Raw genomic sequence first — 55,182 nt, forward strand, 5'->3', positions numbered from 1 at the left:
GCGCGCCTCCCACACCAGGTCGCCGGCGTCGCTCAGCAGCTCGACCGCTTGTTCGGCGTCCGCGAGCGCTTCGTCGTACCGGCCGAGCAGCGCGCCGCGGACCCACGCCCGGCGGATCAGGATCCGGCCCGCCTGTACGCCGGTGCGAGCCGGCACGATCGCGTCCAGCATCGCGACGCCGCGATCGGTCTGGCCGGCCATCACCAGCGCGACGCCGAGGCTCGCCTGGATGTCCGCCTCGCGGTCCGGATCGGCGGCCCGGCGGGCGTACCGGTACGCCGACTTGAGCTCGGCCACGGCCTCCTGGATGTCGCCGAAGTCGCGATGCACCACCCCGACGGCCTGGTGAGCCGCGGCCGCCTCGGCGTCGGTCGGCGAACTCGCGAGCACCTCGCGCGCGATCCGCAGCGCGTCGGTGGGTCGCGACAGCGCGAGCGCCTGCAGGTCGTCGATGTCCACGGCCACAGGCCGCCCTCCCCTCACCGGACGTCCTCAGATCGTAGTACGCCCTACCCCGGAACTTTCACCGTCGAGAGGAACCGCCATGCCGGCTGACCAACGTCTCAAGGACGCCCTGCGCCTGATCATCGAGGACCGCGAGGGCAAGGACCCGGGTCCGGGCAACGAGCGGTGGTTCGGCACCACCGCCGTGCACCCGTACAACTGGGAGGAGCTCGGGTACGCCGAGTACTTCTACCGCCGTGACACGCTCCTGGTCCGGACCGAGGACGTCGAGCTCGTGCTGCGCGCGCTGCGCGAGGAGCCGGCCGAGCGTGAGAAGGAGGACCCCGAGGGACCGATCATTCCCGAGAACGTGGCGATCGACCGGCTGCCGGTCATCGACGGCGTCACCGGTCTGGTCTGGCGCTACGGCCGCAGCAGCCGCTCGGTCCAGGCGGGCAAGGACGGCGTGTACGGCGGCCGCGAGTTCCCCGGCGAACCGAACGGCCGGTACGACGACGACGATGCCCTGTCGACGCCGAACGTGCTGGCGAGGCTCGACCGGTCGATCGGCGAGGGCGTGGCCCGGCCGTGCGCCGCACTCCCGCTGAACGGCAACGGCCATCCCTGCCCGGCGTCGGAACCGGCCGAGGTGCCTTCGAGCTCCGCGGCGCCGGTGCCGTCGATCAACAGCGGCATCTGTTGCGGCCAGCACGGATGGGACGGTCGCGGCGTACTGGTCGGAGTCGTCGACGGCGGTCTGGTCGAGGCGACGACACACCAGTGGCCGTGGATGGAGGGCGTGTACGGCGATCCTGATCCGGCCGCGCTGCCCGGCGACCCGATCGGCGCCTACTCCTGCCACGGGACGTTCGTCGCCGGCTGCGTGCGCACGACCGCGCCGAAGGCGGAGGTCTGCGTCAAGCGCGCGAAGGAGATCACCTGGCGGCTGTACGGCGGGATGGCCTACGAGTACGAGATCATCCAGCGGATGAGCGACCTGCTCGACCTCGGCGCGGACATCATCGTCTGCGAGTTCGACGGCGCCACCCGCCACCACCTTCCGCTGCACACCTTCGACGCCTTCTACAGGACGCGTCTGCGCCACCTGAACGTCACCGTGCTCGCTCCGGCCGGCAACGACGAGACCCACCTGCCGACGTTCCCCGCGGCGTACACCTGGACGATCGGCGTCGGCGCGCTGTCCGCGGACGGCAACACCCGCGCGCACTTCTCCAACTACGGCCACTGGGTCGACGTCTACGCGCCCGGCGAGGAGCTGGTGAACGCGTTCGGCACCGGCAAGTACAAGTGCGAGGAAGAGCCGTACGAGGAGCGCGAGTTCGCCGGCCTGGCGAACTGGAGCGGCACGTCGTTCTCCACTCCCCTGGTCGCCGGCATGATCGCCGCCCGGATGTCCGGCACCGGCGAGAACGCCCCGCAGGCCGCCGAAGCAGTCCTCCGCTTCGCCCGCTCCCAGTCCGCCCCCGGCATCGGCCCGGTCCTGCACCCGCACCAGATCTGCAGCCCGTGCGCGAAGCCGCACTGCGAACCCAGGTGCGGCTGCTAGACGAAGACCATGCTCAGCCAGGCACCCGCCACGTGAGCGAATCCGACGATCGCGATCACGGTGACCAGGATCTCGACGACGGTCAGCGCGGCGACCCACAGCAGCCCACGCCACCGTGGACTCGGCTGTGGGCCCGCGATGGCCACCACGCGTTCGATCGACGTGGAACCGTGCAGACCCAGGGCAGGCGCAAATCCATGGCCCGAGCCGGCCAGTGATGCCTTGGCCACCGCACGGGCCACCACGTCCCGGTCGCCGACCTCAGCAGCGGCGTCCTCGTCGGCCGAGCGCTCGACCAGGTAGGTGACCAGACTCGCCAGGCGGCTCAGCAACGGGTTCATCGCGGCTGAGTACGCGGCGATCGCGACCAGCCGGTGGTGGTGCCGGTCCAGGTGGGAGCGTTCGTGCGCGAGCAGGACCCGCCGCTCGACCGCGTCGAGCAGGCTCAGCATTCCCGACGTGACCAGCACGTGCCCAGGCCGTCCCGGCACCGCCACGGCGAACGGCTCGGGCAGGTCGGCGACCGCCAACCCGGCGTACGGGGTCTTGATGGCACGCAGTCCGCGGGCGGCCCGGCGACGGCGAAGAACCTCACGGAACAAGCGAAAAACCAGAACCAGTACGACCAGCAACGCGATCAGGCCCAGCCAGTCGGGGACCGGCTCCGGCAGGCCGAGCTCCGGCCGTCCCTCGTACGCCGACAACGGCGGCAGGTCGTCGAACAGCGTCAACGACAGCAAGGTCACGCTGCAGGTGCACGCGAGGGCCGCGACGGCGGCGCCGGCCGTCGCGACCCGGACGGCAGCCAGTGGACGCAGCATCGCGGCCATCCGAGTCGCGGCCAGCGGAAACAGGACACTCAACAGCAGCGGCAAGTAGACCCAGACCCTCACGACTCCCCCGACCTCTCGGACAACCACTGCCGGAGAATCTCCGCTTCGTCGTCGTCGAGCCCGGCGGCGAACTCGCGCAGCACCTTCCCGCGATCCCCGACCGCCCGCAACGTCGTCCGCAGTTGCGCCGCGGCCGACGACGCCTCGTCCTTGGTCGGCCAGTAGACGTGCGCCCGCCCTCGCTCCGCCCGCTCGAGCAGACCCTTGGCCGCCAGCCGCGTCAGGATGGTCTGGACCGTGTTGTACGCCAGCCCTGCACCGACCTGCGCCTGCACCTGCGACGTCGTCAAGGGTGTGCGGGAAGCCCAGAGCGCGGCCATCACCTGCGCCTCCAACTCTCCGGCACCTCGCCGCACACCCTTGTCACTCACCAGTGATCAGCCGTCGTTCTCAGCCGACGGGATCACGGCGCCCGGGACGTCGGCCGGGGCGAGGATCTTGCTCTCCCCCGGGTACGGCGTGGACCAGTCGTGCGCCTGGTACCAGTCGAAGTGGTTCAGCTGGGCCGGGTTCGCGAAGTCCGCCCGGGCGTCGGGCCCGGTGAGCTTCTGCTGCGTCTTCCAGCTCTCCCACTGCGCCGCCACCGCCCGCTGGTCCGCCGGTACGACGGCCTTCGGCGCGGGCGCCGCGTTCGGGTTCTGCGCCGCCGGAACGTCAGCGCCACACGGCGGCGGCGTCTTCAGGCCCGCCGTCAGCGAGGTGCGGTTCGGCACCACCCGGTACGGCGTGAGGTCCGGCGTCTGGGTGAACGCCGTGGCCATCGGCGTGGCCGCGGTGTCCTTCTGGTTCATCGGCTTGATCCCGAGGATCTGCTCGATCGTGCGGATCATCGTGATCTGCGTGTAGTACCGGCTGTCGACCACCCCGCGCCGGGCGTACGGGCTGATGATCTGGATCGGCGCCCGGTGGCCGTCGACGTGGTCCAGGCCGGCCTGCGAGTCGTCCTCGACGACGAAGATCGCCGAGTCCTTCCAGTACTTGCTGTGCGAGATCTCGTCGACGATCTTGCCGGTGGCCAGGTCGTTGTCGGCGACCTGGGCGGCACCGTTCGGCGGTCCACCGGTGTGGTCGCTGGACAGCCAGAACATGTTCAGGTTGGCGGGACCCTTCTTCTCGAACTCCCGCTTCCAGATCTCGTACCGGTACTGGTCCGGGACGCTGGTGTCGAACTTCGGGAAGCCGGGCAGCGAGACGTCGTTCAGCGACGGGATCGGCGACGACGACACCATCGGGTAGGCGGTGTCCTGACCGGTCGCGGCCATGGTCTTGGTGTCGCAGTACAGGTTCTCCCAGGTCGCGCCGGCGGGCTTGGTGAGGAACTGCTGGAACTCGCCGTAGTCGCGCACGGTCTTGCCCGCCGCCTGCGCGCCGGTCCAGATGAACCCGGTCCGCTGGTGGCCGAGGGCGTCGTCCTCGGTGTCGTAGCTGCGCAGGTACTGACCGGCCGAGGACTCGGTGTACTCGGGGTTGTCGGCCTGCATCAGCCAGTTGTGCCCCTCGGCCGAGTTCGTGCCGATGTCGTAGGTGTTGTCGTACAGGCCGAACTGCTTGGCCATCGCGTGCTGGTTCGGCGTCACGTTCTCGCCGTACTGCGCCAGCGCCGGATCACCGTTGCCCTCGGCAATGTCACCGAACAGCTGGTCGTAGGTGCGGTTCTCCTTGACGATCAGGAAGACGTGCTTGATCGTCGACGGGTCGCCGATGCGCTGCGGGACCGGGACCGGCTTCAGGTGCTGACGGCCCTTGGTCGAGGTCTCGGCCGCCTTCTTCGTCCAGCCGTTCTGCTGGAACACCTTGGCGGTGCTCGCGCGGATCGCGTGGTCGTCGGGCAGCTGGAACTTGGTCAGGCTGGACGTGGTGTCGTGCGTGGCGTGACCGGCCGCCGTGGTCTCACGCCGGGCGTCGACACCGCGGGTGTTGGAGACCAGGACGTCCTTGCCGACGGTGGTGATCTCGGCCGGGAAGTAGTCCGTCGGCAGCAGGCCGACGTAGCTGACCGGCTCCAGCGGGTTGCGGTACTTGTAGACCGCCACGGCGTTGGCGCGGCCCAGCGTCACCAGCAGGTGACCGTCGTCGGTCAGCGTCACGCCGTCGGGTTCGTAGCCGACGGAGGCCTCCGACCACGGCTGGGGGGCGATGGTCTGCGTCACCTTGCCGCGCTTGGTGTCGATCACCGAGACCGAGTTCGTCGCCGTGTTCGTGACGAACACCGCGCCGTTCCTGGCGTACAGCGCCGTCGGGTGCAGCCCGACGGTGATGCTCGCCGGCGTCTCGGCCGGCTTGGCCAGGTCGATCACGCTGACCGTACCGGTGGTGGTGGCCGCCGTGACCTGCGAGGCCGGCACCTGGGTGCCGTAGGAGTTGATCGTCGGCTCGCCGGGCTTCGCGGGCCGGCCGCCCTCGTTGCTGACGTACAGCTTCGAGCCGACCTGCAGCATGTCGCGCGGCGCGTTGCCGACGTCCCAGCTCTGCTTGGTCGTGCCGGTCGCGGTGTCGATCGCGACCACCCTGTTCTGGCCGTTGACGGCCGAGTACACCGTCGAGCTGTCGGAGGAGAACACCGCCTCGCCGACCAGCGCGTGCTTGGCTCCCTGCGCGGCGACCGTGACGAAGGTCGGGTCGGCCAGCGAGCCGTCCGCCTGCACGGTGAACCGCTGGTAGCCGTCGGCCCGGCCGAGCCACAGCTGGCTGCCGTCCGGCGAGTACGTCGGGCCTTCCTGGCCCACGTCGTTGCCGGGGATGCGCAGGTCCGCGGCGGCGTTGTTGCCGACGTACTGCTGCACCTTCCAGTTCTTCAGGTCGACGACGGCCAGGGCCATGCCGCCGTCGGTGATCGAGGCGGCCAGGTGGCTGCCGTCCGGACTGACGACCGACGACATGATCTTGCCCTTCTGGAGGACAAGGCGGTCGCCGAGCGGTGCGATGTACTGGTCGGCGGAGACGACCTGGCCGTCGCCGGTCACCTGACCGACCCGATCGGTGCCGAACTGCTGGGTCGAGGCGACAGCGGTGCCGGCCAAGGCGGCGGCGAGCGCCGTCGTCCCGGCCGTCACCACGGTCGCCCGCCGGCTGATGCGCCGGCCGCGGAGGCCTGACCGGCCCTCCTTGTCACGCCTGCGGCGTGTTACCTGCATGAGGTTGGTCCCTTCAGGGGTTGGACGGGAGCAGCTCGACGAGACCGTCGAACTGCCAGAGCGGGTTCGGCTCGTCGCCGGCCGGGGTCCGGACCAGGAAGTAGCCGTTGACTTCCTTCGGGCCGTCGCCGTCGGCGACGTACCGGCCGACCGGGTTGATGTCGAGTTGGTAGATGGCGGAGCCGGCAGCTTCGACACCGGGCACGTGCCAGCTCACGACGCAGCGCCAGTCGTTGCCAGGGCCTTCCGCCGCGACCTGGTCGCCGCCCTTGGTGCAGGCGGCCGAGGTCTGGAGCTGCTCCTCGGTGACCGCAGGCCGGTTGAGCTGCTCGGTCTGCAGGCGGTAGAGGTGCGCGAACTCGGTCGCGAGCGCGCGCTGCACCTTCGCCTGGTCGACGCCGGAACCGGTCGCTCCGGTCGCCGGTACGACGACCGCCGTGGTCAGGCCGAACAGGACGACGAGCGGCAACGCGCCCGCGACGAGCGCCAGGCGACCTGAGCCGTCGTGGGTCGGGTTGGTGAAGTCGCGTCGTACGAAGAGGAAGTACGCGAGGCCCGTCGCCACCACGGCCCACACCAGGCTGACCGCGATGCTGATCAGCAGCGGCTCCAGTTGCCCGGGACCGGTGAAGAGTCCGTTCCAGCTGATGAATCCGTAACCAGGCAAGGCGAGCCGTACGGCGACCGGCACCGGCAGCATCTGGACGATCTGCATCGCCAGCGCGACCAGCGCTGGCAGCAGCAGGCCCATCGGCGACCGGCCGAGCGCGACCGATCCGAGCAGACCGATCGCGGCCAGCGCCAGCGTCGGCGCGAGTGCACAGGCCCAGGCGAGGAACACCGTGCCGGCTGCGTCGCCCGGCGACAGCAGATGACCGTCGAGCCCGATCAGTGGACGGTTGCCGACCACCGCGACCCCGCTGATCGCGCTCGACACGACCAACCCGACGACGAGCAACAGGATCACCGTGAGGCTCGCGAGCGCCTTGGAGACGAAGATCCGCCGCGGCGACCGGACGGCGACCAGCAGGTGCCGCCAGGTGCCGAGGCGATCCTCGGAAGCGAACACGTCACCGGCGACCAGCGAGGTCAGCAGCGGTAACGCCCAGGAGCCCGAGAAGCCCAGCAGAACAAGGGGTCCGGCCCAACCGGTGGCGTGCATCCAGCGGCCGAACAACGTGTCGACCGGAAGCGACGCCTGCTGACTCACGACGGCGACGAACACCGCGGGGGCGATCCAGCAGGCGACGATCAGCAGGCGCACGCGCCACTGCGACAGCAGCTTGACCAGCTCGAAGCGATAGCCACGCGCCACCGAGACCCGGTGAACGATCGGCGCTTCGACGGTGGTGGCGGTCATCGGTCGGTCTCCACTTCGGTCAGTGCGAGGAAGGCGGCCTCCAGCGGCGACACCAGGGGCGAGAGCTCGCGCACCGCGATGTCCGCCTGGACGAGTCGTTTCACCAGTTCGTCGAGGACCGGCACCGGCCCGGACACGACCAGTACGCCGCTGTCCTGGCCGCCGCCGATGCGGAGTCCGTCGGTGTCGCCGGCCACCTTCCGGGCGGCGGCCGGATCGGAGGTGACGATGCGGTAGTCCAGCTCGCGGATCTCGCCGGCCAACTTGCCGAGCGGCCCGGAGAACGCGACCCGGCCGGTCGCCAGGATCGTCACCTCGGAGCAGAGCGCCTCGACGTCGTCCATCCGGTGGCTCGACAGCACGACCGCGGTGCCGTCCGCGGCCAGCCGCTGCAGTACGCCGTACACCTGCTTCTTGCCGGATGGGTCGAGACCGTTCGACGGCTCGTCGAGGATCAGCAGCCGGGGCTTGGCGAGCAGGGCGGCCGCGAGGCCGAGGCGCTGACGCATGCCGAGCGAGAAGCCCCGCGTGCGGTCGTTGGCCACGTCGGTGAGACCGACCTGGTCCAGGACGTCGTCGATGCTGCGGGCCATCGCCTTGTCACCGCGAAGAGCGGCGAGCGCCGCGAGGTTCTGCCGCGCCGTCAGCGACGGGTAGAGGCCGGGGCCGTCGACGAAACCGGCGACACCCTCGGGGACCGCGAGCGCGCGGCCGACCGGCGTACCGAGGATCTCGAGGCTGCCGCTGTCGGCCACGGCCAGGCCCAGCAGCAGGCCGAGCAGCGTGGTCTTGCCGGCGCCGTTCGGGCCGACGAGCCCGTGGATCTGCCCGGCCGGCACGGTCAGCTCGACGCCGTCGAGTGCGACCACCTCACCGAAGCTCTGGTCGATCCCTCGAGCGCGGACAGCGAGCGGAGCGTCCATGGTTCCCTTCCTGGCCGAGCCTGACCAGGAAACATTAGGCAGGAATGCATCCCTGCCCGGGAACGAGAAGTTGAACGATCGAAGAACACCCCTACACCGTGTAGGAGTGCCGGCTCAGCTGCGCGGTTCGGCCGCTCGGGCGCCGTTGAGGATGCCGAGCAGGCGGACGATCGACGCGAGCTTGACCGCGGTGATCGAGAGGGCGACCAGGTACGGCAGCCACATCACGCCCCAGTTGTGGCCGATCACGAGCGACACCACGACGGCGCCGGTGTTGAGGCCCTTGGCGACCGTGGACCAGTTCCAGCGGTAGATCGGCTGGTCGATGCGGAAGAAGTAGTTCGGGCTGATGCAGTCCGGCCAGAGCAGGAACGACAGCGTCAGCATCGTGTCCAGAACTCCGAACTGGAACAGGAAGATCGCCAGCGGCCCGAGCACGCTCGGGTACGACGCCAGGAACGCCCCGGCGAGGAAGAACGCGCAGGCCCGGTCGCAGACGACGTCGAACACCGCGCCGGTCACGGTCTCCTGACCGAGGTGCCGGGCGACGCCGCCGTCGAGGGAGTCCCCGAGCCAGTACGTCGCGTACCCGATCACGAGCCAGATCGGCGTCCCGAAGTGGTAGCCGGCGACGGCCACTCCCATCGCGACCACGGTCCGGACCAGGGTGATCCGGTTCGGAAGGTTCAGCAGCTCGCGGCCCACGCGCACCACCCTGTCGTGCGACTCCGTGCTGCTCATCAAGGCCTTTCTGACCGGTCCGGACAGTTGCGGACCATACCGCAGCCGGTTCAGCGCAGGTCGAGGCGCATCAGGACGCGGGGGTGGCCGGCCAGGACCGACGTCGTGCCGGCGACCTTGGCGAAGCCGGCGCGTTCGAAGTTCTTGCGCAGGCCGGCGTACGCCATGGTCAGGTCGACCTTCGCGTCGCCGTTGTCCAGCGGGTACGCCTCGACCACCGGCGCGCCCTGCTGCCGGGCGAACTCGGCCGCGCCGGTGATCAGGTGGTGCGAGATGCCCTGCTTGCGGTGGCCGGGCCGGACGCGGACGCACCACAGCGACCAGACCGGGAGGTCGTCGACGTGCGGGATCTTGCGGTTGCCGGCGAACGTCGTCTCCGACCGCGGCGCGATCGCCGCCCATCCGACCGGCGTCTGCCCGTCGTACGCCAGGACGCCGGGAGCCGGCTCGCCCTTGCACAGCTCCGCGACGTACTCACCGCGGGCCGGCCCCCGCAGCTCGTTGTTGAGCTTCGAAGGGATCCGGTAACTCAGGCACCAGCACACGTTCGAGGTCGGCGACTTCGGCCCGAGCACCGCCCGGACGTCCTCGAAGTCCACCGCCGGCCGGATCTCGATCACCATCGCCCCACGATGCCACGACGGACCGGTCAGCGGGGAGCAGGTTCCTGCCGCAGCTCGCCGATCGCCGTACCGAGGTCGCGTTCGATCCCGTCGGCCTGCTGCAGGCCGCGCCGGAACAGCTCCTGCGCGAACGGCAGGTGCTCCGGCCGCCCGGCCGTGGCGAAGAAGGCCGCCAGGCCAGGACCGAACTCCGCGTCCTCGGGCAGCGAGGCGACGTCGACCAGCCGCTTGATCCCACTCACCGCCACCTTGTCGAACGCCGCGATCCGGCGCGCGAGCCGGTCGACGAAGCCATCCAGCTCCGCGTCCGGCAGCACCCGGTTCACGTACCCGTACGCCGCCGCCAGCTCCGCCGGTACGTCGTCACCGCCGAGCAGGATCTCCAGCGCCCGGCCCCGCCCGACCAGTCGCGTCAGCCGGGCCATCGGGCCGCCGCCGGGCACCGCACCGAGCCCGACCTCGAACTGGCCGAGCACCGCGCGATCGGAGGCGAACCGGAGGTCCGTGGCCAGCACGAACTCGCTCCCGGCGCCGCGCGCCCGGCCCCGGATCGCCGAGATGGTCGCGACCGGCACCTTGCTGAGCCGGATCAGGTTGTCGACGTACGGGTGCAGCCCGGTCGGACCGGGCTTCATCGCCGCGACCCTCGCCTTGTCGGCCAGCAGGTCCCAGTGCGCCATGAAGTAGTCGGGCTTGTCGCTGGCGAAGACGACCACGGTCAGCGCGGGATCGTTCTCGATCCGGTCGACCAGCGCGGCCAGCTGGTCGATCGTGTCCGGGTCGATCAGGTTGACCGGCCCGTTGCTGAACACCACCCGCCAGTACGACGGTGAGATCTCGTCCACCTGGAACTGCTCTGTCATCACGGCTCCTCCCGGTTCCACGTCGGCGTCCTCACCATCGCGCGGCGCGCCGGCACCTCGCGCCAGGGAAACTCCCTGGCACGGCCAGGGCTGGGGTTCTAGCGTTAAAATCTCCGCGGCGCGGCTGTCCACCTCTTGACGCCGTACGGCGGCGAACGTAGCGTGCGCTGGACTTTAACGTTAATAACAATCGCTCGGAGGCGCCGGTGGAGTCCCAGCACGTCAGCCGGGGACCCGTGCCGCACGGGCACGTGACGCTCAGCCAGGTGGCCCAGCGGGCGGGGGTCTCGGCGCAGTCGGTGTCCAACGCGCTGAACAACCCCGACCGGCTCGCGCCGGCGACCCTCGAGCGGATTCTCGCCACCGTGGCCGAGCTCGGCTACGAGCCGAACCTGTCGGCGCGGGCCCTGCGCAACCGCAGCTCGCACCTGATCGCCTTCAAGGTCCGGCCGTCGCGCCCGGACAAGGCCTCGCTGCTGATGGACGAGTTCCTGTACGCGCTGAACCGCTCGGCGGTCGCGGCCGGGTACCACCTGATCCTGTGCCACGCCGAGGGCGAGGGCTCGACCGAGGAGATCAAGGCGTACCGGGACCTGCTGAAGAAGACTCCCGTCGACGCGTTCGTGCTGGCCGAGACCCATCGCAACGACGACCGGGTGGCCGCGCTGCGGTCGTGGGGCGTGCCGTTCGCGACGTTCGGCCGGTCCTGGGACGGCGACGACTCACTCGCCTGGGTGGACGTCGACGGCCGCGCGGGCACCCGGGCCGCGACCGAGCACGTCGTGGCGCAGGGCCACCGCCGGATCGGTCACGTCGGCTGGCTCGCCGAGTCGGAGATCGGGCAGGAACGCCGGGAGGGCTGGCTCGAGGCCTGCCGTGAGCGCGGACTGCCGACGGACTTGCAGGCCGCGGTCGCGGACACCCTCGAGGACGGCCGTCAGGCCGCGCACCGGATGCTCGACGCTCCGGAGCCCGCCACCGCCCTGGTCTGCGCCTCCGACACCCTCGCGCTCGGCGTCCTGCGGGCCCTCCACGAGCGAGGCCTGCGCCCCGGCGTCGAGGTTGCCGTCACCGGCTTCGACGACTCCCCCACCGCCGCCCTGGTCAGCCCCGGGCTGACCACGCTGCGTCAGCCGATCGACGTGGTCGGCCGCCAGCTGATCCAGGCCGTCGAGAACCTGATCGCGGGTGACCCTCGCGAACCGCAGCACGTCCTGCTGCAACCGGACCTGATCGTCCGCGGATCCAGCCTGCCAGGACCCCGCCCGTCCACCGCAACACCCTGAAGGGACACAAGATGAGGCCCCGACCCAGGCTGTTCGCAGCCGTCGTCGCGGGAGCGCTGCTGCTGCCCGCGATCATTGCTCTGCCGGCGGCACCCGCCGCGGCCGCGCCCACCGACCCGTTCGTGGTCACCACCGAAAGCCTCGCCGGCGGCACCGCGTCCGGCGTGATGGACCTGACGTCGTACGGCGCACAGGACTGGGTCCACGTGACCGGTGACGGCATCGAGCGCAAGGCCGCCGTCCCGCCGTCGATCACCGTGGACGATCTCAACCCCGCCGCCGGCCGGACCACGCTCGGCGACAGCCCGCTGTCGTTCCGGTGGTCCGACGGCACCACCACGGCCTCGACCTCCGGCGTCACCACCGGCGGCGTCTTCCACTACGACGACACGACCACCGGCCCGACGACCGGCCACGACGCCGGGTACCGGATCACCGTCCCGGCCGCGGACTCCGCGCGCCGGCTCGTGGTCGTCGGCGGCATCTGGCAGGCCCGCGGGACCGTCACGATCGCCGCGGCCGACGGCGAAGGTACGCCGTACACGACCGCGATCGGCGCGAGCGACGCCGCCGCGGCCAAGCGCTACACGGTGACGATCCGCCCTGGTGAAGGGGTCGTCATCACCACGAAGTTCACCGAGAAGCTGACGGCGAACGGGAACCTCTCGCTGTCGGCCGCGGCGCTCTCACCCGAGCAGCCGTTCACGTCGACCGCGGCCCCGGCCGCTCTCGACCTGACCGCCGACGGGCCTGACGACTGGCTGCACCTGAACGGGTCGACGATCAACCGCAAGGCCGGCGGACCCGCGAGCCTGACGGTGACGAACCGTCAGCAGGGCGCCGAGATCGGCGCCCAGAACGACAACGCGGTCAGCTACTCGTGGACCAACGGCACGCCGACCACGACCCAGCCGGCCACTCGGGCCGGTGGCATCTTCTTTGCCAACGGCACCGATCCGAACGTGGATCTCACCGCCCCGTACGGCTACGACCTCACCGTTCCGGCGGGCGCCGCCCCGCGGACCATCCGGTTCGTCTCCGGCACCTGGCGGGCGTCCGCGACGGTCTCGGTCTACCTGAACGGCTCCGCCGACCCGGCGTACGTGAGTTCCGACCTCGTCAGCAACGGCCCGTCGGTGACGCGGCTGTTCGAGCTCTCGCTCGGCGCCGGCGACTCGGCCCGGATCACCGCGCAGCTCAACCGGAAGACCGACCCGTCCGGCAACGTGACGCTGGCGGCCGTGACGCTCGCCGACGCCTCCGCGAACGGCTTCCGCAAGCTGACGACGTCGCTGCTCGGCCGCATCGCGGCCGCTGATCTCTCCAACGCGAGCGACTCCGCGCAGCTGCAGCTCACCGACGAGGTCGCCGCCGCGAAGGCGACGCTGGCGGACAGTTCGGCATCGCAGGACCAGCTGCGTCTGACCTACCGCTTGCTCCGCGCGGCGTACGACGACGCCGTCGCTTCCGCGGCCGGCGCCGAGTACACCAGCGTGACCAACCCCGGACTCACCTCCTCGTTCGGCTGGGAGGGCGACCTGAACGCGCCGATCGCGTTCATCGACGGCAGCTACAAGCTGCGCAGCCGCGGCGACGCGATGATCACCTTCGGCGTCGCGAACGTCCCGGGCAAGATCAAGTGGACCAACGCCGAGGGGTACCTGCCCGCGTTCGTCAGCGAGTACGCCAAGGACGGGCTGAAGCTCGAGGTGGAGAACTTCGCCGACCTGGTCGTTGTCGGAGGCAACCGGTTCGAGGTCGCCTACTCGCGGATGACCGTCACCAACACGACAACGACGGCGACCCGGCTCCCCCGGGTGTCGAGCCTGCTGACGCCGTTGAACGCCGCGGCCGAGCCGACGGTGACGACCGTCGGAGCCGGGCAGACCGTCGTACGGGACTATGCCGTCGCTGCCGACCGCTTCGGCGGCACCTACGAGTGGCCGACCACCACGCAGCTGCGGAAGCTCGGTGGGTTCAACCAGCACTACGCCCACATGCGCGGCTACTGGAACTCGCGGCTGTCGGCGATCGCGAACATCACCGACCTGCCCGACCAGCGGCTGGTCAACGCGTACAAGGCCGGGTACATCTACACGCTGATCATCCGTGACGACATCGCCGGCAAGAAAGAGCTGCACGTCGGCGAGAACGGCTACGACGAGATGTTCGACCACGACACGATCGGCATCGTCGCCACGCTGCTCACGATCGGCGACTTCACCTACGCGCGGGACTACCTGGCGACACTGCCGGCCCAGCTCCAGTACGACGACGCCAAGTGGAAGTACAGCTGGCCGTACGCGCTGTACCTGCAGCGCACCGGCGACAAGGCGTTCATCCGGCAGCAGTTCGAGACGATCAAGAAGAACACCCACATGGTCGAGACCGACCGGATCGACGGCGGCACCGGGATCATCAAGCAGACACTGGCGATCGACTCGCTCGGCTACTGGACGATCGACAACTGGTCCGCGCTGGCCGGCCTCACGACGTACCGGTACCTGGCCACCGCGCTCGGCGAGACCGCCGAGGCGACGTGGGCGAAGGCCGAGTACGACGACCTGCTGAAGGTCGCGACCGCCCGGATCGAGCAGACCATGCGGCAGTACGACCTCGACTACCTGCCGATCTCGATGGTCGAACCCAACGAGACCGGACCGCGCAAGGACCCGCGGGACGCGAACTGGGCCTCGATGTTCCTGTTCGGCCGGTGGGCCTGGGACGGCTACCTGTTCGGCGCGGAGCAGACCGGGACGATGTTCGACACCATCGACGACACCTACACGCACGGTTTCGAGCGCCGCAAGGACGTCTCGGACTCGATCTACAACTTCGGCGGCTACCCGCACGGGTACTACTCCAGTGCCTACAACGCCGGGTACGGCAGCGCCGCGCTGCGCGGTGAGCAGTACCGCGATCTCGGCATCAAGGCGTACCAGTACATGATCGACAAGACGATGAGCGGGCCGTTCGGCTGGTGGGAAGGCGTCGACTACCCGAGCGCGACCTCGCCGTGGGACATCGACCACGCCCGCGGCGGAGGCGGCTCGAACCAGCACATGTGGGGTCAGTCGACCGCGACCAAGGTGCTGTTCGACTCACTGATCGCCGAGAAGGCCGACGGCACCGTGATCATCGGCCGCGGCGTCCCGAACGAGTGGATCCGCACCGGCCAGAAGATCGGCCTCGACCGCTATCCCGTCACCAACGGCGGCCGGGTCGGCTACCGGATGACGACGGCCGGCCACCGGGTGACGCTCCAACTGACCGGCGCCGTCCGCGACGTCACGGCGTACAGCGTCGAACTGCCGGGGCTGCGGAACAACGTCGCGCAGGTGTCGGTCAAGGGCGCCACCGTCGACCAGGCCGCCGGCAAGGTCCGGCTGCCGTCCGGCACCCGGTCGGTGACGATCACCTTGCGCCACCCGCTGTAGAACGTGGCGGGGCGCTCGGTTCTCGGGCGCCCCGCTTCAGCTCGGGGCGTCGGTCTGGGGGTTCCCCGCTCAGGCTCGGCGTGCTCGCTCTAGCTCGGCGGCGTGAAGGCGGCGAGCACGGTCGCCGTGATGTGCCCGGCGGCCTCGTCGGCGGTCAGCCGGCCGGCGGCGATCTCGTCGGCGGCGCCGTGCATGACACTGTGCAGAACCGCGACCAGCCACGCCGTCGACAGGTCCGTGCGGAACACCCCTTCGTCGCGGCCGCGCTCGACCAGGCGCTCCATCCGCTCGGCCGGACCGGCGTGCAGCTCGCGGATCTTCCGGGGCGGCAGCACGTCCTGCGCCGCGATCAGCAGCGAGCGCGACTGGTTCACCAGCTGCCAGCTGGAGTCGATGAGGCGGGCGAGCGCGTCGCGCGGGTCGCCGGACAGGTCCACCGCCTCCAGACCGGAGTGGCCGTCGTCGATGGCCCGCCGCATCGCCGCCTCGACCAGGTCGGCGCGGTTCGGGAAGTGCCCGTAGACGGTGACGCGTCCGACACCGGCGGCCTTGGCGATCTCGCTGACGCTGGCGTCGGAGTTCCGCCCCAGCGCACTGATCGCGGCCTCGAGGATCGCCTCGATGCTGCGTTGCGCGTCGGCGCGTTTCGTCGGCGTCGCGGTCACACCATCTCCTCTTGTCGAACACGTGTGTACGAGTTACTGTAGCGCAACTAACCCGTACACCTGTGTTCGAATTGGAGATTGCCGTGTCCGAGCAGATCGCCGATCCCCGGCGCTGGCGCCTGCTGGCGCTGCTGGGCGTCGCCCAGTTCATGCTGATCCTGGACGTGACCGTGGTCGCGATCGCGCTGCCGCACATCGGCACCGATCTCGGGCTGGCCCGCGACACGCTGACCTGGGTCGTCAGCGCGTACACGTTGATGTTCGGCGGTCTGATGCTGCTCGGTGGCCGGGCGGCCGACCTGTTCGGCGCCCGCCGGGTGGTGCTCTCCGGGCTGCTCGTCTTCACCGTGGCGTCGCTGGTCACCGGCCTGGCCGAGAACGCCACGACGATGATCGCCGGCCGCGTCGCCCAGGGCATCGGTGCGGCGATGCTGTCGCCGGCCGCGCTCTCGGTGGTGACCAAGACGTTCCAGGGCGAGGAGCGCAACAAGGCACTCGGGATCTGGTCCGCCTTGGGTGGCGGCGGTTCGGCGATCGGCGTACTGCTCGGTGGCCTGCTGACCGCGGGGCCGGGCTGGCAGTGGGTCTTCTACATCAACGTGCCGATCGGCATCGCGGTGTTCGCCGTATTGAGCCGGACGCTACCGGCTGACCTGCCGGCCGGGCCGCGGGCCCGGCTCGATGTCCCTGGTGCGGTGCTCGTGACCGCGGGAACCGGTACGGCGATCTACGCGCTGATCAACGCGGGCGATCGAGGCTGGCTCAGCGGCCGGACGCTCGGGACCCTCGCGGGAGCAGTCGTTCTGTACGCCGTGTTCGCGCTGGTCCAGCGATCCACGAAGTCGCCACTGATGGACCTCCGGATCCTCACCCGCCGCCCGGTGGCCACCGGAACGCTCCTGATCCTGGTCGCGACGGCGTTGATGATCGCCGTCTTCTTCCTCGGCTCGTTCTACCTCCAGCACCACCGGGGCTACGGCGCTTTGCGCACCGGCTTGCTGTTCCTGCCGGTGGCCGTGGCAACGATCCTCGGCGCCCAACTGGCCGGCCGTGCGATCGGTGCCGCGGGTGTCCACAAGGTCGCGGTGACCGGTCTGCTGATCGCCGCCGCCGGTACGGCGGTCGCCGCGCTCTGGGACGGCCCGGTCGCGATCGTGGCCGGCATCAGCGTCGGCGCCGCCGGGATCGGAGCGGCCTTCGTCGCCTCTTCGGTGACCACTCTGTCCCAGGTCGGCCACCACGAAGCCGGCACGGCCTCGGGCCTGCTCAGCACCTTCCACGAGTTCGGCGCGGCGCTCGGTGTCGCCGTCGTCTCCAGCCTTGCCGCCGCCAGCCTCGCCGGAACCACGACCACGGGGTTCACCAGAGGCTTCACCTTCGCAGCCGTCACCGCGGCGGTGACCGCCGTACTGGCACTGGTGCTCGTCCCGTCGGTCAAGCCGACCGCCGGTGCCACGCCGCACGCCCACTGACGACGCGTTCCGCCGATCCGGGGTGCGATCGGCGGAACGTGGTGATCAGGCGGACTTCACCTCCCGGCGGAGGAGCCGCAGGAGGCCGAAGGCCAGGGGCAGCAGGACCCAGATCGTTCCGGAGACGGCGATGTGGGCCCAGTCCGTGGCCTGGAAGGTCTGCTGCTCGAAGGCCGGGGCCATCGCGGTGTTGAGGTCGAGCCACGGAGCGACGTTGTCGAGCGCACCGACCATCGAGAACAGCACGTTCCAGGCGATCGGAAGCACGTAGTACAAGACGATCGCGGCGGCGGTGTTCATCAGCAGCATGCCGAACGCGAAGCCCTGGACGAGGCCGATCAGCTGCAGGGCGAAGAAGTCGCGGACGTTGGCCGCGCCGACGTTCCAGGTGCCGGCGCCGTCCAGGAACGCCGCGCCGGCGACGTTGCTGAGCGCGGCGACCCCGAGGGCCACGACCACCGAGAGCAGGCCGACCAGCGTGACCGCGACCAGCTTCGCGACCGCGACGCGGATCCGGCTCGGTTCGAGGGTGAACGTGACCAGGCCGGTGCGCTGGCTCCACTCGGCGGTGACCGCCAGGATGCCGAGCACCGGGAGCAGGATGCTCTGCGGCGTCGCGGTCGCACCGACGAAGTTCAGGTACGTCAGCTGGTCGGGATCGGCGACGAACAGGAAGACCCCGATGACGGCGACCGTGATGGCTCCGATGGCCACCAGCAGCCAGAAGCCGGCGCGGGTGTCGACGAGCTTGCGCAGTTCGACGCGTAGCAGCCGGCTGAAGGGAACGGCCGTCACCTGCGGATCCGGCGCGATGGTGGTACTCATGCGGAGACCTTCTCTCGTGCGTCGTCGGCGGTGAGCTGCAGGAACATCTCTTCGAGCCCGGCGCCGTCGGCGCCGCGCAGCTCGGTGATCACCACGCCGTGCCGGGCAGCGACGGCTGCGATCTGCTCGCGGGTCGCCTCGACGACGTACGCGCCGTCCTCGGTGGTGGTGAAAGCGTGACCGGCGAGCTCGAGGCATCGCGCCAGGGCCGCCGGGTCGGTGCCGCGCACCAGGGTGCCCGCTGCGTTGAGCAGGTCGGCCTTGCTGCCGTCGGCAACGATCACGCCGCGGCCGATCACGACCAGGTGGTCGGCGACGACCTCGATCTCGTGCAGGAGGTGCGACGACAGCAGCACTGTCCCGCCCCGGTCGGCGAAGGCCTTGAGCAGTCCGCGCATCCAGTGGATGCCGGCCGGGTCGAGTCCGTTCGCGGGTTCGTCCAGGATCAGCACCTGTGGATCGCCGAGCAGCGCGTGCGCGAGGCCGAGCCGTTGCCGCATGCCGAGCGAGTAGTTGCCGACCCGCCGGTCCCCCTCGTCCGCGGACAGGCCGACGACCTCGAGCAGCTCGTCCACCCGGCGGCGGTGCAGGCCCATCACGGTGGCGCCGAGGCGAAGGATCTCGCGCCCGGTCCGCCCGGTGTGCTGCGCGGAGGCGTCCAGCAGGACACCCACGTGCCGGCCCGGGTTCGGCAGTTCGGCGTACGGGACGCCGAGGATCGTGCTGTGACCGGCCGACGGCGGCGTCAGGCCGGTCATCATCCGCATCGTGGTCGACTTTCCGGCGCCGTTGGGACCGAGGAAGCCGGTGACCGAGCCGGGCACCGCCCGGAAGGACACGCGGTCGACCGATTGGTGAGCGCCGTAGCGCTTGCTGAGTTCTTCGACGATGATCATGGGCCGAGCCTGCGCCGCGGACCCGGCCCGGCACATCGGGCGCAGGGCTCGCCTCCCCGAACCGCGGTAGGGGTCGACCCCCTTCCACGGTCTCTGCCCCTCGCCGGGCAACTCCCGTACGGTGAGCAGGGTGGACGCCATCGAAGCCGCGCCACCACCTCCGCTGAGCCGCTGGCAGTCGACGTGGCGCTACGGCTTCGCCATCAGCGTCGGCGCCGGCTTCTGGATCGCGAGCTACTTCAACCTGTACGACGGCCGCCTGAACGCGCTCTGGATCGTCGACCTGCTGCTCGGCGCCCTCGGCGTCTTCCTGCTCAGACTGCGTCGTCGCCACCCGCTGGCGATCGCGCTGATCATCAACCTCTTCGGCGCGTTCTCCACCTCCGTGTCCGGCGCCGTCGTCGTCACCACGCTGTCCCTGGCCACGCGCCGGCGGTGGCGCGAGATCGTGCCGGTCGCGGCGGTGGGTTTCCTGGCGTCCGTCGTCTTCTTCGAGACCCATCCGGGCTCCGACGACTCGGTGGTCTCCTCGTTCCTGTTCACGCTCGTCTTCGTCAGCGGCGTGATCGCTCCCGGGATGTACGTCGGCGCCCGTCGCGATCTGCTGGCCGGCCTGCGGGAACGGGCCGACCGCGCCGAGCGCGAGCAGGGCTTCCGGGTCGCTCAGGCGCAGCTGACCGAACGCGCCCGGATCGCGCGCGAGATGCACGACGTACTGGCTCATCGGCTGTCGCTGGTCGCGCTGCACGCGGGCGCCCTGGAGTACTGCCGGCGCCTGAGCGACGACGAGGTCGCCGAGGCGGCGGCCGTCACCAGGCAGAGCGCTCATCTGGCGCTGGAGGAACTGCACGACATCCTCGGCGTACTGCGGACGCTCCAGCCGGCGGGGTCGCCGGAGCGTCCGCAGCCGACCCTCGTCGATCTGCCGGCGCTGGTCGAGGAGACGTCGCGGTCGGGGACGAAGATCCGGCTGCACAACCGGATCGGGAACCTCTCGTCCGCTCCGGACGCGCTCGGCCGCAGTGCGTACCGGATGATCCAGGAGAGCCTCACCAACGCCCGCAAGCACGCCCCCGACACCGCCGTCGACGTCACGCTCGACGGCCGGCCGGGTGAGCTGCTGGTGCTCGAGGTCCGCAACCCGCTGCGGCTCGGCGCCGCCGTACCCGCCGGTGCTGGACAGCCGCCTCCGGACTCGCGGCCCAGCGCCCTGCAAGCACCGCCCGGCGCCGGGCTCGGGCTGCTCGGTCTGGCCGAGCGGGCCGAGCTCGTCGGCGGCCGGTTCGAGCACGCGACCGCCGACGGTCAGTTCGTCGTCCGCGCGTGGTTGCCGTGGCCGGCATGACCCCGATCCGGGTGGTGATCGTCGACGACGACGCGCTGGTCCGTACGGCGCTCGCGATGATCCTGCGCGACGACGCCGCGATCGAGCTGGCCGGCGAGGCCGACGACGGTGACACCGGGCTCGACCTGATCGCGCGCGTCAGCCCTGACGTCGTACTGCTGGACATCCGGATGCCGCGACTCGACGGCCTCGACGTGCTGGCTCAGCTGACGCGGCAGGCGACGCCGCCGAAGGTGATCGTGCTGACGACGTTCGACGCCGACGACCACGTCCTGCGGGCGCTGCGCGGCGGCGCCGGCGGGTTCCTGCTCAAGCACACGCCGCCCGCGCAAATCATCGAGGCCGTGCACCGGGTCACCGAGGGCGATCACATGCTCTCGCCCAGCGTGACGGCGCGGCTGATCGCCCGGCTGAACGACGACGAGCCGGAACCGCAGCGGGTCCGCCAGGCCCAGGCGCTCACCGACACCCTCACCGCCCGCGAACGCGAGGTCGCCGTCGCGGTCGGCGCCGGCAAGGTCAACGCCCAGATCGCCGAGGAGCTCTACCTCAGCATGGCCACGGTCAAGGCGCACGTCTCCCGCGTCATGGTCAAACTCGAGGCCACCAACCGCGTGCAGGTCGCCAACCGGATCCACGACGCGGGCCTGCTCTGACACCTCGACAACGGTGGTGGGGCGTTGTGTACTCGGCTGAGAGGAACAGGTCGGCGGAAGACATCCGCCGGCGAGCTGGTCGGCCGGGGTGGCTCCGGCCGGGAGGTTCTGATGGCTGCTGGTCACGGAGAAATCACTCTGGTGCCGATCCTGTCCCGCGGACGGCACAGCAATCCACGGCGCGGCGCCTGTTTCATGGAGTACGCGTCCCTGCTGGCCGGGGTCGAGTGGTCGGACCATCCGGACGGCACGCATCCGCTGGTCGCGCTGGTCGCCCGTGAGGTGAACGACGAGATCTCCGACGCGGCCCGGGTCGAGCTCGTGCCGATGATCCCGTCCGTCATCGGCCTCTACCCGACCGACCCGCGCTTCGCACCGGCCCTGGTCACGCGCTGCATCCAGCTCGTCCTGCCCGTGGTGTCACCGCAGTTCCGGCGGACGCTGACCGACGCCGCCCGACGAGCCGACGGGCCCGGTTACGCGGCGCAGGCACCGCTCGTCGTCGCGGGCACGATCCGCGCGGTCACCGACTTCCGTGCGCCGTACGGCGATCGCCTGCTGCTGCGGCTGCTGACCGACGCGATCGACCTGGCTCGCTCGTACAGCGCGGTGCAACCCACCGTCTCGGCCGCGGGGAGGCGGTGACCGATGGTCGACTTCGTCGAACGCCGGCAGAGCGCGACCGCGAGCGCGAGGATCGCGCGCCGCAGCCCGGGGCAGGTCGTGGTCCGCCTGCTCACGACCACCGATCACAAGGTGATCGGCCATCTCTACCTGATCACGTCGTTCGCGTTCTTCCTGCTCGGTGGCCTGATGGCACTGCTGATCCGGGCCGAGCTGTTCTCCCCCGGACTGCAGATCGTCAACGAAGAGGTCTACAACCAGCTGTTCACCATGCACGGCACGATCATGCTGCTGCTCTTCGCGACCCCGCTGTTCGTCGGCTTCGCGAACGTGATCATGCCGGTCCAGATCGGTGCGCCTGACGTGGCGTTCCCGCGGTTGAACATGTTCAGCTACTGGCTGTTCCTCTTCGGCGGGCTCATCGCCTCGGCCGGATTCCTCACCCCACAAGGCGCGGCCGACTTCGGCTGGACGGCGTACTCGCCCTTGTCGGACGTGACCCGCTCCCCCGGCATCGGCGGCGACCTGTGGATCATGGGCCTGTGGATGGCCGGCCTCGGCACGATCCTCGGCGCCGTCAACTTCGTCACCACCGTCATCACCATGCGCGCACCGGGCATGACGATGTTCCGGATGCCGATCTTCACCTGGAACATCCTGGTCACGTCGATCCTCGTCCTGATCGCGTTCCCGATCCTGGCCGGCGCCCTGCTGATGCTGGAAGCCGACCGCCGGCTCGGCGCGCAGGTCTTCCACGCGGGCAACGGCGGAGCTCTGCTGTGGCAGCACCTGTTCTGGTTCTTCGGGCATCCCGAGGTCTACATCATCGCGCTGCCGTTCTTCGGCATCATCACCGAGATCCTCCCGGTGTTCAGCCGCAAACCGGTCTTCGGGTACGTCGGGCTGGTGGCCGCGACGCTGTCCATCGCGCTGCTGTCCACCGCGGTCTGGGCGCACCACATGTTCGTCACCGGTGCGGTGAATCTGCCGTTCTTCTCGTTCATGACGTTCATCATCGCGGTGCCTACGGGGGTGAAGTTCTTCAACTGGATCGGGACGATGTGGGGCGGATCCCTGTCCTTCGACACCCCGATGCTGTGGGCGGTCGGGTTCCTCACGACGTTCCTGTTCGGTGGCTTGACCGGCGTCATCCTCGCCTCACCCGCGTTGGACTACCAGGTCTCCGACACCTACTTCGTGGTGGCCCACTTCCACTACGTGGTGTTCGGCACGGTGGTGTTCGCGATGTTCGCGGGCTTCTACTTCTGGTGGCCCAAGATGACCGGCCGGATGCTCGACGAGAAGCTCGGCAAGCTGCACTTCTGGCTGCTGTTCATCGGCTTCCACACGACGTTCCTGGTGCAGCACTGGCTGGGGGTCGAAGGCATGCCGCGGCGCTACGCCACCTACAGCGCCAACGAAGGCTTCACCACACTCCACCAGGTCTCGTCCATCGGCGCGATGATCCTCGGCGCCTCGACGCTGCCGTTCCTCTACAACGTCTACAAGTCCCGCAAATCCCCACTCGTCGGCGTCGACGACCCCTGGGGCTGGGGGCGATCGCTCGAGTGGGCCACCAGTTCCCCACCACCCCGGCACAACTTCATCACGCTCCCCCGCATCCGCTCTGAGTCCCCCGCCTTCGACCTCCATCACCCGGACGTCGCCCTGATGGAGTACCCGGACAGCGGCGCCCCCAGGGACAACCTGCTCGACGCCGGCGAGGACCAGGGCCGGGTCGAGAACCTCGAGGAGAACAACCCCCGCTGAGCGACCCCAGACCCCGCCGAGGCGACGCCTCGGCGGGGTCTGCTGCGCCTGCCCGGCGTGAGGTGCGCCACGGGACGTCACAGTCGCTGCGGCTGCGGGGTCTTAGGGGTAAGAGCGTCGTGGACCATGACAGGGAGGACGCGTCATGCACCGTCCGTTGAACAAGCTGCGGGCCCGGGTGTTTCCGGACCACTGGTCGTTGCTGTTCGGTCAGATCGCCTTCTACAGCTTCGTGGTGATCGCGCTCAGCGGCGTCGTCCTGATGGTGTACTACGACCCGTCCGTCGAGCACGTCGTGTACGACGGTCCCTACGCACCGTTGCGCGGCGTCCCCATGTCGCGGGCCCTCGACTCGACCCTGGAGCTCAGCTTCGAGGTCCGTGGCGGCCTGCTGGCCCGCCAGGTTCACCACTGGGCCACGCTGCTGATGGTCGCGTCGATCACGCTGCACCTGCTGCGGCTGTTCTTCACCGGCGCGTTCCGCCGGCCCCGGCGGCTGACCTGGTTCGTGGTCTTCGGCCTCATGGTGACCATGCTGGGCGCGGCCCTCACCGGCACCTCGCTCCCGGACGACCTCGCCTCAGGCATGAGCCTCGCCGTACTAGACGGTGTCCTGAAGGCGACCCCGTTCGTCGGCACCGCCCTGTCGGAGCTGCTGTTCGGCGGCCAGTTCCCGGGCAACGTGATCGCCTGGTTCTACCCGTTGCACGTCTACGTCCTGCCCGCCGTACTCGTCATCCTCTTCGTCGCCGCCGCGGTCCTCGCGCTCAAGCACCAGCCCGCGCAGTACCCCGGCCCCGGCCGTACCGAGAACAACGTGGTCGGCCACCGCGGGACCGTGGCCGCGGTCAAGAGCGCCGGCCTGTTCTGCTTCGTCGTGGCGATCTCGCTGTTCATGGCCGCGACCGCGACCATCAACCCGATCTGGCTGTACGGCCCGGCCGATCCCGCGAACGCCTCGGCCGGCGTCGGCCCGGCGTGGTACCTCGCGTTCCTCGACGGCTCCCTGCGGATCGCGCCCGGCTGGGAGTTCGTCCTGTGGGGCCGGACCTTCACCGTGGCGATCCTGCTGCCGGTCGCGATCTGCACGCTGTTCCTCGCACTCGTTGCCGTCTACCCCTTCCTCGAGGAGCGCCTCACCGGCGACCGCCGCGACCACCACCTGCTGGAGCGGCCGCGCAACAACCCGACCCGCACCGGCATCGGAGTCGCCGGCATCACCTTCTACGGCGTCCTGTGGGCGGCGGCCTCCGCGGACACCATGGCGATCCTGTTCCACCTGTCCGTCAACGCCCTCCTGCACGCTTTCCAGGTCCTCCTGATCCTCGGCCCACCCGCCGCCTTCGTGGTCACCCGCCGGATCTGCCTCGGCCTGCAGGACCACGACCTCGAGCTGGCCACCGTCGGGATGGAAACCGGGCAGATCCTCCGGATGCCCACCGGCGAGTACGTCGAGAAGCACCGCCCCCTCGACGCCTACCGCCGCTGGGAGCTCGCCGGAAACCGGCCGGCGACGGCCCTTCCCGCCCCCAGGGCGAAGGAGCCCCAGGCCTGAGCAGCCCGGCTCCGCGGTGGTGAGCGAGGATACGGACATGCGCTTCTCGATCAACATCCCGAACTTCGGCGACTTCGCCGACGCCCGCACCGTCGCCCGCGTCGCGGCGGCGGCCGAGGACGCCGGCTGGGACGGCCTGTTCGTCTGGGACCACGTCGTCCACAGCAAGGCCAAGCGGAAGGGCCAGCCGTTCGGGGACCCGTGGATGCTGCTGACCGCGGCCGCCCTCGCGACTTCGCGGATCATCCTCGGGCCGCTGGTCACGCCGATCGCCCGACGCCGGCCCGAGCAGCTGGCCCGGCAGGTCGCGACGCTGGACCAGCTCAGCGGCGGCCGGGTGGTCTTCGGCGCCGGCCTCGGCGGGCCGATCGACGACGAGTTCGGCAGCTTCGGCGACGTGACCGATCCCAAGGTCCTCGCGGGCCGCCTGGACGAAGGGCTCGACCTGCTCGCCCGCTACTGGTCCGGCGACACCGTGAACCACCACGGCGACCACTATCGGGTCGACGACGTGACGTTGCTCCCGGCAACCAGCCAGGCGCCGCGTCCGCCGGTCTGGATCGCCGGCTACTGGCCGCGCAAGGCACCGATGCGGCGCGCCGCCCGCTGGGACGGCGCCGTACCGCTGTTCCAGAGCGCGAACCACGGCGAGGCTCCCCCGGTCGACGAGGTCCGCGACCTGATCGCCTACCTCGACGAGCACCGCGCCGATCGGACGACGTCGTACGACGTGGTCGTCGGCGGCATCAGCCCCGCGGCCCCGGCCAAGTCCCGGGCCCTCGTCGAGCCGCTCGCCGAAGCCGGCGCCACCTGGTGGGACGAACGCCAACTCATCACCGGCACCGACTTCTACCGCCTGGAGCCGACCCTGCGCCGCATCGAGCAGGGGCCGCCGAGCCTCGGTTGACCGTGGCCCTCACGGGCCCGGGCCAGTGAGGGACCAGGGAGTTCCCGGGGCGCGACGAAGCCCACCCGCGGGCCACGCTGGGTGGAGATCGTCGTCAACGGGGAGGAAGCCATGACCACTACGCCGACCTGGGACGAGATCGTCCGCACCCACACCCCGCGGGTGTACCACTTCGCGTACCGCCTGACCGGCAACCGGTACGACGCCGAGGACCTGACCCACGACGTCTTCGTGCGCGTGTTCCGCTACCTGCACACCTACCGCCCCAACTCCTTCGAGGGCTGGCTCTACCGCATCACCACGAACCTGTTCTTCGACCAGGTCCGCCACCGAAACCGGATCCGCTTCGACGAGCTCACCCCCGAGCTGCGCCACCGGCTCCCCACCAAGGACCTTGATCCGGCGGCCCTCTTCGACCACCGCACGCTCGACGACGACATTCGCTCCGCGCTGGCCACCCTGGATCCGAGACTTCGGGCGGCCGTCGTACTGCGCGACATCGAAACGCTGTCCTACCAGCAGATCGCGACCACCCTCGGAGTGGAGATCGGCACTGTCAGCAGCCGCATCCACCGGGCCCGAGCCCACTTGCGGACGTCGCTGGCCCACCGCGCTCCGAACCGCCTCAACGGCCGAGTGCCTACTAACCGGCCACGTTCTTCACCAGCCAGCGGGCCAGCGGGCGAAGCTGCGTGAAGGCCGCGAGGACCTGGTCGGCGGCAGCCGGCGTGTGGATCCAGTCGTCACAGCCGAGCGGGCGAAAGGCGATGACGGACTTGTGGCGCAGCAACGCGGCACGGGGGTGCTCGGGCGGGTAGCCACGGAGCGGGCGCTTCAGTTGCTCGCCCGAAAGCTCGAAACCCTCGGCGTCGAGCTTGCGCAGGATGGCGACCAGCCGCCGCCCGGACCCGTCGTCAGCCACCGCGGCCCGGTAGCGCTCGATCTGGACCGACGGCGCGTACCACCACGCCACGCCGACCTCGAGCCCGTCGAGATCGAACCGCACCCCCAGTTCGACGTTGCACGCGAGCCGCACGATCGCACTCTGCCGCTGCCAGGCGCGCAGCAGCACCTCGCCGTACCCCCAGACCGAGAAGTCCTCGTACGCCGGATCCTGGTCGGCCACCACGTTGAGCAGCTCGATCATCGGCCGCCGTACCAGGTCCTCCCGATCCCGCCGCACGCGTTCCCGCACAGCCACCGCCGGATCCCCCTCCAGCTGCAGCAGCACGTCGAACGCCGCCCGCGGCCACCCGTCGAACCCATCCCTCACGAGAACCGAGCATAGAGAGCAGGTCCGACAATGCGTCACAAAACCACCGTGCCGTCCGGTCATACCAGCATGAGATGGCTCCACAGAGCGGCCTGCCGCACCGAGGACCCCGGCGTGTTCTTCCCGATCGGCACGGCGGCCCCCGCCCTGCAACAGATCGAGGAGGCCAAGACGATCTGCCGGCACTGCGAGGTCACCGACGCCTGCCTCGACTGGGCCCTCCGCACCGGCCAGGACACCGGCGTCTGGGGCGGCCTGTCCGAAGAAGAGCGCCGCGCTCTGCGCCGGCGGTCCTCCTCGCCGCCACGCGAGGAGAACCAGGAGCTGCCTGCGCGACCGTTGCTTCAGAGCAACGGTCAGCCGCGCGGCTGCAGGTAGTTGCCGACCGTCAGCCTGCCGATCTTGAGGCCGTGCGCGGTGCCTTCGGTGGTGGCGTGCGAGAAGTGGAAGCCGACCATGACGCGCGATCGGGCGTTCTCGTCGGCCGCCTGGGAGAAGCTGGTGAAGTGGCGGATCACCGGGCTCGCGTCGGTGCACGTGCTGCCCGGCAGGAGGGTGAAGCTGCACAGCGAGAAGTTCATCCGGTCCGTCTTGAAGAAGCCACGCAGTACGGCGGTCGCGGCGCCACCTTCGACGCTGTGGCCGGAATCGTGATCCGGGATCGGCGGCGTGGGCACCAGCGGCGTCCAGGTCGGGTCGGCCGTGGTGTTCGGGTTGCCGTCCGTCGCCGCCAGCTGGATCGCGGTCACCGGCCGCCAGAACAGCAGCTTGTACTTGAGGTCGAACGTCGCGATGTAGCCGTCGGTGAGGGCGATGTCGAGCAGCCCGAACAGGCGGGCGCTCTGCCACAGGTCCAGGTGCCGATCCGTCGCCAGCTGACGCGCGAGACGGTTCCACAGCAACGGTGAGCTCTCCACCCAGAACCGGGCCATGACGGTCTCGTCGGCGGTGCGTGCGCTCGGCGTGGTGACGCCGTCGCCACCGAGCCGCTTCACCTCGGCGAAATCGGCGGCGTACCGCTTCAAGCCCAGCGGGTAGGGCGGCTCCACCGGGAACTGAGCGGCGGACGTGAGCGCGAACGGCTTCACGTCTCCCCAGGTCGGCGCGAAGGCGAACGGCGTACCGGGAGTGAACCGGTATTCGCCGGGCCCCGTGCCCTCGACGAAGTCCGCCACGATCAGCGGAGCCGTCGAGGCGCCGTCGTCGGCCCGCTGGGCGAGGATCGTGTACGCCGACTTCTTCCCGAGCGCGATGCCGTCCAGCTTCGCCGAGCTGTCCGGTACGGCGGCCAGTGCCGCGCTGTAGGCCGCCTCCACCCCGGCGACGGCGCCGGCGGTGTCGGTGAACGGCGGGGTGAGATCGGTCAGCGCCGCGACCAAGGTCGTCCTCGCCGCGGCGGCGACGGCGGCGTCCGGTGAGGCGTGCGGTGCGCGGCCCTGGAAGGCGTACGGACGCGATCGAGCCGAGATCGCGTTCAGCGCGTCGTGGACGGCGATGTGCATCATCGCGTACATCCGGGACTCGTGCAGGGGGTTGAGGGTCGGCGCGAGGTTCGTCGCCAGCGCGGCCGCCGCCGCGGTCTGGTTCCACCGGACCACCGCGTTGGCGCCGGCCTCCACGGCTCCGCCACCGACCGCGGGCGCTTGCGGCGCGGCACTGACGGCGGCTCCGGTGGTCGGCGTCAGCAGGGCGGCCACGAGGACCACACCGGCAGCGATTTTGACGCGGGACAGGGCAACAGCCGTTCTGGCCACGATGGGCCCCCCTTGAGATGGGCCCGGAGCAAAGGATCACAGGCCTCGTTTTCGACGCTACGAGCCACCGGTGGACCGGTCAACGCGTCGTACCCCGGCCATCGAAACCTTCCGGTACCCGGACAGATCGCCGTCGGAGGTGGATGATCGCCGTATGGATGACGGCGCGAGGCTTCAGGCGATGGTGACGGGGTTCCGGCTGTCGGCGGCGCTCGGTGTGGCGGCCGAGTTGGGGGTGTCGGACGAGCTGGCCGCCGGTCCGCGCACGCTTGATGAGCTCGCCGGGGCTGTCGGCGCGGACGAGGAGACCTTGGGCAGGCTGCTGCGGGCGTTGGTCGCGGCCGGGGTGTACGACGAAGAGGACGGCCGCTACCGGAACACGGCTCTGGGGGAAGGGCTGCGGTCGGATGTGCCCGGTTCACTGAGGCCGCTGGCGAGGACGTTGCAGGATCCCGCGCTGTGGGCTGCTTGGGGTCACCTGGCCCACAGCGTGCGGACGGGCGAGACGGCGTTCGAAGCGTTGCACGGCGTCGACGTGTGGACGCATCGGCAACGGTTGCCGAAGCACAACCAGATCTTCAACGACAACATGGCCGCGCTCACCACGACTATCGCGCGCGCGGTCGCGACGACGTACGACTTCGGGAAAGTCCACACCGTCATCGACGTCGGCGGTGGGCGCGGTGTGCTGCTCGAGGCGGTTCTGAAGGAGTACGAGCACCTGGAAGGCATCGTCTTCGACCTGCCTCAGGCGGTGGCCGAAGCGCCAGGAGATCCGGCGTTGCGTGAACGCTGGACAGCCGTCGCCGGGAGCTTCTTCGAGCAGGTGCCACCGGCCGACGCCTACCTGCTGAAGTCGATCCTGCACGACTGGCCCGACGACCGCTGCGTCGACATCCTCCGCACGTGCGCCGCCTCGCTCAATCCCGGCGGCGTCGTCCTGGTCGTCGAAACCGTCCTCGACCGCCCCGGCCACGAGCTCGGCGCCGCCTTCTCCGACCTGAACATGCTGGTCCTTCCCGGCGGCCGCGAACGGACCGAACAACAGTTCGCCGACCTCTTCACCGCTGCCGACCTCCACCTGAACCGCCTCGTCGACACCACCACCCGCATGTCGATCCTCGAGGTCACCAAGACGTAGCAGAGTCAGTACGCTGCCTGTGCGTGCCGTGCATCGTCTAGGTCAGCCCAGTTCGGCCAGGTCACGGTTGAGCGTCACCACGTTCACCGCCGGCTCCCCCAGAAACCCCAGCGTCCGTCCCTTGGTGTTGTCCTTCACCAACTGCTGGACCTGACCGACGTCGAACCCACGCTCCCGCGCGACCCGCTGCACCTGCAGTGCGGCGTACGCCGGGCTGATGCTCGGGTCGAGCCCACTCCCGCTCGCCGTCACAGCATCCGGCGGCACCTGCGACGGGTCGACAGCCTCCAGTTCGGCGACCGCGGCACGACGCTGCTCGACCAGCTTCAGCAGGTCCGGATTGTTCGGCCCGTACTGCGACGCCGAGCTGCCCATCGCGTCGTAGTCGACCGCCGACGGCCGCGTCTGGAACCACCGGGGATCGGCTTCCATCACCGCTTCCCCGTCCGCGTCCTTCTGCCCGGTGTCGCGGGTGTAGGCCTGACCGATCAGGTCCGAGCCGGCGTCCTTGCCGTCCACCTGGACGATCGAGCCGTTCGCGTTGCCGTGGAACAGAGCCTGTGCGGCGCCCGTCATCGCAAGCGGGTACACGACGCCGAGAGCGATGGTGAGCACCACCAGTGCCCGGATCGCCACCCCGAACTGCCGTACGGAGCCGGGGAGATTGCTAGCCATTGCAGTGGACCTTTCCGATGATCACGACGGTCAGCCGATCCCAGGGATCAGCGAGACCACCAGGTCGATGAGTTTGATGCCGATGAACGGCGTCACGAGTCCGCCGAGCCCGTAGATCAGCAGGTTGCGGCGCAGCATCGCCGAGGCCGACGACGGCTTGTACCGCACCCCGCGCAGCGCGAGCGGCACCAGCGCCACGATCACCAGTGCGTTGAACACGATCGCCGAGACGATCGCCGACTCCGGCGAGGTCAGCCGCATGACGTTCAGCTGGTCCAGCCCCGGGTACGACGCGGCGAACAGCGCCGGCAGGATCGCGAAGTACTTGGCCACGTCGTTGGCGATCGAGAACGTGGTCAGCGAACCCCGGGTGATCAGCAGCTGCTTGCCGATCTCGACGATCTCGATCAGCTTGGTCGGGTCGGAGTCCAGGTCGACCATGTTGCCGGCCTCCTTGGCCGCCGACGTCCCGGAGTTCATCGCGACGCCGACGTCGGCCTGCGCCAGTGCGGGCGCGTCGTTGGTGCCGTCGCCGGTCATCGCGACCAGCCGGCCACCCTCCTGCTCCTTCTTGATCAGCGCCATCTTGTCCTCGGGCGTCGCCTCGGCCAGGAAGTCGTCGACCCCGGCCTCCTCGGCGATCGCCTGCGCGGTCAGCTGGTTGTCGCCGGTGATCATCACGGTCCGGATGCCCATCGCGCGCAGCTGGTCGAACCGCTCCCGCATCCCCGCCTTCACGACGTCCTTCAGGTGGATCACCCCCAGCGGCCGCGCCCCGCCCTCCTTGCTGATGGCAACCACCAGCGGGGTCCCGCCGGACGCCGAGATGCCGTCGACCAGATCGCCCAGCTCCGCCGTCACCGTGCCGCCCTGATCGCGGATCCACGTGGTCACGGCACCAGCCGCACCCTTGCGGATCTGCCGGCCGTCGACGTCCACGCCGCTCATCCGCGTCTGCGCGGTGAACTCCACGAACGTTGCGTGCGGCAACTCACCGGTGTGCCGCTCGCGCAGTCCGTACCGGTTCTTGGCCAGGACGACGATCGACCGGCCCTCCGGCGTCTCGTCCGCCAGGCTGGACAGTTGCGCCGCATCCGCCAGCTCGATCTCGGTGACGCCACCCACCGGGATGAATTCCGCGGCCTGCCGGTTGCCCAAGGTGATCGTGCCGGTCTTGTCCAGCAGCAACGTGTTCACGTCGCCCGCCGCCTCGACGGCCCGGCCGGACATCGCCAGCACGTTGCGCTGCACCAGCCGGTCCATCCCCGCGATCCCGATCGCCGACAGCAGTGCGCCGATCGTGGTCGGGATCAGACACACCAGCAGCGCGACCAGTACGACGATGCCGAGGTCGGTCCCGGCGTACGCCGCGAACGGCTTCAGCGTCACCGTGGCCATCAGGAATACGATGGTCAGACTGGCCAGCAGGATGTTCAGCGCGATCTCGTTCGGGGTCTTCTGCCGCGACGCTCCCTCGACCAGCGCGATCATCCGGTCGATGAAGCTCTCCCCCGGCCTGGTCGTGATCTTCACGACGATCCGGTCCGACAGCACTCGGGTGCCACCGGTCACCGCGCTGCGGTCACCGCCGGACTCCCGGATCACCGGCGCCGACTCACCCGTGATCGCCGACTCGTCGACGCTGGCCACGCCCTCGACGACGTCACCGTCACCGGGGATGACCTGGCCGGCCTCGACGACCACGCGGTCGCCCAGTTGCAGCGCCGTGGCCGGGACCTCCTCCTCGGACCCGTCGGCGGTCAGCCTGCGAGCGGTGGTCTCGGTCTTGGCCCGTCGCAGGGTCGCTGCCTGAGCCTTGCCCCGGCCTTCGGCCACGGCTTCGGCGAGGTTGGCGAAGAGCACGGTGAGCCAGAGCCAGACCACGATCCACCAGACGAAGACGGTGGAGTCGGTGACGGCCAGCACCGTGGACGCGACCGCGCCGACCTCGACCACGAACATCACCGGGTTCTTCACCATCACCCGCGGATCCAGCTTCCGGACGGCGTCCGGCAGCGACGTCAGGAGCATCTTCGGGTCGAACAGGCCCGAGCGCGTCCTCGTCACCACCTTCTGCGGCGCCGGCGCCGGGGACGGGGTCTTCAACAGCGTGGTCACAGTCCCTCCGCGAGGGGTCCGAGGGTGAGTGCGGGAAAGTAGGTCAGGCCCGTGACGATCAGGACGACGCCGACGAGCATCGTGACGAACAGCGCCTTGTGGGTGGGCAGCGTGCCTTCGTTCACCGGAACGGGCTGCTGCTGGGCGAACGAGCCGGCCAGGGCGAGCACGAGCACGATCGGCACGAACCGGCCGAGCAGCATCGCCAGGCCGAGGGCGGTGTTGTAGAACGGCGTGTTGGCGCTGAGACCGCCGAACGCGCTGCCGTTGTTGTTGGCCGCCGACGTGAACGCGTAGAGGACCTCGGAGAAGCCGTGCGGGCTGTCGGTGTTGAAGATCGACGCCCGGGCCGACTGCAGGCCCATCGCGATCGCCGTACCGGCCAGCACCAGACTCGGCGTCGCCAGGATGTAGAGCGAGACGAGCTTCATCTCGCGAGCGCTGATCTTCTTGCGCAGGTACTCCGGCGTCCGACCGACCATCAAGCCGGCCACGAACACGGCGAGGACCGCCAGCACGAGCATCCCGTACAGGCCGGTGCCGGTACCGCCCGGGCTGACCTCGCCGAGCATCATGTGAAACAGCGCGGTCCCGCCGCCCAGCGCGGTGAACGAGTCGTGCGCGGAGTTCACCGCACCGGTCGACGTACCGGTCGTGGACGAGGCGAACAACGCCGACGCCCACTCGCCGAAGCGGGTCTCCTTGCCTTCCATCGCAGCGCCCGCGGCGTGCGTCGCCGTACCGGCACCGCGGACCTCGAAGACCGTCGCGGCGAAGGTGAAGGCGGCCCACAGCGTGCCCATCACGCCGAGGATCGCGTAGCCCTGCCGCTTGTCCTTGACCAGCAGGCCGAAGGTGCGGGTGATGCAGACCGGGATCAGCAGGAGCAGGAAGATCTCGAACAGGTTCGACAGCCCGTTCGGGTTCTCGAACGGGTGCGCGGAGTTGGCGTTGTAGAAGCCACCACCGTTCGTCCCGAGCTCCTTGATCACCTCCTGGCTCGCGACCGGGCCACCCGGGATCGTCTGTGTCTGTCCGACCACACCGGCGACCTCGTGGCCCGACGAGAGGTTCTGTACGACGCCCATCGCGACGAGCAGCAAGCCGCCCACGACGGCGATCGGCAGCAGGATTCGGAGCACGGTGCGGATCAGGTCGACCCAGAAGTTGCCCAGCCGGTCGGTCCGGGAGCGGGCGAAGCCGCGCATCAACGCGACCGCGACGCTGATGCCGACCGCGGCAGAGACGAAGTTCTGCACCGCGAGGCCGGCGAACTGGACCAGGTGGCCCATCGTCACCTCAGGCGAGTACGACTGCCAGTTGGTGTTCGCGACGAACGACGCGGCGGTGTTGAACGACAGCCCCTGCTCCACGCCGGGCAGGCCGTTGGAGAACGGCAGGTGACCCTGCAGGCGCTGCAACCCGTACAGGAAGATCAGGCTGACGGCGGAGAAGGCGAGCAGCGACCGGGCGTAGACGGCCCAGGTCTGGTCGGCCTTCGCATCGACTCCCAGGATCTTGTACGTCGCGCGCTCGACCCGGGAGTCCTGGTCGGCACTGAAAACGCGGGCCATGTACCCACCCAGCGGCCGGTAGGCAGCCGCCAGGAGCAGGACCAGCAGGCCGACCTGGAGCAGGCCGGCGGCGGTGTCGGACATCAAAACCTCTCGGGGAAGACCAGGGCGGCGACCAGGTAGAGAACCAGCGCCGCGGCGACCACGAGTCCCGCGACGTCGTCGGCGCTCACAGCTTCTCCACCCCCCGCAGGGCGAGCCAGACGACCGCGAACGTGCCGGCACAGACGGCCAGGAACAGAAGGTCCTTCACGACCTGCCCCACCCCTCGACTAGGAAGCTCATGTCCCCACTGGACACCGCCCCCTGCCCCGTCAGGAGTCTTCTCTCACACCTCTCACACCTCTCACAGCCGCCGCCCCACCTCTCACGCCCCTCTCACGCCCCAGCGCCTACTCCGGAAGCTCCTGACCGGTGCGCTCGGCAACCATGTACGTGGCGTACCACTGCGGCCACTGCTCGTCGAACACGCCGCCGTTGCGCTTCTCGTGCTCGCCGTGGGCGGTGGCGGCCCGCTGCAGCGCCTGCTCCAGGTCCTCCACCGACGTGTACGTCGTCTCCGCGGGGTCGACGCGGCCGGGCAGACGGGTGGTCACCTCCTGCAGGAGCCAGCCGTTGCCGTCCGGGTCGGTGAACGTCGCGAAGGAGCCGTAGCTGGCGTGGTCGTCGTCCGGGCCGGACGCGCGGCCGCTCGTGTCGTCGCGCTGGAACTGGGCGCCGGGCGACTTCGGGTGGAAGGCCTCGCTGACCTCCACCCCACGGGCGGCGAGCTCCTCGCGGGCGGCCTCGATGTCGGACACGATCAGGTACAGACCACTGGCCGACCCCGGCTCGGCCGTCGTGATGTTGGTCCCGAACTGCACCGACGCCGGCGACCCGGGTGGCGTGAACTGGACCACCCGGAACCCGTTGTCGAACGCGAAGTCGGCATCGAGCCGCCACTCGAGCTTCTCGTAGAACGTCTTCGCCCGATCGACGTCCGCCACGGGAATGACGACTGCCTCGAGCTTGAGATCGGTGGTCATGGTTCTCCTCCAGTGAAGTGGTGTGCCCGCCACCGACTATCCCGCTCCCCGGCCCCCGTCGCACCAGTGAGACTCCCTGGTCCTGCCTCCCGGGTGAGCGCGGCCTGGAGGAACCGCTACTCGGGGCGTTGGAGGGGCTTGGTGGCGGGACCGTCGAGTACGCCGCCGTCCGGGGTGAAGCGGGAGCCGTGGCAGGAGCAGTCCCAGGTGGTGTCGGCGCGGTTCCAGGTCAGCGCGCAGCCCAGGTGCGTGCAGACCGGCTTCACCAGGTGCAGCTCGCCGGAGGCGTCGCGGTAGGCGCCGACCGTGGCGCCCTCGTGGTCGAGGAGGCCGCCGTCGCCGGGTTCGAGGTGGTCGGCGCCGCCGGTGAGGCGTTTGGCGTGGCCGGTGGCGAAGTCCTTGCCGACGGACAGGTTGCCCTTGATCAGCTCGGCGACCGCGGCCGGGCCACCGATCCTGGTCGAGCTGTAGAGGTCGACGTACGGGTTGGCGTGGCCCGCGATCTGGTCGGAGAGGATCTCGGCGGCGATCGTGCCCTGGGTGAGTCCCCACTTGTTCAGGCCGGTCGCGACGAGAACCCGGTCGCTGCCGGGGACACTTCCGACGTACGGCAGCAGGTCGGGAGTGCTGTAGTCGTGGGCCGACCAGGAGTACTCCGCGGTGATCGGGCCGGTGTCCCACGTCGAGCGGACCCAGTTCAGCAGCGCCTCCTCGTTCGCGCCGGTGTCGGCCTGCGCGTTGCTGTCGGCGTCGCCCGGGCTGGTGGTCGCGGGGCCGGAGCCGACCACGATCAGGCCGTTCGGTCCCCCGCCGGGCCACGGCCGGGTCGAACGGACCGGGTCGTCGACGGTGATCGCCATCCCGGCCGGCGCCGGCACGGGCAGCCGGACGGCGATGCCCGACGACCGGCGCGGGCGGACTCGCGCGAAGAATCCACCGGTCACGCCGAGCGGCGAAAGCGTCGCCATCACCGCATGACCGGCAGTGACCGTCGCGCCGGCCTCCGTGCGGACCACCACCTCGTCCGACGTGGAGTCGACGTCGACCACCCGCGTCCGGTCGTAGATCCGGCCTCCCCGCTCCTCGAACGCCGCCGCCAGGCCCACCAGGTACTTGGCCGGGTGGAGATAGAGCTGCTCGCTGAAGCGCACTCCCGCTGCGGCACCAGGGACCCCGACCTCGTTCTGGCCGGCCAAGGTCGCCGCGAGACCGAGGTCGGCAGCGGTCGCCACCTCCCGCTTCAGCGAGTCGAGCCGGCCGGGATCGGTGCTGTAGGCGTACGACGGCGCCGTGGTCAGCTCGCACTCGATGGCCAGCGCTTCCACGAGGCTGGTGATCTGCAGCATCGCCGCTTCGTTGGCGGCGGCGTACAGGGCTGCCTTGTTGCGTCCGTGCCGGTGGACCAGCTCGGTGTAGATCGCACCGTGCTGGGACGTCACCTTGCCGGTCGTGTGCCCACTCGTCCGGGCGCCGACGCCATGGGCTTCGAGCACGATCACGTCGGCGCCGTCGTCGGCCAGCATCAACGCGGTGGACAGACCGACCAGGCCGGCGCCGATCACCACCACGTCGGCCGTGAGGTCGCCGCTCGCCGGTTCGTACCGCGGCATGGTGGTGGTCGCGAGCCAGACACTGCGGGCTGTGTCATCCATACCTGGCCGGTACCCCGGCCGAACCGGCATGCAGAATAGTGAGGTGTCCAGTCCCGCTGAACTCACCCAGGATGCCCACGAGGTCGCCGAGGCCATCGCTCGCCGACTCGCCGACACCGAGCTCAAGGTCGCGGTTGCCGAGTCCCTGACCAGCGGAAGCCTGGCCTCCCAGCTCGGCGCGGCGACGAACGCGAGCGTCTGGTTCGCCGGCGGCGTGGTCGCGTACACGACGGCGGTCAAGGTCCGGGTCCTCGGCGTCGATCCCGGCCCGGTCGTCAACGCGCGCTGCGCGCGGCAGATGGCCCGGGGCACACTCAGCCTCACCCAGGCCGATTTCGCCGTCTCGACCACCGGGGTCGGCGGTCCCGACCCGGACGAAGGCCAACCGGCCGGGACGGTCTTCCTGGCGGTCGCGTCGGCCGACGGCGAGAAGGTCGCCGAGCACCACTTCGACGGTGACCCCGGCGAGGTCGTCCAGGCGGCCACGCTCGAGGCGCTCAGGATGCTCCTCGCCGCGATCAACGCCTGACGGTCAGCGCGCCGCGGTCAGCGCGTGACCGTCACTTCGCCGCGATCAGTGCTTGCGGCGCCGCCTGCTTGATCCGGGTGTTCAGCCAGGTGAGCTGCCGGGACGTCTCCTGCTCACAGGCCTGGACGACGTCCAGCAGCTCCTGGTCCCGCAGGCCTTGAGCGGCCTGCCCGACGACGGTCCAGGTGATGTCGACGAACGACGCCAGCGCGTACAGGTCCTGCAGGTCGCGCAGCAGCCCGACACCGCCTTCGCGCGTCCCACCGAACTCGGCCGCCTCGAGCTGTTCCGGCTCGGAGTCCTCCTGCTCGCCGTACCGCCGTACGACGGGCTCCAGCGCCTCGGTGTGTTTCGTTGCTTGGGCCCCCAGAACCTTGCACAGGTGCTCGACGTCGGGCTCGTCCTTGTGGTGCTCGGCCACCAGCCGGAACGCGTCGCCGAGCGCCTGCTCCGAGTCCCGCAGCAGCCCGAGATAGCTTGCGAGATGCATCAGTCCTCCTTGCTCACCCGGACGGCCGACACCTTGAACGTCGGCTGCTTCGACACCGGATCCCACTCGGTCAGCGTGAACTCGTTGGCCGCCGTCGGCTCGCCGGTGGCGTTGTCCCAGTAGCCGTAGTGGAACGGCACGAAGACCACCCCGTCGCGCCCTTCGCCGATCCGCACCGGGCCGACCATCGACCCGCGCGCCGACTCCACCCGCACCTTGTCCCCCTCGGCCACCCCGAGCTCGTTGGCGTCCTCCTTCGACACCTCCACCCACACCGACGGCGCCGCGTCCCGCAGCCGCCGTGAGCGACCCGTCTTCGTCCTGGTGTGGAACTGGTACGTCGACCGCCCGGTCGTCGCGATCAGCGGGTACGCCGAAGAGATCCACTCCGGCGGCTCCGTGAACTCCGCCGCCTTCAGGAACGCCCGGCCCCCAGGCGCCGCGGCCTTGTACTTCTCCGGCGTCGTGCTCCCGCCCGTCAGCAGGTCGTGCCCGTAGTCCTCGCACACGTCGGGATCGGTCGGGAACCGCGAGTCCGCGTACAGCCGATCGGTCCCGTCCGGTACGTCGTCGGTGCACGGCCACGGGATCCCGCTGTCGCCGCGCAGCCGCTCGTAGGTCAGCCCCGAGTAGTCGCACGGCCGGCCGCGGCTGCACTCCTTCCAGGCGTCGAACGCCGCTTCGGGACTGGTCCACGTGATCAGCGGCTCGCCGTCCCGGTCGCGGAAGTCCATCCGGCGGGCGTAGTCGAGGAAGATGTCGAGGTCGCTGCGCGCCTGTCCCGGCGGCTCGACGGCCTGCTCGGACAGGTGGACGGTCCGGCTGGCGTTGGTGAACGTGCCCTGCTTCTCGCCCCACAGCGCCGCCGGGAGCACCACGTCGGCGTACTGGGCGGTCTCGGTCAAGAAGCCGTCTTGGACCACGAGGAACAGGTTGTCCTGGGCAAGGATCTGGCGGATCCGCGGCAGCTCGGGCAGCGACACCGCCGGGTTGGTCGCGGAGATCCAGAGGAAGTCGATCGACCCCTGCTCGACGTACCGCCACAGCTGCATCGCGTGGGTCGGCGGCGCCCAGTGCGGGATCACCAGCGGGTCGACGTTCCAGAGCCGGGCGAGCTCGTCGATGTGGTCCGGGTTCGCCCAGTTGCGGAAGCCGGGCAGGTCGCCGTCCGCGCCGCACTCGCGGGTGTTCTCGGCGGTCGGCTGGCCGTTCATCTGCAGGATCCCGCTGCCGGGCTTGCCGATCAGGCCGCGCAGCAGGTGCAGGTTGTTCACCTGGCAGGACGACGAGGTCGCCTGGTGGGACTGGTAGAAGCCCTGCAGCACGGTCGACAGCACCCGTTCCGACGTCCCGAAGATCTCCGCGGCACGCCGGACGTCGTCAGCCGGTATGCCGCACAGCTCGGCGACGCGATCCGGCGGGTACGACGCGACCGTCGCCGCGAGCTCGTCGTACCCGATCGTGTGGGCGTCGACGTACTCGCGGTCGATCCAGCCGTGCTCGATCACCTCGTGCAGGAGGCCGTTCATCAGCGCCTGGTTGGTGCCGGGCAGCGGCGCGAGGTGGACGCCGCCGGTCCGTACGGCGATCTCGGCCACCGGCGTCGCGCGCGGATCGACCGCGACGACCACTGGTGGATCCGCCCCTTCGACCCGGTCGAGCACGCGCGACCACAGCACCGTCTGCGTCGCCGCCATGTTGTGCCCAAACAGGAACAGCGCGTCGCAAGCCTCGATGTCGTTGTAGCTGCCCGGCTGCCCGTCCGACCCGAAGGTCTCCTTGAGCGCGGCGGCAGCCGTCGCCGTACAGAGTCTGGTGTTGCCGTCCATGTGCGGCGTACCGAGCCCGGCCTTCCCGATCACGGCCAGGGTGTAGTACTCCTCCAGGAACAGCTGTCCGGACGTGTAGAACCCGTGCGCCAGCGGCTGTCGCTTCTTGGACTCCGCGACGATGCGGTCCATGGCGTCGTCCCAGGTGGCCTGGACCAGTCGGTCGCCCTCTCGCACCAGCGGCGTGGTCAGCCGATCCTGGTCGCTCCACTCCACCGAGCCGTACAGGCCCTTGGGCCCCAGGCGGCCGTGGTTGACCCGGTCGCCGGCCCGGCCCCGGACCCCGACCATGCGGCCGTCCTTCACCGCGATGTCACACGCGCACCCGTTGCTGCACAGGACGCACGCCGACTGCACCCAGCGATCGACGTCGCCCTCCGCGACGCCGTCCCGCAGGTGCTGATCGACCCGTACCGGCCACTCGGTGTCTCGCGCGTGCGGGGTACGACGACCCCAGACCTCGGCCACCCGATCCTCGCTCATACGCCGCCGGTACCCCCGGTTTGTCCGTCGAACCGCAGGGCACCGGGGCAGGCAATCGACCGGCCGCACCACTGGAGGAACGCGTCATGACCGAGAACCGACCGCTGGCCCTCGTCACCGGTGCATCGAGCGGGATCGGACTCGAGCTCGCCCGTCAGTTCGCCACCCACGGCTACGACCTGATCATCGCGGCCGAGGACGACGGCATCGAGACCGTCGCCCCGACGCTGCGCACGGCAGGGGACGCCTCGGTGCAGGTCGAGGCGGCCAAGCTCGACCTGACCACCTCGGACGGCGTACAGCGCCTGCAGACTCTGATCGCCAACCGTCCGCTGGCCGCGGCGGCCCTGAACGCCGGCGCCGGGCTCGGCGGGGCTTTCGTCGACAACGACCTGGCCGAGGAGCTCAAGGTCATCGACCTGAACGTCAAGTCGACGGTCGTCCTGGCGAAGGCCGTGCTGGCCGGCATGGTCCAGCGCAACGAGGGCCGGATCCTGATCACCTCGTCGATCGCGTCGACGATGCCCGGTTCGTACCAGGCGGTCTACAACGCGACGAAGTCGTTCCTGCAGTCGTTCACCGAGGCGCTGCAGGACGAACTGAAGGACTCGGCCGTCACCATCACCTCGCTGATGCCCGGCCCGACCGAGACCAACTTCTTCCACCGGGCAGGCATGGACGACACCCGCGTCGGGCAGTCCGACAAGGACGACCCGGCCGAGGTCGCCAAGCAGGGGTTCGAGGCGATGCTGGCCGGGAAGAACCGGGTGGTCGCGGAGTCGCTGCTGACCAAGGCCCAGGAGCTGGCGAACAAGGTCCTGCCCGACCAGGTCAAGGCCGCCGTCCACCGCAAGATGGCCGAGCCGAAGGACCACTGACTTCGCGACCGTTCGGATGGTGGTGAGCTAGCCGTTTCGGCGTTCCTCCTCGGCCCGCGCCTCGGCGCCGGTCTCGCCGGCATAGCCCTCGTCTACCCCCGCCGTACGACCGACGAACGTCTCGTTGGGTCCGGTACCGGTCGTCGACTCCGTGCCGCCGTCCGGTACGCCGCCGGTGTCGCGGGTCATCGCCACACCGCCCTCTGCCGGGGCGTCCCCTTCGTTGACCCGGTGCGCGGTCCACCAGTCCTTCAGCCGATCCATCACAGACATATCGAGTTCCTCCTCGAGCCGATGCCATTGCACCGCCCGGTACCCGCTCGCGCACCCGGTATCCGGCTCTTGCGCCCGCGCTGCGGCGTGACATATGAATGAGTCATGCATGAAAGCAATCTCTGGGCCGCCTGGACGCTGCGCAGTCACGACGTACTGACCGCCGCGCTGCCGGACGGCCTGGGGTTGCGGGACGCCGCCGCGCTGACGCTGGTCGAAAGTCACCCGGAGTGCTCGGTGGACTGGCTGCTCGCCCGGATCGGGCTGACGCAGTCGGGGACGGTCCGCCTGATCGACCGGCTCGAAAGCTTGGGGTACCTGACGCGTGCCCGGGCCGGTCGCGCGGTCCGGTTGACTCTGCTTCCGGCTGGGCGGGACGTCCTGCGGCAGTGGAACGAGGCTCGGGAAGCCGCCGGCGACGAAGCTCTTCGCGGCCTCTCGCCGTCGCAGCGCGCTGAGCTGAACGTGCTGCTGGGACAGGCCTTGCGGCGTACGGAAAGGCTGCGGGTCGACGCCGACACGACCTGTCGGCTGTGCGACTGGACGGCGTGTACCGAGTGCCCGGTGGCGGAGTCCGTGGAGCAGACATGACGATCGCCACCCCGACCAAGACATCGTCGCTGCCCGCCCCGATGCGCCGGCTTGCGGCGGGGTGGACGCTGGCTTCGGCGGCCGACAACTTCCTGATGTTCGTGCTCTTGTGGAGCGCGGGCCCGCAAGGCTGGTCCGGGCAGCAAACGGCGTTGCTGGTGGTGGCGATCAGGCTCCCTGCCGTGCTCGGGGGTGTTCTCGGCGGCCGTGCGGTCGATCGCTTCGGGCCGGTGCCGATGCTCCTCCTCGACGCGGTCGCCCGGGTGTTCCTGATGGGAGCACTCGCCATCAGCGCGTGGAACGGCGACCTGCACATCTGGACCGTCCTGGCACTCGGCGCTGCCGCCGGTACGACGGCGCCGCTCAGCTACGCAGCCGCCCGGACCCTCGTACCGCGTCTGGTCGAGCCGCACCTTCTCGGCAAGGCCAACGCACTGCTCAGCATCGGCGACCAGTTGCCCCTGCTCCTCGGCGCGATCCTGACCGGTCCCGCCCTCGGCCTGCTCGGCACGGGTCCGGCCTTCCTCCTCCCCTTGGCGATGCTCGTCGCTGTCGCCGTCATCGCGCTACGCATGCGGGCTGCGCCCCAGTACGCACCTGTCCGACCGGACGACGCCGGTACGACGGGAGCCCGGACCTGGCGTTCGGCGCGGGTGATCGGGCTGATCTCCCTCTCCGTGGCCTACTACTTCACGTACGGGCCGTACGAGACGGTCATGCCGTACTTCGTCCGCGAGGAACTCGGCTCCGGCCTTGGTGGCTACACGGTGATCTGGGCCTTGTTCGGCGCGGCCGCCCTGCTGACCCTGCCGCTCGCCGCCCGCCTCTCGCGGCACCGCCCGGGTCTCGTCAACGCCGTCGGCGCGATCGCGTGGGGAGCGCTCATGCTCCCGCTGGCGTTCGTCCACGACCTGACGGCGGTCGCGATCGGCTTCGCGGTCAGCGGAGCGATCTGGGGCCCGTACGCCGCGATCGAGACGACCGCGCTGCACCGCTGGACCGACCCGGCCGACCACGGACGGATCTTCGGCACCCAGCGGGCCGTCCTCGCGATCGCCTCTCCCCTGGGCGCCGCCGTCGGTGCCCTGGGCATCGACCGTCTCTCGCCACCGGCGATCCTCGCGATCTCGGCGGCGGGCTGCGCCCTCGCCGGCCTCGCCGCGCTGTCGATCCGCGACCTGCGCCGTTCACGGTGAACTTGTGCAGCTCGCGTGCCCGGCGCTCGCGGGGGTATCGGATCCTGGACAGATCCGTACGGTGCAAAGGATGTGATGGCGGTGAGCACGTTCCGGAAGGGCGACAAGGTCGAGTGGGACAGTCACGGCGGTACGGCGCACGGCACGGTCGAGAAGAAGATCACCGAGCGGACCCACGCCGGCAAGCGCACGGTCGACGCGTCGCCGGACGACCCGCAGTACCTGGTCCGCAGTGACAAGTCCGGCCGCACCGCCGTACACAAGCCGTCTGCCCTCCGCCGCGCCGCCAAAGGGAAGTGACGACCGCCTAGCGTGCCGGCCGGGAGAACAACGGAGTCTGGGCCAAGCGGTGCTCGATTCGCTGCTTGGAGTCCGGTGCGGCGAGCTGCTCGGCCGAGCGGCGGCTGTTGGCGTTCAGGACGGGACGCCAGGACTCCTGCTCAGCCGCCGAGAGCGTCTGGGCGCTGCCTGAGACCAGCTTGACCAGGAGATCCGCGACCGCGGTCTGCTCCTCGGCGCGCGGGTGGAAGCTGGCGGCCTTCATCAGGTCGACCTCCTGACCCTGCAGCCAGGCCTTCTCCTTGGCGCAGACGTCATGACCCTCGGACGGCTTGAAGACGTCGAGGTACTTCGCTCCGCCCTGCTTGGCCGCCGACTGGATGGCGGTGTTGAGCTCGGTCTCGATCATGTTCAGGTACGCGTAGTCGCCCTTGGCCAGCGGCAGGTCCGGGCAGTTGCCCTTCGCCGGCGCGATCCTCGGGTACCCGACCAGCACGATGGTTGCCTTCGGCGCGATCCTGGACTTGACGGTCTTGACCGCCTCGACCAGCCGGGTCTTGGTCTTGGCGACGTTCTCCTTGAGCTGGTCCTTGCCGCCGGCGGTGAACTGCTTCTTGCACGGAGCACCGTCGGGGTCCGACTTCTGCAGGCTCGGGCAGACGGCGAGCAGGTCGGCGAACAGGCCGAAGTCGTTGGCGCCGAGTCCGATCGTGACGAGGTCGGTCTGCTTGGTCAGCGCGTCGACCTGCGGAGGCACGAAGCCGGTCGGCGTCGCCTGCGCCGTCTTCAGATGTGTCGTGTCCGCACCGCCGCAACTGACGTCGGTCACCTTCGGCACCTTCAGCTTCGGCGCGGCCAGCGCGGGGTAGTTGCCGCCACCCGACCGCAGGCACCCGAGATTGGCCAGATCCAGCGGCGGGACCAGCGGTGCCGCGGTGTAGGAGTCGCCGAGCGCGACGTAGTTCTTGAAGCTGGGCGCCGACACTGCCGCGTCGGCGCCGGCCACGGGAAGCAAGGACGTCGCCGCCAGTACGGCGGTCACGCGAAACCACTTCATGAAGCCTCCGTCAATCGTGGCGGAAGGCGGCCCGCCGGTCGTCGTGAACGGCAATGCTAGGCCGACGCGAAGGCGGTCCGCGACAACAATTGTTTGAGAAGTCAATATCACTTTGATGAACACCCGCGAATTCTTCGGATTGCCGGTTTCGCACCTGGTTGCCCGGGGCACCGACGGGCAGATCAAGCAGTGGTCCGGAGATGTGGCTGCGCTCGGCACGAGCAGCAGGGTGACCCATGCCGGACGTCGTTTCGTGTTCCACCGTTGAAGATCGAACCCAGCGGGACGAGGTGACCCGGAAGCTCCTCCAGGCCCGGGAGACCTCCGCGGACCCCGCCGAGCGGGAGCGCCTACTGGCCGAGGCCGTGCTGCTCAACCTGCCACTGGCGCGGGAGGTCGCCGCCCGGTTCTCCGGGCGCGGCATTGCCGACGACGACCTCGAACAAATCGCCGCACTGGGGCTGCTGAAGGCGCTCCATGCCTTTCGCGCGGACGACGGCCGATCATTTCTGGCGTTCGCCGTGCCGACGGTCTCGGGCGAACTCAAACGCTACTTCCGCGACGCCGCCTGGCTGGTCCGGATTCCGCGCCGGCTGCACGAGGTGCTGGTCGAGCTGGAGCGCATCGAGACCGCCCCGGAGTCGGCCGAGGGCCGGCTCGACCACTCCCGGTGGGAGGTGGACGAGGCGTTGCGCGCCCGCGCCTGCAGGTACGGCGTACCGGCCGAAGCCGTCACGGATCTGCCTGCGGACACCGACGCGCTCAGCGTGGCGATCGAGCGGTTCGAACAGGCCGACCTGGCCCGGTCGGTGCTCGCCGGTCTCGACGCCCGGTCGCGGAAGATCCTGGTCTTGCGGTTCGTCAAGGAACTGTCCCAGGCCGAGATCGGGGCCGCGGTCGGCCTCAGCCAGGTGCAGGTGTCCCGCGAGATCCGCCGCGCGCTCGCGACGGCTCGCGCGCGGCTGGCGGAACTCGGCGGGTAGACGTGCGGAAGGGGCCGGAAGCTGGATGCTTCCGGCCCCTGCGGTCCGCCGCTCCCGGTAGCCCGACGCTCACCGGGGCCAATCGATCGCGCAGTGGCGCGCGGCCGGACCGGATGGTTGGCCGAAACGTGCCGGGCTGTGGCCGAAGGAGAAGTGGATCAGCCGGCCATCTTGACCATCTGCTTCGGCAGCTGCTTCAGCTGGTCGGGCACCGGCACCTTGCCGTCGAGGCCCTTGAGCATCGCCTTGCCCGCGGTCTCGTACTCGTCCGGCATCTCGAGGCCCAGCGCCTCGAGCAGCGCGTCGATCAGCTGGATGACCGCGCCGAGCAGCGTCTCCATCGGGATCGGCCCGGCCATCCACTTCTGGTCCGCCGCGCCCGACGGCGGCACCGTCGAGGTCGGCAGCGCCTGCTTCGCGACGCCGATCATCGAGCTCAGGGCCTTGCCGTTGGCCTTGTTGATCAGCGACCCGGTCTCCTTGTTGTAGGTCCACTTCTGGCCGTCACCGGCCCGGCACGGCAGCACCAGCAGCGGTGCGCGCTCCGCCACCTGCACGAGGTCGGCCGCGGTGTCCAGGCAGGCGCCGTTGGGAAGGTCGCCACCGACGTCCTTCGACATCGACACCATCAACTGGTGGTCCGCGGTGTAGGTCCACTGCTGGATCTTGCCCTTGGACCCCTTGTTGCACTTGATCATCACCGCGGTCGGGATGCCGTCCGGGGTGACCGCGAACGTCAGGCACATCTTCTTCTGCACGCGGTTGGTGTACTGCCTGGGCTTGCCGACCGGCAGCTCCGCCGGTGGCGCGGCCGCGGTGTGCTCCGCCGGAGCCGGCGCCGTGTTCGCCTGAGCTGTGCCGGGCATCGTTCCGGCCGCGAGCGCCGCGACCACCAGCAGGGCACCGCTCCGCGTCAACAGACTGCGAGTACTCAAAGCAACCTCCACTGTCGGGCCTGGAAGGCGACGGGTCTCGACCCCTGCGCCGCTGGACGACCGGTGACCGTCCGCAGCGTTTCGCCACACTCAGTAATTCCCGGCCGGCGCCGCAGCGACAACTGCCACTAGATGCCAGTGGCAACGAGTTGCCAGGCCGCCGTGACCTTTCCCCGCTGGGCAGGTCACGGCGCAACACGATCGCCGGACCGCCGAGCACAGCTCGCGCCGCAACCGCGCCGCGTTCGCAACCCGTTCCGGGAAGGACCGTGATACGTCCCGTGAATAGGCCGGCCGGCGGCCGGGAAGCAGCGTGTGTCACTTTCGAATCGAAAGCCCACGCCGGACATGAACAAGCGATTGATGGGTACGGGCTGCGATGCACGCCAATGACCGCGGTCCAGGGATGTGGCCGCGCCGTGATGCAACCCATCGCGAGGTCAGCTTTCATGCACATCACCGAACACCCCGATCTCAGCTCGGTCCCCGTCAACTGCACGTCCGCGGAGCAACGAGCCCGGCGCGACGCCGCCACGCGTGAACTGCTGAGCGCCAGAGCCCGGTGCACCGACGAGGCCGAGCGGCAGCGCCTGCTTGAGCAGGCTGTCGAGCTCAACATCGAGCTCGCCCGCGGCATCGCCCGCCGCTTCCGGGGCCGCGGGGCCGAGGACGAGGACCTCGAGCAGGTCGCCTGCCTCGGGCTCATGAAGGCCGCCAACGGGTACCAACCCGACAGCGACGTCCCGTTCATCGGGTACGCCGTACCGACCATCCGCGGCGAGGTGAAGCGCTACTTCCGCGACTGCACCTGGACCGTCCGGATCCCCCGCTCGCTGCAGGAGCTCCAGGGCAAGATCGCCCGGGCCCTGCCGGGACTGACGCAGGAGCTCGGCCGCGAACCGACGCTGCCGGAGCTCGCGGCCCACCTGCGCGTCGGCCTGCAGGACGTCCAGCAGGCCGAAACCGCGTACGGATGCTTCAACGTCCTGTCGCTGGACCGGCCGGCCGCCGACGGCGATCAGGTGCTCGGCGACATCGTGGCCGACGACGAGGACCCGTACCTGCGCCAGCTGGAACGGGTCGACATGCTCGGCCCGGTCGTCGCCGAGCTGGCGCCGCGGGACCGGCGGATCCTAGAGTTGCGGTTCGTCGAGAACATGACGCAGGCCGACATCGGCAGCGAGCTCGGCATCAGCCAGATGCAGGTTTCGCGGTTGCTCTCGAGAATCCTCGCCGAGCTCCGGACCCGCCTCGGGCCGGTGGAGGCGGCTGCCTGACCCCGGCCGGCCCGCCCCCTGGGAAGCTCACTCTTCCGGCGTCGAGTCCGCCTTCACGGCGCCGCGGCTGCCGAGGGGGCGAGGCCGGCCCTTGGTGGTGTCCCGGACCGTCTGCTGCTCGCTCTCGGCGTTGATCTCGGCGCCGAGCAGGATGGCGTACGCCGTGAGCCAGAGCCACAGCATCAGGACGACGACCGCGGCCAGACTCCCGTAGGTCTTCGCGTAGCTGCCGAACGTCGCGACGTACAGCGAGAAGCCGATCGACGCGACCAACCAGATGACCGTGGCAACGACCGCGCCCACCGACACCCAGCGCAGCCGGGGCGCGTCCCGGGCCGGTGCGAGGCGGTAGGTGACGGCGAGCGCCACCATGATCAGCAGCACCGCGACCACGAGTCTGGCCGCTTCGAGCAGCACGCGGACCGCCGTCGGTACGTCCTCGGAGATCGCCGCTCCGACCGCGAACAGCCCGATCGCCAGCAGGACGAAGACGATGGCCCCCAGCGTCATCCCGAGCGCGAGCAGCTTGCGGCGGACGAACCCGCGGGTCTCCTCCTCGTCGTACGCGAGGTTGACCGCGGTGATCAGGTACCCGACGCCGCCGGACGCGCTCCACAACGCGGTCGCGACCGCGACGACGACGCCGATCCCGAGACTCTGCCGCGGCGCCGACGTCAGGGTGTCGATCTGCTGCAGCAGCAGGTCCCGCGCCGACGACGGTACGGCGGCCGCCAGATCCTGCGCCTGACGGCGGATCTGCGCCGGATCGGCGAGCAGGCCGTAGGCCAGGACGGCGGCGACCACGCCGGGGAACAACGACAGGAACCCGAAGAACGCGACCCCGGCGGCGAGCAGCGGGACCTGGTCCGCCTTGGCCTCGGCCCAGGCCCGCTTGAGGATCTGCCACCACCCGGCGGCGGGGATCTCGGCCGGTTTGTCGGCCTCGACCCCCGGCACGCCGGGCTTCGTGTCCGCGGTCATCAGCTCGGCGAGCCTGCTTGGCGGACGGTGTCGGCGGAGTCCTTGGACTCGTCCGCGACCCGGTGGGTCGCCTCGCGGCCCTGGTCGGCGACCGTGGAGGCCGCGTCGCTCGCGGTCTGGCGAACGTGCTCGACCGCCTCCTGCGCGGGCTGCTGCAGGTTCTCCTTGACCTCCTGCACAGCCTCCGCCGCGTGCTCCTTGATCGGACCCGCGGCCTCCATCGCCTTGTCCTTGACCTCGTGCGTGAGCTCCTGCTCCTTGGTCGAGGCCGGCAGAGCGGCGGCGACCACCCAACCGGCAGCGAAAGCGATCAGGCCGGCCGCCAGCGGCGTACCGCGGGTCTGCTCCCGCGCACGGTCCGGTGCGGCACTCACCGCGTCGCCGACCCGGCTGCCCGCGTCGCTCACGGTCGACGCGGCCGAGCCCGCCGCGCTGCTCACCGTCGTACCGGCCGAGTCCGCCGTGCCCATCACGTGGTCCTTCATCCGGCCGAATCCGCCCCGGACCCGCTCGACCCGGCGCTCGACCACTCGGCTGGGACTGACCTTGTCGGTGAGGGCGTCCACGTCGCGGCCGAGATCACGCCGGGTGTGCTCGATGTCGCGCCTCAGTTGTTCTGTGTCTTCAGCCATTTCGCGTCCTCCTTGACAGATTCGATCGTCTGATCGGGCTTCGGGTCGAACTCCTGCAGTTCCTTGCGACCGCTGGCCGCCATCACCGCGGCGACGACGGCCCACACCGCGGTCACGATCAGGGCGGCCCAGGCCAGGTGCATCACCTCACCGAGCGCCCACATCGCCGTCAGGGACAGGAAGAGCGCGACCATCCAGCCGGCCACCGCGGCCCCGCCGAGCAGCCCCGCGCCCTTCCCCGCCTTCTTGGCCTCGTCCCGCAGCTCCGCCTTGGCCAGCGCGAGCTCCTGACGGGTGAGCCGGCCGAGATCGTCGGTCAGGTGCGTGACCAGGCTCCCCAGCGAGTCGTCGGTCGTGGGCGGGTCGGCGTCGTAGGGACGTCCACTGGTGGTCATCTCAGCGCTCCGCCCCGGGACCGAACCTGGGCTCCACCGGTGCGCCGGGGTCGAGATCGGGCGCGGTCGGCGTCGGCACCGGCCGGTCCATCGGCGCTAACCCCGGATCGATCGGGCCGTTCTGCGTGCCTACCGGACCCGGCCCGGAAGCCGGCGTCATCGGAGGCTCGCTCACCACAGGCGGCGGCGGAACGAGGTACTCGTCGGGCGGCGTCCGATCACCGGAGACGTTCTGCATCCGTCCCCCGGACGAGCCGCTCGACTTGGCGTCGGCCGTCAGCGCGCGCGTCATCCGGCCCGCGACCACACCGAGGACCGCGGCCCCCAGCAGGAACGTGCCCGGCCGCTTGCGCGCGTACCGCCGTACCTCGTCCAGCAACTCCCCCGGCTCGTGCTGCTGCAGGAAATCCGCCGCCTGGTTGCTGATCTGCGCTCCGTGCCCGGCCAGTTGCGCGCCCCAGCCGGACTGACCGTGCTCGGCCATCCCACGCAGTTCGTCCGCGACGGACCGCAGCCCCTCGGCCGCCCGGTCCTTCTGCTGGCCCGCCTGCTCGACCAGCTGGTCCCGGGTCTGCCCGGCCAGCTGGGCGGTCTGCTGCCGTACGTCGGACGTGACGTCAACAGCCTTCTCCTTCGCCGTACCGGCTACGTCGCGCGCTGCCTCGCCGGCCGTCTCCTTCAGATGGCCTGCTTCTTGCCGCGCCGTCCCGGTCACGCCGTCCGGTTCGGTACCGGACGAGGTGCCCGGATCCATCCGGTGATCCGTCGTGTGCGTCATGCCAACTCCTTCCAGAGTTTCCGATGCGCCCCGGTAGCCATCCGAAGCGCCCGGAAACCTCTGGAAAGCGACGTATTTCAGAGTCGCCGGATGCGGGCGTGCGCGATCGCGGCGCGGGCGGCGTTCGAGCCGCAGGCGCCGTGCACGCCGCCGCCCGGGTGAGCGGAGGCCGAGGCGAGGTACAGCCCCTTGACCGGCGTCTCGGCGCGGCCAAGGCCCGGGATCGGGCGGAAGACCAGCTGCTGGTGGAGAGCCGCGGTGCCGCCGTTGACCGCGCCCCCGACGAGGTTCGCGTTGCGGGCCTCGAGGTCGCGCGGGGTAAGGATGCGGCGGGCAACGATCCGGCCGGCGAAGCCCGGTGCCGCGCGCTCGACCTGGTCCTGCATCCGGTCAGCGAACCGCTGGCCCTCGTCGGCGGTCCAGGCGCCGGTGAAGTCCGCGTCGCCGCGGATCCGTTGCGGGACGTGGGTGTAGGCCCAAGCCGCCTCAGTGCCGGCCGGCGACCTGCTCGGATCGGCTGTCGTCATCTGGCCCATCAGCAGGAACGGTTCGTCCGGGACCCGGCCGGTCGCGATCTGCGCCGCCGCGACGCTCAGCGAGTCCACCGAGTCGGCGATGTGGACGGTACCCGGCGATTTCGACGGCTTCTCCTGCCACGGGATCGGCCCGTCGAGCGCCCAGTCCACCTTGACCGTGCCCGGGTCCCACTCGAAACCGCGCATCGCCCGCTTCACCCGGGCGGGGACGGCATCGGCCGGCAGCAGTTCGCCGTACAGAGCGGGCGCCGACACGTCCGCGAGCACCGCACGGCGTACGGGATGGAGCTCACCGCCCTCGGTCCGTACGCCGGTAGCCCGACCGCCCGTGACCTCGACGCCGGTGACCCGCTCGCCGCACCGGATCACCCCGCCACGCCCCACGAACCGGCGGGCCAACGCCAGGCTCAGCTGGCCCGCCCCACCCCGCGGCACCGGGTAGCCGAACTGCTGCCCGAGCATCACCAGCAGCCAACCCATCAACCCGGAACCCGCCGACTCCGGGCTGATGTCCGCGTGCTGTGCGTTCGTTGCGAGCAGCATCTTCGCCGCGTCCCCGTGGAAGTTCCGGTCCCCCAGCGAGCGGACCGACGACGCGAGCAGCCGGATTCGCTCCAGGCCTCGCCGGCCGAGCAGGTGCGACGCGAGCGCCGCGCCGGAGCGGACCGGCGGAAACGGGTCGAGCAGCAGCCCGACCATGCCGCGCTGGATCCGCCGCCAGTCGTCGTACATCGCCAGCCAGTTCTCGCCGTCGCCGGGTGCCATCCGCTCCAGCTCGGCAGCGGTCTCGAAGGGATCGTTGTGCACGATCGCCCAGCCGCCGTCGGTCATCGGGTTGCCGACCGGCGCCGGGGCGTTGGACCATTCCAGGCCCCACTCGTCGAGCTTCAGCGCCTGGATCGTGGGCGAGACCGCGGCCAGCGGGTAGAACGAGCTGAACGTGTCGTGGACGAACCCCTCCGCGACGTCCTCGGCGCTGCGGACCGCGCCGCCGACCTCCTCGTTCGCCTCGAGCAGGAGGACCTCCCAGCCCTGGTCGGCCAGCAGGTTGGCGGCCACCAGACCGTTCGGGCCCGCACCGATCACGATCGCGTCCGTCATGGCCGCCCGGTGTCCAGGAAGCGGTCAGGTCATGCGCGATGGGTACAGGGACGGCATGAGTGAGAACGAACGTCTGATCAACGCGTCCGTCGACGAGGTGTTCGCCGTCCTGACCGATGGCTGGTCGTACGCCGGGTGGGTGGTCGGCGCGTCCCGGGTCCGTGACGTCGAGGAGGGCTGGCCGAACCCCGGGTTCAGCATCCACCACTCGGTCGGGACCTGGCCCCTGCTCATCAACGACACCACCACGGTCGAGGAGTACGTCCCGAACTCGCTGCTGCGGCTGCGGGTCCGCGCCTGGCCGACCGGTGAGGGCCAGGTCGAGTTCGAGGCGACGGAGAAGGATGGTCGCTGCCACCTGGTGATTCGCGAGCACGCGGTGAAGGGCCCCGCCGCACTGATCCCCGCGGCGGTCGTCGACCCGGTCCTGAGCGCGCGCAACACCGAGACGCTGCGTCGCCTCGCGCTGATCGCCGAGGGACGTCACGGGTGATCGTCACCATCACGGGCGCGTCCAGCGGCATCGGCCGGGCCGCCGCCCTGGGCTTCGCCGCCCGCGGTGACACCGTCGTACTGGCCGGGCGGTCGCGCACCAGCCTCGACCGGGTCGCCGCCGAGTGCCGCGACCGCGGTGGTGAGGCCGTCGTCGCTCCGACCGACGTGGCCGACGCCGAGCAGGTCGACGTACTGGTCGAGTTGACCGTCGCGAGCTGCGGCCGGATGGACGTCATGCTGCACTGCGCGGCCGTGATGGCGTACGGCGAATTCACGCAGGTGCCACCGGACGTCTTCGAACGCGTGCTGCGCGTGGACATCGACGGCACCGTGCACGCCTCCCGCTCGGCGCTGCGCCGGTTCACGGAGCAAGGCGAAGGCCACCTGATCCTGCTCGGCTCGGTGGTCGGCAAGATGGCGCCGCCGTTCATGAGTTCGTACGTGACGAGCAAATGGGCCGTGCACGGCCTGGCCCGAGCGCTGCAGGCCGAAGTCCGTTCCAGCCCGGGGATCCACGTCAGTCTGGTGGCGCCGGGCAGCATCGACACGCCGGTCTACGAGCGGGCCGGCAACTACATCGGGCGGGTCGGGCAGCCTCCCCCACCGGTCGCCGACGTCGGCAAGGTCACGTCCGCGATCCTCGCGCTGGCCGACAGTCCACGCCGCGAGGTGTCGGTCGGCCTGATCAACCCGCTGATGGTCTTCGGCTTCCGCTACCTGCCGGCCGTGTACGACGTCCTGGTGACACCGTTGATGAAGCGTCTCGGTCTGTCCCGCACCCCGGTCGAGGCGACCCCGGGCAACGTCTTCGACCCCAGCTAGCCGAACGAGTGCATCGCCCCGGGTACCGGGGAGGCGGTCTGTCTGGACAAAGGCGGGCCTTCGGGGTGCACGAAAGGGACTCACGATGACTGTGGGTGGAGTGGACACGTACTACGACTACGAGAAGCGTCGATGGATGCACCGCAGGCTGGGCGGCGGACCCGTCCGGCCGGAACCGTCGAACCCGCCGGAAGCCGAGGAGGGGATTGACAGTCCGGAGGCCGGGTACCGGCTGGACCAGACCGTTGTCCCTCCCGAGGAGCGCAACGGCCGGCAGAGCGGAAAGACCGAAAGCAGCGCGCAGGGCGGCGTCGCCACCCAGCGGCGCTGACTTCGGCGTGCCGCAGTACTTCTGAACGAGAAGGGATCACCACCATGGCGGGCGATGTCGTCGATCTGATCATGCAGGACCACCGCGAGGTCGAGCGGCTGTTCGACGAGTTGAAGGACGAGCCGGACAAGCGCCCGATGCTGGTTCCGGTGCTGACCACCCTCCTGTCGGCGCACAGCCGCGCCGAGGAGTCCGCGGTCTACCCGGTCGCCGCCGCGGAGGCGGACGAGGCCGACGACGTGGCCCACAGCCAGCAGGAGCACGTCGAGGCCGACCAGCTGCTCGAGAAGCTCGGCAAGACCGACCCGACGTCGGGCGAGTTCGACAAGGTGCTGCAGAACCTCATCGACGCCGTGACCCACCACGTCGAGGAGGAGGAGACCAAGGTCCTCCCCGGCATGCGGAAGAACCTCAGCGACGAGCGCCGCGCCGAGCTCGGCGAAGCCTTCGCCGCCAGCCGCAAGGAGCACCTCGGTGACCAGCCCGAGGATATCACCCGCGAGGAACTGTTGCAGCAGGCCCGCAACGCCGACGTCTCCGGCGTCGCCTCGCTCGGCAAGGAGCAGCTGAAAAAGAAGCTGCAGGAGGAGTCCGAGGAGTAGTCCGGTGCGCAAGGCAACGGTCGTGGTGAGCACGGTGCTGCTCACCGCGACCGCCTGCGGCTCCGGTACGCCGGACGCCTCGTCGACGGTCGCCGAACGGTTCTACCAGGCGATCCAGGCCAAGGACGGCGGCACCGCCTGCTCGCTGCTGGCACCGAAGACCGCGCAGGAGGTCGAGGAGTCGGGCCAGGCGTCGTGCGACACCGCGATCCTGGACGAGGACATCCCCGACGGCGGCACCGTGACCGACCTGCACCAGTACGGCGGTCAGGCCCAGGTCCGGCTGCGCGGCGACACGGCCTTCCTGGCCGAGTTCGACGACGGCTGGAAGATCGTCGCGGCGGCCTGCACCCCGCAGGGCGAACAACCCTACGACTGCAAGCTCAAGGGGTGACCACCGATGCGCGCGATCTTCACCGTCTACCTCGGCCTGGTCGTCCTCGGCCTGGCGTACTTCTTCGCGCTGGGGGTGATGCACCGATGAAGCGACTTCGCAGCCACTCGCTGAGCC

Annotated in this window: 57 protein-coding genes (2 of these 57 running past the window's edge); 27 read left to right on the forward strand and 30 right to left on the reverse strand. The window is 70.1% G+C overall.

Annotated elements, in window-relative coordinates; all coding sequences use genetic code 11:
• Positions 1 to 465: the 5' end (the start) of a CHAT domain-containing protein gene (locus tag ABD235_RS10335; RefSeq protein ID WP_344172452.1), read on the reverse strand. The gene continues 2,127 nt to the left of window position 1, outside the view; only the first 465 of its 2,592 coding nucleotides appear in the window; it begins with the start codon at positions 463 to 465; its stop codon lies beyond the left edge, outside the window.
• A gap of 79 nt (positions 466 to 544) precedes the next feature.
• Here ABD235_RS10335 and ABD235_RS10340 point away from each other — a divergent pair, with 79 nt between their 5' ends.
• Positions 545 to 2,011: a S8/S53 family peptidase gene (locus tag ABD235_RS10340; RefSeq protein WP_344172454.1), complete on the forward strand. Its 1,467-nt coding sequence runs from the start codon at positions 545 to 547 to the stop codon at positions 2,009 to 2,011.
• On the opposite strand, the gene ABD235_RS10345 is transcribed toward ABD235_RS10340, so the two are convergent.
• The 8 genes from ABD235_RS10345 to ABD235_RS10380 all read right to left on the reverse strand — a co-directional run bounded on the left by ABD235_RS10345 (position 2,008) and on the right by ABD235_RS10380 (position 10,548).
• Complete coding sequence (locus ABD235_RS10345) at positions 2,008 to 2,904, reverse strand: M56 family metallopeptidase (RefSeq protein WP_344172456.1); 897 nt, start codon at positions 2,902 to 2,904, stop codon at positions 2,008 to 2,010. The two genes, ABD235_RS10340 and ABD235_RS10345, sit on opposite strands and share 4 nt — an antisense overlap.
• The gene (locus tag ABD235_RS10350) at positions 2,901 to 3,275 is read right to left on the reverse strand and encodes a BlaI/MecI/CopY family transcriptional regulator (protein WP_344172458.1); all 375 of its coding nucleotides are present in this window, start codon (positions 3,273 to 3,275) and stop codon (positions 2,901 to 2,903) included. The genes ABD235_RS10345 and ABD235_RS10350 overlap by 4 nt, the downstream gene beginning before the upstream one ends.
• A 6-nt stretch (positions 3,276 to 3,281) precedes the next feature.
• Complete coding sequence (locus tag ABD235_RS10355) at positions 3,282 to 6,038, reverse strand: bifunctional YncE family protein/alkaline phosphatase family protein (protein ID WP_344172460.1); 2,757 nt, start codon at positions 6,036 to 6,038, stop codon at positions 3,282 to 3,284.
• Positions 6,039 to 6,051: 13 nt separating this feature from the next.
• Positions 6,052 to 7,398, reverse strand: a complete 1,347-nt coding sequence (locus ABD235_RS10360) for an ABC transporter permease (RefSeq protein ID WP_344172462.1) — start codon at positions 7,396 to 7,398, stop codon at positions 6,052 to 6,054.
• Positions 7,395 to 8,321 carry an ABC transporter ATP-binding protein gene (locus tag ABD235_RS10365; RefSeq protein ID WP_344172464.1) on the reverse strand — a complete coding sequence of 309 codons (927 nt, stop codon included), beginning with the start codon at positions 8,319 to 8,321 and terminating at the stop codon, positions 7,395 to 7,397. The genes ABD235_RS10360 and ABD235_RS10365 overlap by 4 nt, the downstream gene beginning before the upstream one ends.
• Before the next feature lie 114 nt (positions 8,322 to 8,435).
• Positions 8,436 to 9,062, reverse strand: a complete 627-nt coding sequence (locus ABD235_RS10370) for a CDP-alcohol phosphatidyltransferase family protein (RefSeq protein ID WP_344172466.1) — start codon at positions 9,060 to 9,062, stop codon at positions 8,436 to 8,438.
• A 50-nt stretch (positions 9,063 to 9,112) separates the two neighbouring features.
• Positions 9,113 to 9,685 carry a GNAT family N-acetyltransferase gene (locus ABD235_RS10375; protein WP_344172467.1) on the reverse strand — a complete coding sequence of 191 codons (573 nt, stop codon included), beginning with the start codon at positions 9,683 to 9,685 and terminating at the stop codon, positions 9,113 to 9,115.
• Between the two features lie 26 nt (positions 9,686 to 9,711).
• The gene (locus tag ABD235_RS10380; RefSeq protein ID WP_344172469.1) at positions 9,712 to 10,548 is read right to left on the reverse strand and encodes an enoyl-CoA hydratase/isomerase family protein; all 837 of its coding nucleotides are present in this window, start codon (positions 10,546 to 10,548) and stop codon (positions 9,712 to 9,714) included.
• Positions 10,549 to 10,754: 206 nt separating this feature from the next.
• Here ABD235_RS10380 and ABD235_RS10385 point away from each other — a divergent pair, with 206 nt between their 5' ends.
• Together ABD235_RS10385 and ABD235_RS10390 are read left to right on the forward strand one after the other, a co-directional pair.
• The gene (locus ABD235_RS10385) at positions 10,755 to 11,834 is read left to right on the forward strand and encodes a LacI family DNA-binding transcriptional regulator (RefSeq protein WP_344172471.1); all 1,080 of its coding nucleotides are present in this window, start codon (positions 10,755 to 10,757) and stop codon (positions 11,832 to 11,834) included.
• Positions 11,835 to 11,845: 11 nt separating this feature from the next.
• Positions 11,846 to 15,271 carry a sugar-binding protein gene (locus ABD235_RS10390; protein ID WP_344172473.1) on the forward strand — a complete coding sequence of 1,142 codons (3,426 nt, stop codon included), beginning with the start codon at positions 11,846 to 11,848 and terminating at the stop codon, positions 15,269 to 15,271.
• 89 nt (positions 15,272 to 15,360) lie between these two features.
• Here the strand turns inward: ABD235_RS10390 and ABD235_RS10395 are convergent, their stop codons facing one another.
• Entirely contained in the window at positions 15,361 to 15,936 is a 576-nt protein-coding gene (locus ABD235_RS10395; RefSeq protein WP_344172475.1) for a TetR/AcrR family transcriptional regulator, read from the reverse strand.
• An 83-nt stretch (positions 15,937 to 16,019) separates the two neighbouring features.
• On the opposite strand from ABD235_RS10395, the gene ABD235_RS10400 reads away from it, so the two are divergent.
• Positions 16,020 to 17,408, forward strand: a complete 1,389-nt coding sequence (locus ABD235_RS10400; RefSeq protein WP_344172477.1) for an MFS transporter — start codon at positions 16,020 to 16,022, stop codon at positions 17,406 to 17,408.
• A gap of 45 nt (positions 17,409 to 17,453) precedes the next feature.
• On the opposite strand, the gene ABD235_RS10405 is transcribed toward ABD235_RS10400, so the two are convergent.
• Together ABD235_RS10405 and ABD235_RS10410 are read right to left on the reverse strand one after the other, a co-directional pair.
• Positions 17,454 to 18,233, reverse strand: coding sequence for an ABC transporter permease (locus ABD235_RS10405; RefSeq protein ID WP_344172479.1), 780 nt, complete (start codon positions 18,231 to 18,233; stop codon positions 17,454 to 17,456).
• Positions 18,230 to 19,129 carry an ATP-binding cassette domain-containing protein gene (locus ABD235_RS10410; RefSeq protein ID WP_344172481.1) on the reverse strand — a complete coding sequence of 300 codons (900 nt, stop codon included), beginning with the start codon at positions 19,127 to 19,129 and terminating at the stop codon, positions 18,230 to 18,232. Before ABD235_RS10410 ends, ABD235_RS10405 begins: the two co-directional genes overlap by 4 nt.
• 130 nt (positions 19,130 to 19,259) lie before the next feature.
• Between ABD235_RS10410 and ABD235_RS10415 the strand changes: the two genes are divergently transcribed.
• The 7 genes from ABD235_RS10415 (at position 19,260) to ABD235_RS10445 (ending at position 26,682) form a co-directional block, all read left to right on the forward strand.
• Complete coding sequence (locus ABD235_RS10415) at positions 19,260 to 20,474, forward strand: sensor histidine kinase (protein WP_344172483.1); 1,215 nt, start codon at positions 19,260 to 19,262, stop codon at positions 20,472 to 20,474.
• The gene (locus tag ABD235_RS10420; RefSeq protein ID WP_344172485.1) at positions 20,471 to 21,130 is read left to right on the forward strand and encodes a response regulator; all 660 of its coding nucleotides are present in this window, start codon (positions 20,471 to 20,473) and stop codon (positions 21,128 to 21,130) included. Before ABD235_RS10415 ends, ABD235_RS10420 begins: the two co-directional genes overlap by 4 nt.
• A gap of 111 nt (positions 21,131 to 21,241) precedes the next feature.
• Complete coding sequence (locus ABD235_RS10425) at positions 21,242 to 21,775, forward strand: hypothetical protein (RefSeq protein ID WP_344172487.1); 534 nt, start codon at positions 21,242 to 21,244, stop codon at positions 21,773 to 21,775.
• Between the two features lie 3 nt (positions 21,776 to 21,778).
• The gene (gene ctaD, locus ABD235_RS10430; protein WP_344172489.1) at positions 21,779 to 23,524 is read left to right on the forward strand and encodes an aa3-type cytochrome oxidase subunit I; all 1,746 of its coding nucleotides are present in this window, start codon (positions 21,779 to 21,781) and stop codon (positions 23,522 to 23,524) included.
• A 145-nt stretch (positions 23,525 to 23,669) separates the two neighbouring features.
• The gene (gene qcrB / locus ABD235_RS10435; RefSeq protein ID WP_344172491.1) at positions 23,670 to 25,079 is read left to right on the forward strand and encodes a cytochrome bc1 complex cytochrome b subunit; all 1,410 of its coding nucleotides are present in this window, start codon (positions 23,670 to 23,672) and stop codon (positions 25,077 to 25,079) included.
• Between the two features lie 37 nt (positions 25,080 to 25,116).
• Positions 25,117 to 25,986 carry an LLM class flavin-dependent oxidoreductase gene (locus tag ABD235_RS10440; protein ID WP_344172493.1) on the forward strand — a complete coding sequence of 290 codons (870 nt, stop codon included), beginning with the start codon at positions 25,117 to 25,119 and terminating at the stop codon, positions 25,984 to 25,986.
• Positions 25,987 to 26,097: 111 nt separating this feature from the next.
• Positions 26,098 to 26,682, forward strand: coding sequence for a sigma-70 family RNA polymerase sigma factor (locus ABD235_RS10445; protein ID WP_344172495.1), 585 nt, complete (start codon positions 26,098 to 26,100; stop codon positions 26,680 to 26,682).
• Here the strand turns inward: ABD235_RS10445 and ABD235_RS10450 are convergent.
• The gene (locus tag ABD235_RS10450; protein WP_344172497.1) at positions 26,630 to 27,259 is read right to left on the reverse strand and encodes a DUF2461 family protein; all 630 of its coding nucleotides are present in this window, start codon (positions 27,257 to 27,259) and stop codon (positions 26,630 to 26,632) included. The genes ABD235_RS10445 and ABD235_RS10450 overlap by 53 nt on opposite strands.
• A 69-nt stretch (positions 27,260 to 27,328) precedes the next feature.
• Here ABD235_RS10450 and ABD235_RS10455 point away from each other — a divergent pair, with 69 nt between their 5' ends.
• A complete protein-coding gene (locus ABD235_RS10455) occupies positions 27,329 to 27,637 on the forward strand; it encodes a WhiB family transcriptional regulator (protein WP_344172499.1) in 309 nt (102 codons plus the stop codon).
• Here ABD235_RS10455 and ABD235_RS10460 read toward each other — a convergent pair.
• Entirely contained in the window at positions 27,616 to 29,013 is a 1,398-nt protein-coding gene (locus ABD235_RS10460) for a vanadium-dependent haloperoxidase (protein ID WP_344172501.1), read from the reverse strand. The two genes, ABD235_RS10455 and ABD235_RS10460, sit on opposite strands and share 22 nt — an antisense overlap.
• Positions 29,014 to 29,167: 154 nt before the next feature.
• Here ABD235_RS10460 and ABD235_RS10465 point away from each other — a divergent pair, with 154 nt between their 5' ends.
• Positions 29,168 to 30,154 (forward strand): methyltransferase, encoded by a 987-nt coding sequence (locus ABD235_RS10465; protein WP_344172503.1) that lies wholly within the window; start codon positions 29,168 to 29,170, stop codon positions 30,152 to 30,154.
• 42 nt (positions 30,155 to 30,196) lie between these two features.
• On the opposite strand, the gene kdpC is transcribed toward ABD235_RS10465, so the two are convergent.
• The 6 genes from kdpC to ABD235_RS10495 all read right to left on the reverse strand — a co-directional run bounded on the left by kdpC (position 30,197) and on the right by ABD235_RS10495 (position 37,198).
• A complete protein-coding gene (gene kdpC, locus ABD235_RS10470) occupies positions 30,197 to 30,829 on the reverse strand; it encodes a K(+)-transporting ATPase subunit C (RefSeq protein ID WP_344172505.1) in 633 nt (210 codons plus the stop codon).
• Positions 30,830 to 30,859: 30 nt separating this feature from the next.
• Positions 30,860 to 32,899, reverse strand: coding sequence for a potassium-transporting ATPase subunit KdpB (gene kdpB, locus ABD235_RS10475; RefSeq protein WP_425553107.1), 2,040 nt, complete (start codon positions 32,897 to 32,899; stop codon positions 30,860 to 30,862).
• 44 nt (positions 32,900 to 32,943) lie between these two features.
• Complete coding sequence (kdpA, locus tag ABD235_RS10480) at positions 32,944 to 34,605, reverse strand: potassium-transporting ATPase subunit KdpA (protein WP_344172507.1); 1,662 nt, start codon at positions 34,603 to 34,605, stop codon at positions 32,944 to 32,946.
• Positions 34,605 to 34,694, reverse strand: a complete 90-nt coding sequence (gene kdpF, locus ABD235_RS10485) for a K(+)-transporting ATPase subunit F (RefSeq protein WP_344172509.1) — start codon at positions 34,692 to 34,694, stop codon at positions 34,605 to 34,607. The genes kdpA and kdpF overlap by 1 nt, the downstream gene beginning before the upstream one ends.
• A gap of 219 nt (positions 34,695 to 34,913) precedes the next feature.
• Positions 34,914 to 35,546 carry a VOC family protein gene (locus tag ABD235_RS10490; RefSeq protein ID WP_344172511.1) on the reverse strand — a complete coding sequence of 211 codons (633 nt, stop codon included), beginning with the start codon at positions 35,544 to 35,546 and terminating at the stop codon, positions 34,914 to 34,916.
• Positions 35,547 to 35,662: 116 nt separating this feature from the next.
• Positions 35,663 to 37,198 (reverse strand): FAD-dependent oxidoreductase, encoded by a 1,536-nt coding sequence (locus ABD235_RS10495; RefSeq protein WP_344172513.1) that lies wholly within the window; start codon positions 37,196 to 37,198, stop codon positions 35,663 to 35,665.
• A 43-nt stretch (positions 37,199 to 37,241) separates the two neighbouring features.
• On the opposite strand from ABD235_RS10495, the gene ABD235_RS10500 reads away from it, so the two are divergent.
• Positions 37,242 to 37,727, forward strand: coding sequence for a CinA family protein (locus ABD235_RS10500; protein ID WP_344172515.1), 486 nt, complete (start codon positions 37,242 to 37,244; stop codon positions 37,725 to 37,727).
• A gap of 31 nt (positions 37,728 to 37,758) precedes the next feature.
• Here ABD235_RS10500 and ABD235_RS10505 read toward each other — a convergent pair whose 3' ends face one another.
• Positions 37,759 to 38,217 carry a hypothetical protein gene (locus tag ABD235_RS10505; RefSeq protein ID WP_344172517.1) on the reverse strand — a complete coding sequence of 153 codons (459 nt, stop codon included), beginning with the start codon at positions 38,215 to 38,217 and terminating at the stop codon, positions 37,759 to 37,761.
• Positions 38,217 to 40,529, reverse strand: coding sequence for a molybdopterin oxidoreductase family protein (locus ABD235_RS10510; protein WP_344172519.1), 2,313 nt, complete (start codon positions 40,527 to 40,529; stop codon positions 38,217 to 38,219). Before ABD235_RS10510 ends, ABD235_RS10505 begins: the two co-directional genes overlap by 1 nt.
• A gap of 86 nt (positions 40,530 to 40,615) precedes the next feature.
• On the opposite strand from ABD235_RS10510, the gene ABD235_RS10515 reads away from it, so the two are divergent.
• Positions 40,616 to 41,407 (forward strand): SDR family NAD(P)-dependent oxidoreductase, encoded by a 792-nt coding sequence (locus tag ABD235_RS10515; protein WP_344172521.1) that lies wholly within the window; start codon positions 40,616 to 40,618, stop codon positions 41,405 to 41,407.
• Between the two features lie 27 nt (positions 41,408 to 41,434).
• Here the strand turns inward: ABD235_RS10515 and ABD235_RS10520 are convergent, their stop codons facing one another.
• The gene (locus tag ABD235_RS10520) at positions 41,435 to 41,680 is read right to left on the reverse strand and encodes a hypothetical protein (RefSeq protein WP_344172523.1); all 246 of its coding nucleotides are present in this window, start codon (positions 41,678 to 41,680) and stop codon (positions 41,435 to 41,437) included.
• 105 nt (positions 41,681 to 41,785) lie between these two features.
• Here ABD235_RS10520 and ABD235_RS10525 point away from each other — a divergent pair, with 105 nt between their 5' ends.
• The 3 genes from ABD235_RS10525 to ABD235_RS10535 all read left to right on the forward strand — a co-directional run bounded on the left by ABD235_RS10525 (position 41,786) and on the right by ABD235_RS10535 (position 43,767).
• Positions 41,786 to 42,271, forward strand: coding sequence for a MarR family winged helix-turn-helix transcriptional regulator (locus ABD235_RS10525; protein ID WP_344172525.1), 486 nt, complete (start codon positions 41,786 to 41,788; stop codon positions 42,269 to 42,271).
• Positions 42,268 to 43,467 carry an MFS transporter gene (locus tag ABD235_RS10530; protein WP_344172527.1) on the forward strand — a complete coding sequence of 400 codons (1,200 nt, stop codon included), beginning with the start codon at positions 42,268 to 42,270 and terminating at the stop codon, positions 43,465 to 43,467. The genes ABD235_RS10525 and ABD235_RS10530 overlap by 4 nt, the downstream gene beginning before the upstream one ends.
• Positions 43,468 to 43,548: 81 nt before the next feature.
• Positions 43,549 to 43,767: a hypervirulence associated TUDOR domain-containing protein gene (locus ABD235_RS10535; protein ID WP_344172529.1), complete on the forward strand. Its 219-nt coding sequence runs from the start codon at positions 43,549 to 43,551 to the stop codon at positions 43,765 to 43,767.
• 7 nt (positions 43,768 to 43,774) lie between these two features.
• Here the strand turns inward: ABD235_RS10535 and ABD235_RS10540 are convergent, their stop codons facing one another.
• A complete protein-coding gene (locus ABD235_RS10540) occupies positions 43,775 to 44,803 on the reverse strand; it encodes an SGNH/GDSL hydrolase family protein (RefSeq protein ID WP_344172531.1) in 1,029 nt (342 codons plus the stop codon).
• A 115-nt stretch (positions 44,804 to 44,918) separates the two neighbouring features.
• Here ABD235_RS10540 and ABD235_RS10545 point away from each other — a divergent pair, with 115 nt between their 5' ends.
• Entirely contained in the window at positions 44,919 to 45,071 is a 153-nt protein-coding gene (locus ABD235_RS10545; protein ID WP_344172533.1) for a hypothetical protein, read from the forward strand.
• A 22-nt stretch (positions 45,072 to 45,093) separates the two neighbouring features.
• Entirely contained in the window at positions 45,094 to 45,786 is a 693-nt protein-coding gene (locus tag ABD235_RS10550; RefSeq protein ID WP_344172535.1) for a sigma-70 family RNA polymerase sigma factor, read from the forward strand.
• Positions 45,787 to 45,944: 158 nt separating this feature from the next.
• On the opposite strand, the gene ABD235_RS10555 is transcribed toward ABD235_RS10550, so the two are convergent.
• The gene (locus tag ABD235_RS10555) at positions 45,945 to 46,721 is read right to left on the reverse strand and encodes a ricin-type beta-trefoil lectin domain protein (RefSeq protein ID WP_344172537.1); all 777 of its coding nucleotides are present in this window, start codon (positions 46,719 to 46,721) and stop codon (positions 45,945 to 45,947) included.
• Between the two features lie 449 nt (positions 46,722 to 47,170).
• Between ABD235_RS10555 and ABD235_RS10560 the strand changes: the two genes are divergently transcribed.
• A complete protein-coding gene (locus tag ABD235_RS10560; protein ID WP_344172539.1) occupies positions 47,171 to 47,998 on the forward strand; it encodes a SigB/SigF/SigG family RNA polymerase sigma factor in 828 nt (275 codons plus the stop codon).
• Between the two features lie 27 nt (positions 47,999 to 48,025).
• Here the strand turns inward: ABD235_RS10560 and ABD235_RS10565 are convergent, their stop codons facing one another.
• The 5 genes from ABD235_RS10565 to ABD235_RS10585 all read right to left on the reverse strand — a co-directional run bounded on the left by ABD235_RS10565 (position 48,026) and on the right by ABD235_RS10585 (position 52,421).
• A complete protein-coding gene (locus tag ABD235_RS10565) occupies positions 48,026 to 48,979 on the reverse strand; it encodes a YihY/virulence factor BrkB family protein (protein ID WP_344172541.1) in 954 nt (317 codons plus the stop codon).
• On the reverse strand, positions 48,979 to 49,611 hold the full coding sequence (locus ABD235_RS10570; protein ID WP_344172543.1) for a DUF3618 domain-containing protein: 633 nt from the start codon (positions 49,609 to 49,611) through the stop codon (positions 48,979 to 48,981). Before ABD235_RS10570 ends, ABD235_RS10565 begins: the two co-directional genes overlap by 1 nt.
• Entirely contained in the window at positions 49,587 to 50,006 is a 420-nt protein-coding gene (locus ABD235_RS10575; protein WP_344172545.1) for a phage holin family protein, read from the reverse strand. Before ABD235_RS10575 ends, ABD235_RS10570 begins: the two co-directional genes overlap by 25 nt.
• Before the next feature lies 1 nt (position 50,007).
• Positions 50,008 to 50,784, reverse strand: a complete 777-nt coding sequence (locus tag ABD235_RS10580; RefSeq protein ID WP_344172547.1) for a hypothetical protein — start codon at positions 50,782 to 50,784, stop codon at positions 50,008 to 50,010.
• 77 nt (positions 50,785 to 50,861) lie between these two features.
• On the reverse strand, positions 50,862 to 52,421 hold the full coding sequence (locus ABD235_RS10585; protein ID WP_344172549.1) for a phytoene desaturase family protein: 1,560 nt from the start codon (positions 52,419 to 52,421) through the stop codon (positions 50,862 to 50,864).
• 55 nt (positions 52,422 to 52,476) lie between these two features.
• On the opposite strand from ABD235_RS10585, the gene ABD235_RS10590 reads away from it, so the two are divergent.
• The 6 genes from ABD235_RS10590 to ABD235_RS10615 all read left to right on the forward strand — a co-directional run.
• Positions 52,477 to 52,914 (forward strand): SRPBCC family protein, encoded by a 438-nt coding sequence (locus ABD235_RS10590; protein WP_344172551.1) that lies wholly within the window; start codon positions 52,477 to 52,479, stop codon positions 52,912 to 52,914.
• Complete coding sequence (locus ABD235_RS10595) at positions 52,911 to 53,738, forward strand: SDR family NAD(P)-dependent oxidoreductase (protein WP_344172553.1); 828 nt, start codon at positions 52,911 to 52,913, stop codon at positions 53,736 to 53,738. The genes ABD235_RS10590 and ABD235_RS10595 overlap by 4 nt, the downstream gene beginning before the upstream one ends.
• Positions 53,739 to 53,838: 100 nt before the next feature.
• Positions 53,839 to 54,069 carry a hypothetical protein gene (locus ABD235_RS10600; protein WP_344172555.1) on the forward strand — a complete coding sequence of 77 codons (231 nt, stop codon included), beginning with the start codon at positions 53,839 to 53,841 and terminating at the stop codon, positions 54,067 to 54,069.
• A 44-nt stretch (positions 54,070 to 54,113) separates the two neighbouring features.
• Complete coding sequence (locus tag ABD235_RS10605; protein ID WP_344172557.1) at positions 54,114 to 54,671, forward strand: hemerythrin domain-containing protein; 558 nt, start codon at positions 54,114 to 54,116, stop codon at positions 54,669 to 54,671.
• 4 nt (positions 54,672 to 54,675) lie between these two features.
• Positions 54,676 to 55,065, forward strand: coding sequence for a hypothetical protein (locus ABD235_RS10610; protein WP_344172559.1), 390 nt, complete (start codon positions 54,676 to 54,678; stop codon positions 55,063 to 55,065).
• A gap of 86 nt (positions 55,066 to 55,151) precedes the next feature.
• Positions 55,152 to 55,182, forward strand: the start of a protein-coding gene (locus ABD235_RS10615) for a DUF6766 family protein (protein WP_344172561.1). 641 nt of this gene lie beyond the right edge of the window; the window shows 31 of its 672 coding nt (coding positions 1–31); its start codon is at positions 55,152 to 55,154; its stop codon lies off the right edge, out of view.

The sequence above is a fragment of the Kribbella lupini genome (assembly GCF_039529595.1).
GTDB lineage: Bacteria > Actinomycetota > Actinomycetes > Propionibacteriales > Kribbellaceae > Kribbella > Kribbella lupini.

What these genes read in the sequence shown, in the direction of transcription:
- ABD235_RS10340 (WP_344172454.1), top strand. Translation starts at nt 545, where the DNA reads ATGCCGGCTGACCAACGTCTCAAGGACGCCCTGCGCCTGATCATCGAG.
- ABD235_RS10355 (WP_344172460.1), bottom strand. Translation starts at nt 6,038, where the DNA reads ATGCAGGTAACACGCCGCAGGCGTGACAAGGAGGGCCGGTCAGGCCTC.
- ABD235_RS10360 (WP_344172462.1), bottom strand. Translation starts at nt 7,398, where the DNA reads ATGACCGCCACCACCGTCGAAGCGCCGATCGTTCACCGGGTCTCGGTG.
- ABD235_RS10365 (WP_344172464.1), bottom strand. Translation starts at nt 8,321, where the DNA reads ATGGACGCTCCGCTCGCTGTCCGCGCTCGAGGGATCGACCAGAGCTTC.
- ABD235_RS10370 (WP_344172466.1), bottom strand. Translation starts at nt 9,062, where the DNA reads ATGAGCAGCACGGAGTCGCACGACAGGGTGGTGCGCGTGGGCCGCGAG.
- ABD235_RS10375 (WP_344172467.1), bottom strand. Translation starts at nt 9,685, where the DNA reads ATGGTGATCGAGATCCGGCCGGCGGTGGACTTCGAGGACGTCCGGGCG.
- ABD235_RS10380 (WP_344172469.1), bottom strand. Translation starts at nt 10,548, where the DNA reads ATGACAGAGCAGTTCCAGGTGGACGAGATCTCACCGTCGTACTGGCGG.
- ABD235_RS10390 (WP_344172473.1), top strand. Translation starts at nt 11,846, where the DNA reads ATGAGGCCCCGACCCAGGCTGTTCGCAGCCGTCGTCGCGGGAGCGCTG.
- ABD235_RS10405 (WP_344172479.1), bottom strand. Translation starts at nt 18,233, where the DNA reads ATGAGTACCACCATCGCGCCGGATCCGCAGGTGACGGCCGTTCCCTTC.
- ABD235_RS10410 (WP_344172481.1), bottom strand. Translation starts at nt 19,129, where the DNA reads ATGATCATCGTCGAAGAACTCAGCAAGCGCTACGGCGCTCACCAATCG.
- ABD235_RS10420 (WP_344172485.1), top strand. Translation starts at nt 20,471, where the DNA reads ATGACCCCGATCCGGGTGGTGATCGTCGACGACGACGCGCTGGTCCGT.
- ABD235_RS10425 (WP_344172487.1), top strand. Translation starts at nt 21,242, where the DNA reads ATGGCTGCTGGTCACGGAGAAATCACTCTGGTGCCGATCCTGTCCCGC.
- ctaD (WP_344172489.1), top strand. Translation starts at nt 21,779, where the DNA reads ATGGTCGACTTCGTCGAACGCCGGCAGAGCGCGACCGCGAGCGCGAGG.
- qcrB (WP_344172491.1), top strand. Translation starts at nt 23,670, where the DNA reads ATGCACCGTCCGTTGAACAAGCTGCGGGCCCGGGTGTTTCCGGACCAC.
- ABD235_RS10440 (WP_344172493.1), top strand. Translation starts at nt 25,117, where the DNA reads ATGCGCTTCTCGATCAACATCCCGAACTTCGGCGACTTCGCCGACGCC.
- ABD235_RS10445 (WP_344172495.1), top strand. Translation starts at nt 26,098, where the DNA reads ATGACCACTACGCCGACCTGGGACGAGATCGTCCGCACCCACACCCCG.
- ABD235_RS10455 (WP_344172499.1), top strand. Translation starts at nt 27,329, where the DNA reads ATGAGATGGCTCCACAGAGCGGCCTGCCGCACCGAGGACCCCGGCGTG.
- ABD235_RS10465 (WP_344172503.1), top strand. Translation starts at nt 29,168, where the DNA reads ATGGATGACGGCGCGAGGCTTCAGGCGATGGTGACGGGGTTCCGGCTG.
- kdpC (WP_344172505.1), bottom strand. Translation starts at nt 30,829, where the DNA reads ATGGCTAGCAATCTCCCCGGCTCCGTACGGCAGTTCGGGGTGGCGATC.
- kdpA (WP_344172507.1), bottom strand. Translation starts at nt 34,605, where the DNA reads ATGTCCGACACCGCCGCCGGCCTGCTCCAGGTCGGCCTGCTGGTCCTG.
- ABD235_RS10490 (WP_344172511.1), bottom strand. Translation starts at nt 35,546, where the DNA reads ATGACCACCGATCTCAAGCTCGAGGCAGTCGTCATTCCCGTGGCGGAC.
- ABD235_RS10495 (WP_344172513.1), bottom strand. Translation starts at nt 37,198, where the DNA reads ATGGATGACACAGCCCGCAGTGTCTGGCTCGCGACCACCACCATGCCG.
- ABD235_RS10505 (WP_344172517.1), bottom strand. Translation starts at nt 38,217, where the DNA reads ATGCATCTCGCAAGCTATCTCGGGCTGCTGCGGGACTCGGAGCAGGCG.
- ABD235_RS10510 (WP_344172519.1), bottom strand. Translation starts at nt 40,529, where the DNA reads ATGAGCGAGGATCGGGTGGCCGAGGTCTGGGGTCGTCGTACCCCGCAC.
- ABD235_RS10515 (WP_344172521.1), top strand. Translation starts at nt 40,616, where the DNA reads ATGACCGAGAACCGACCGCTGGCCCTCGTCACCGGTGCATCGAGCGGG.
- ABD235_RS10520 (WP_344172523.1), bottom strand. Translation starts at nt 41,680, where the DNA reads ATGTCTGTGATGGATCGGCTGAAGGACTGGTGGACCGCGCACCGGGTC.
- ABD235_RS10525 (WP_344172525.1), top strand. Translation starts at nt 41,786, where the DNA reads ATGCATGAAAGCAATCTCTGGGCCGCCTGGACGCTGCGCAGTCACGAC.
- ABD235_RS10530 (WP_344172527.1), top strand. Translation starts at nt 42,268, where the DNA reads ATGACGATCGCCACCCCGACCAAGACATCGTCGCTGCCCGCCCCGATG.
- ABD235_RS10540 (WP_344172531.1), bottom strand. Translation starts at nt 44,803, where the DNA reads ATGAAGTGGTTTCGCGTGACCGCCGTACTGGCGGCGACGTCCTTGCTT.
- ABD235_RS10545 (WP_344172533.1), top strand. Translation starts at nt 44,919, where the DNA reads ATGAACACCCGCGAATTCTTCGGATTGCCGGTTTCGCACCTGGTTGCC.
- ABD235_RS10560 (WP_344172539.1), top strand. Translation starts at nt 47,171, where the DNA reads ATGCACATCACCGAACACCCCGATCTCAGCTCGGTCCCCGTCAACTGC.
- ABD235_RS10565 (WP_344172541.1), bottom strand. Translation starts at nt 48,979, where the DNA reads ATGACCGCGGACACGAAGCCCGGCGTGCCGGGGGTCGAGGCCGACAAA.
- ABD235_RS10570 (WP_344172543.1), bottom strand. Translation starts at nt 49,611, where the DNA reads ATGGCTGAAGACACAGAACAACTGAGGCGCGACATCGAGCACACCCGG.
- ABD235_RS10575 (WP_344172545.1), bottom strand. Translation starts at nt 50,006, where the DNA reads ATGACCACCAGTGGACGTCCCTACGACGCCGACCCGCCCACGACCGAC.
- ABD235_RS10580 (WP_344172547.1), bottom strand. Translation starts at nt 50,784, where the DNA reads ATGACGCACACGACGGATCACCGGATGGATCCGGGCACCTCGTCCGGT.
- ABD235_RS10585 (WP_344172549.1), bottom strand. Translation starts at nt 52,421, where the DNA reads ATGACGGACGCGATCGTGATCGGTGCGGGCCCGAACGGTCTGGTGGCC.
- ABD235_RS10590 (WP_344172551.1), top strand. Translation starts at nt 52,477, where the DNA reads ATGAGTGAGAACGAACGTCTGATCAACGCGTCCGTCGACGAGGTGTTC.
- ABD235_RS10605 (WP_344172557.1), top strand. Translation starts at nt 54,114, where the DNA reads ATGGCGGGCGATGTCGTCGATCTGATCATGCAGGACCACCGCGAGGTC.